This window comes from Brucella thiophenivorans (assembly GCF_002252445.1).
GTDB lineage: Bacteria > Pseudomonadota > Alphaproteobacteria > Rhizobiales > Rhizobiaceae > Brucella > Brucella thiophenivorans.
Genome location: NZ_NNRJ01000019.1, coordinates 227,573 through 284,271 on the forward strand (window position 1 = coordinate 227,573; position 56,699 = coordinate 284,271).

Genomic DNA, 56,699 nt, shown 5'->3' on the forward strand with positions numbered 1-56,699 from the left:
TCTCTTCGTACGTTGTGTAGTAAACAATGATAATCTTGCGTGCCTATTGGGTTTTGACCATGTGCAATCAATACTTGGAGGCTACGAGAATCCGTTCTTGGTCGATTCTATAAAAGTATTATCATTCAATGATAAAGCGGGAAAAGGTCACTTTGATTATGAAGTTCCACAACGGGTCTTTCAACGCGGAATGAAGGTACGTATTAAGGACGGAATTTTTGAGAATATGTCCGGTGAAGTTGTGACAGGCGGACATACTGGAAAGGGTGATGCAGTGGTTGATATTAATTTCTTCGGTAGATCAACGCACGCAATTATGCCTCTTGCAATTCTCGAACCTTTGTGAGTCTTATTGGTTAACGGATAGTCTGATGATCCTGTAGTTAGCCTCTGAGAACACCTAGACAGCGGGAACGTAAGTTCTGAGGTTGGTAAACCGGTCGGACCCCAGCCCTGACAGTCTCAATCAAGAGATATCGATTCAGGGTCAGAGCGTAAGCTATGTCTGAAATTCACCACCGATACTGAGCGCCCTTTGTGGCGCTCTTACCATATGTATATGAGGCTGACGTGAGCCAACGTATTGAGCGCGAGCGTGATGCAGCTGCGCCATGGCGCAAGTGGTATAAGACCGCTCAATGGCAGAAGCTGCGGGAGGATGTTCTCAATCGTGACCTGTTCACCTGCCAGCAATCCGGGGTTCTCCTGATTGGCAAGTATCCCGCTCCGAACAGCGCTGTTGTCGATCACATCAAAGAGCATCGCGGTAACGCTGATCTCTTCTGGGATATCAACAACCTTCAGGCTTTGAGCAAAGCTTATCACGACACCGAAAAGCAGAAGCAAGAGCAGGCAACCCTGCATCATCGTGGCGTTTGGGATTAGTGATTAAACCTTGTTGGCTGACTGACGCGATTGCCAATAACGGTTACGCAAACGAGGCGCGATCAACCACGAAATGCCGGGGCTGAGAACAATGCTTGTAACGACAGCGACTGGTAGCCAAAACTTAGCGTCTTCATTCAGAGCAGGGATCGAGAGCACCGCAATGGTTCCTATCCCGAAGATGACAGCATTGACCATCAGGCTGATGAGTGCGGCAATCTGAAAACGAACTGACATATCGAAGTCCTCCTCATAAATGAACGCTCATGCACGGTGCAGGTTCCTTGGATCAAGAATGCGGCGTGAAACATCGCCCGTGAAACATCAGGCAGGGGGGGCGGGTCGAAAGTCAAAAAGGGGTCTGCCTCCTAGACCCGCGTCCCCCACATGAAGAGATTTTTTTCTCATGACGATTGAATTTGACCTCTTCGGTCAGCCTGTTCGTGAAGGTTTTGGCAAGAAGGGACGGCCACCATATGCGCCATCTGAAAAAGATCGTAATAAAGTCAAGCTGTTACTGGCTTTAGGGTGGTCAATCTCTCGGATTGGTAACGCGCTTGATGTGTCGGGAAAGACAATTCAGCGGTATTTTAGTCTCGAGCTAAAATCGCGAGACGGCATGCGGGATAGACTGGATGCGCGGCGATTTGAGATTGCCATGGATCAAGCCAACGCCGGGAACGTCACAGCACTTCGAGAACTTGGCGCGATGATTGAGCGCAACGACCGCATGGTGATTGAGGCTGCAATGGGTTCTAAGGGTAATGATGATGATCGGCCCGCAGATCGACCAGGCAAAAAAGCAACCGACGAACAGCGAGCGATGGCCGCAGACGCTGATCTGATGGCGGAGCTCGAAGCCGAGGCTTCGCAGAATGTCATCCAGTAATACCCTGCCGCGCTTTGCCTGCCCAGATTGGTGGGATCGGATTCAGGCCGGACAGACCCCCATGGCAGATGTTCCGCTTAACCCTGAGAAAGCAGCGAAAGCGCTGGCATTCTTTAATCGCTTGCGACTGCCAGATGTTCCCGGCAACCCGGCTTTGGCAGATGCTTGCGGTGATTGGTTTCGCGATATTCTATGTGCATTTTTGGCGAGTGAGGATCCCGAAACGCGAAAGCGGCTCGTTTGGGAGCTGCTCTGCATGGTTCCTAAGAAGAACTCGAAGACAACATATGTTGCGGCCTTGGGCCTGACAGCGCTTTTCATGGAGGAAGCGCCTAACCGTCAAATGCTGATTGTTGCACCGAGTCAGAATATCTCGGAGCGCTGTTTTGATCAGGCACAGGGCATGATCCGAATTGATCCGCGTCTTGATGCGATATTCAAGGTGCAGGATCATCTCAAATGCATCACGCGTCGTAAGACCGGCACGAAACTGGATGTGAAAACCTTCGACACGTCGATTGTCACCGGCGAAATCCCAATCCTGACAATCATCGATGAGTTGCACGAGCTCGGCAAGAAAGCCAAGGCCGCAGCCGTCATGCAGCAAATCCGGGGCGGCGGTATAACCATGCAGGGCGGTCAAGTCCTGATGATTACCACTCAATCGGATGAACAACCGGCAGGGATCTGGAAAACCGAACTCGATAAGGCTCGCAAGGTTCGTGACGGTGTCGGCGGTCAATCGCCAATCCTCCTGCCGGTGCTTTATGAGTTTCCTGCCGATTTGCAGCGCAGTCAGGATTTCTGGCGAAGCCATAGGAACTGGCGCTATGTGCTACCGAATATTGGGCGTTCAATTGACCCACAGCGGCTTCTTGACGATTACGAGAATAACGGCAAGGTCAACAAAGAGGCTGAAAAGATATGGCTTAGCCAGCATCTCAACATCGAAATCGGCGTTGGTCTTACCGATGATGCGTGGCGAGGCGGCGACTACTGGGAAGATCGCGCAGATCCAACACTCACACTTGATGAGTTGATACGGCGCTCGGAAGTTGCCGTCATGGGAACGGATGGCGGCGGTCTGGATGATCTTTTCGGTGTCTGTGTCATTGGTCGTGAGAAGGTGACACGGCGCTGGCTGGTTTGGTGTCATGCCTATGCGCATCCGAGTGTTCTTGAAACACGTAAGGAAATAGCCGCTAATCTGAGAGACTTTGAAGCGGAAGGTAGTCTCACATTCTGCGATGTTTCCAAATACATCAATGAGATAGCGGATATTGCTTCTCGATTGCGCGATGCGGGCCTGTTTCCCGAAAAGGACGCAATAGGCTCTGATCCAAACAATATAGCGGCGTTCATCGATGCGTTGGCCGAACGCAATATCGTCGATGAAATGTTTCGTCGCATTCGTCAGGGTACGGCGCTTTCCCCGGCAATATGGGGGCTGGAGCACAAGCTCAGCAACGATACGCTCAGCCATGACGGTAGCACGCTGATGAACTGGGTTATCGGCAACGTCAAAATCGAGATTCGCGATAATGGCAACCTCGCCACGAAACAGGCGGCAGGCCGAGCGAAGATCGATCCATTCATTGCGATGCTTTGCGCCACAATCCTGATGAGCTGGAACCCGGAAGCGACCGGCACTGGCATGAATGATTACTTCAATAGCTTGGCAGGTGCAGGGTGAACGTATTACAGAAAATGTTCGACGGCGTGTCCAGGCTCTTGCCAATCAAGCGTAACACCTCGCTTGAAGATCTTCGACATAGTGGCCTTTCCGCTTCAGGTGAGATCGTCACTGATACAAGTGCGCTTTCACTTTCTTCGGTCTGGGCTTGCGTCAATCTAATATCCGGCACGATCTCATCGCTGCCAATCATGGTTTACCGTACGAATGCTGACGGAAACCGCGACGTTGCGAAGGATCATTCACTTTATCGCCTGTTGCACGACAGCCCAAACTATGACCAATCGGCATTAGATTTCTGGGATTTCATCTCTGCATCAATTGAGCTTCGCGGAAATGGATTTGCTCAGATCGTAAGACTGAATGGCAAGATTGTTTCCCTCAACCCCGTCAATCCAGCCCACATGCAGGTTCGTAGGCTGCCTTCCGGTGAGTTGCAATACAGTTGGAGTTCAGAGGGAAAGAGCTATGTCTCCAGTGATCGCGATATGCTTCATATTCGTGGTTTCGGCGGCAATCCTCTCGGCGGTATGTCCACGTTGCGTTTCGCGCGCAATTCGTTCGGATTGGCAATATCTGCTGAACGATCTGCAGCAGATATGTTCCGAAATGGTCTTCGACCTACGGGCGTATTGAAGTTCAAGCCATGGCTCACGCCAGAGCAACGCAAGATCGCAGAGAATGAACTTGCCGCCAAAATGGGCGCGGGCAATTCTGGAAAGCCGCTTGTTCTTGAGGGTGATACCAGTTGGGAACAGCTGACGATATCGCCAGAAGATGCCCAGATGCTGGAAAGCCGCACTTTCTCTGTGGAAGATATTTGCCGGTTCTTTGGCGTTCCGCCACACATGGTCGGACATACAACAAAGGCAACCAGTTTCGGCACAGGCATTGAAAGCCAGACATTAGGCTTCCAGAAGTTCACATTGCGTCGTCGCTTTAAACGTATTGAGCAGGCTCTGGAAAAGCAGCTTCTCACGGCGGCTGATCGGGCGGCAGGTATCGCTATTGAGTTCAATCAGGAGGGCTTGCTTCGCGGAGATAGCAAGGGCCGCTCTGCATTCTATCAGGTCATGACTGCCATCGGCGCGATGACGATTAATGAAGTTCGCAGGCTTGAAAATCTTCCCCCAGTTGAAGGCGGCGACGTTCCCCGCATCCAGATGCAGAACGTGCCAATCACCGAAACCGAAAACGATTTGATCGGCCACAACGGTGGTCCGCCACTTGAGGATTGATCGTTATGAAAACTAAAGATTTCGCCCTTCAGGTGAAAGGGCTGTCTGATGATGGCAGCTTCGAAGGCTATGCCAGCACGTTTGGTGGATCTCCGGACAGTTATGGCGATATCGTGGCGCCGGGTGCTTTTGCTGAAACTCTGGTCGAACATCACCGATCAGGCACCATGCCGATGATGTATTTTGGGCATGATTCCCGGTCTTTGCCGATTGGTGATTGGTTGGAAATGGCTGAGGACGGTAAAGGTCTTTTGGCCAAAGGCCAGATCGATATCGAAGACGAGTTTGGCTTCCGCATTCACAACGCCATGAAAAAGAAGCGGGTGAGGGGATTATCCATCGGATACTCCATTCCTGCGGGCGGTTCTGAGCCAGACGAAAAGCGCCCCGGCGTTACGATCCTGAAAAAGATCAAGCTGGTTGAAGTGTCTGTGGTGAACAACCCTGCAAATAAGCGCTCTCTGATAGAGACTGTAAAGTCTGACCGCATGGAGGAATTTGCCCGACGCTTGCGCGACGGCGATCCCATGCCAATCAAAGAATTTGAGGGCATCCTACGCGAGGTAGGGGTTCCCAATAGCCTAGCCACACAGATTGCCTCTGTTGGTTACGCGAAAGCCGTTCTGGGCGAGCCAGAGGGCGAAAAGGCAGATCCAAGGGCCGACTTTATGCGGGCAATGATGCGCGCCTGACGGCCAAGTTTATTCCTCACGGAGATATTCCATGAAAACGGTTACCTTTAACCGGGTGTTTGTACTCGGTATTTTCGCATGCCTTGCGCTCGCCTCCGTCGCTGTATTGTTCGGCGTCGATCACGGCGTAGCAGGCAGTTTTATGATGGCAACCGCTGGCGCTGGCGCGTCTGCCGGTGTCGAAGAACTCGCCGCAGACCTGAAAAAGAGCTTTGCCAAAGAGCACGACAAGGTCAAAGAACTGGCAGAACAGGCTCTTACCGAAGCCAAGAAAAACGGCGATATGAGTCAGGGGCTGAAGGAAAAGGCCGATGAAGCCCTTTCCGGCATGAATGAAATCAAGGCTCGCCTTGATGACATTGAGCAGAAATCGGCACGAAACGGTTCTGGCGAACAGCAGCATCGCACGCTGGGTCAGCAGTTTGTTGATCTGGAAGAACTGGAAGCGATGAAGTCCGCTCCTCGCAGCGGAGCATCGGCTAGCCTTATGATCAAGGCTGACATCACGTCTGGTACCGCCGATTCAGCCGGTAATGTTGGTGCAGCAATCGCGCCGAACCGCCTGCCGGGTGTTCTTGCTCTGCCGCAGCGCAAGCTCACTGTTCGTGATCTGCTGTCGCCCGGACAGACGGATAGCCCGAACATCCTGTACGTTCAGGAAACGGGATTCACCAACAATGCCGCACCTGTCGGTGAAGGTGGTCTTAAGCCTCAGTCTGATCTGAAGCTGACGGATAAGAACATTTCCACGAAGGTTATCGCTCACTGGTTCCGTGCATCTAAGCAGATCCTGAGCGATTTCTCGCAGGTACGTTCGCTGATCGATGAGCGGCTGATCTACGGCTTGAAGCTAGTCGAAGAAAACCAGATCCTCAATGGTGACGGCACCGGCGAAAATCTGGAAGGCATCGTTCCACAGGCAACCGCTTACGCTGTCCCTGCCGGTTTGACCTCTCCAGTACCGGTGACGGGCATCGATGTTCTGCGTATCGCCATGTTGCAGGCGGCTCTGGCAGAGTATCCCGCAACTGGCCACGTTCTTCATCCTATCGACTGGGCTTCTATCGAACTGCTCAAGGATACTGAAGGTCGCTACGTTATCGGAAATCCGCAAGGGTCGCTTAATCCGACGCTGTGGAACCTTCCGGTTGTCGAAACGCAGGCAATCTCGGTCGGCAAGTTCCTGACTGGCGCATTCAAGCTCGGTGCGCAGATCTTTGACCAATGGACCAGCCGTATCGAAGTTGGATTCCAGAATGATGACTTCGTTCGCAACAAGGTGACGATCCTTGGTGAAGAGCGCCTGGCTCTCGCTGTCTACCGTCCTGAAGGCTTTATTTACGGCAACGTGACACCGGCATCTGGCGGCGGCGGCTGATCTTGATCGGCTCAGATCGACGGGCGGCGCAATCCGCCCGTTTCCTGAACCGAAGGAGAAAGACCATGAAATTCGAAGTTCTTCGCGAGCATATCGGCGACAAGTTTTACAAGGAAGGTGAAACCCGTGATGCGGATGAACTCACCGTCAAGCAGCTTGTCCGTAATGGCGTGCTTCGCCCTATCTCGGACGAAAAATCCTCCAGTACCGCCTCAATTGACCAGTTGCAGGCTGGGACGAATGGCGGCGACAACTCTGCACCATCGGGCTCGGCGAGCGCAAATTCAGATGGCAACGATTGTACGGCTAGCGATCAAACCGATGACGCTCAAAAGGCGGGCGCGGTGCAGACAGAAGCGCTTGCGGCAACATCGGCGGAAGATATTACTGTGACGAAAGCTTCTGGCGAGCCAGCTGTGACATCAAATGAACAAAAGTCAGAAGGTGATGCCGCTCAGAATAAGGCAGAGCCAGCTGCACCCAAGAACAAGAGCAAGTGATATGCAGCTCGCGCCAGTTCGCGTCGGCGTCACGGGCGAGCAGCCTGTGTCGCGGGATGAAGCCAAGCGGCACGTAGGTGCCGTTGGTTTCACTTCTGATGATCTGGATATTGATGGCTTTATCAAAAGCGCAACAGGGTATCTGGAAAAGCTGTTGGGGACGGCGCTTGTTAAGCAGAAATGGCGACAGGATCTTTCTTGTTTCCCGTCACGCTTTTATCTGACGCCGTTTCCAGTCATTTCGTTGTCGTCGGTGAAATATCTATCAGACAACAGTCTCGAAACACTCGATATGCAGGATTACGAACTTTATACGGACATCACTGGTCCGTTCGTTCAATTCTTCACGCAAAGCTTTCCGCAGACTGCGGATCGACCTGACGCTGTCCAGATCACTTATGAAAGCGGTTTCGAGACTGATCAATTACCAGCCGAATTGAAGGCAGCAATCCTGATTCATGTCGGATATCTCTATGGACATCGCGGTCAGCCCGATATGCCGACGATTGAGGATATCCCTGCGTATAAGATGTTGGTTTGGCCGCATCGCAGACTGGGGGTGTAGCTATGGCAAAAACCTCAGGCAGTCTGTTTCATGAGGTCGCATTTGATCGGCGCGAAGCGACGGGTGGGGATGGCGCTGGAAACATCGATGGCGATTGGGTTGAGCAATTTCGTTGCCGCGCTGAATTCATTCAGCTTCGTGGTGGTGAGGCGGTACTTGCGGGTCGATTGCAGGGGCGCCATACGCAAGTCATCCGAATTCGTGTCTCGGAGCATACTGTTTTGATCACGGCGGATTGGCAGGTGCGTGATATCCGGCGCGCAACTGTCTTCAATATTCGCGACATTGAGTTCGAAGAAAACCGCCAGTTCTTATCGCTCACATGCGAAAGCGGCGTAGCTACGGGGTGATGTCATGGTTGAAGGATTAGATCGCCTTAAGCGAAAGCTGACAAAAACTATTCCGCAGGCTGTGTTCGACGTGACGATTAAGGCCATGGAACAGGGCGCTAGTGATGTCGTCGCCATGATGCGCCGTCTTGCACCAAAAGACAGTGGTGCGCTTGCACAGTCCATCAACTGGACGTGGGGAGATGCGCCTAAGGGCGCAATGGTGCTCGGTAAGTCATCCCCAACGCGTGACGGATTGGTCATCACAATCTACGCAGGTGATCAAACCACGATGGTTGGTGAACGCGAGCAGTTTCAGCTTGCCAGACTGCAAGAGTTTGGAACCCAGCACATGCAAGCTCATCCCTACTTTTTTCCATCTTGGAGAACTTTGCGGAAGAGGGTTCGCAGCCGGGTTACGAGACAAATGCGAAAAGCTGTGAGGGATGCTGCAAAGTGAACGTTTCCGAAGAGCTTCAAAGACACCTTTATGCTGAACTTCGAGCAGTCCTAGAGGTCTCGACGCTAGCTGAGGGGCGGGTTTACGACCGGGTGCCTAGCACAGACGGGCAGGTTACTGCGCAGTTTCCGTATGTGTCTTTCGGGCCGGTCAATATGGTTGATGATTCCGCTGATTGTGTTGATGGCGAAACCCACACGATTCAACTTGATGTGTGGTCTCGTGCAGTCGGACAAGTTGAGTGCAAAAACATTGTTGATGGCATCCGTAAAGCTTTGAACCGCTCTCAGCCTGAATTGGCAGAAAGCGCTGTGGTTGCCGTGAATATACCGATCTGCCAGATCGTCCGCGATCCGGACGGATTGACGACACATGGCATCATTCAAGTTGAAATTATGGTCGAGGTGGCGTGATGTCTTGGGCAATATTTAAAGTGGAATGCAACTGGTCGCGTCCGTGCAGTCGTTATTCGTTCAACGCCAAGGCATCGGCAGAACCGCAAGAACGTCCGCAAGACTTCATTGATTACTGCGTATCGAAAGGCTGGGCCGAAGCGGTCGCAAGCCCGACACGCGATGAGAAACGCGCCCTCAAGGGCCGTAAACGGGCTTAGCCCAATCACCTGAAACCGGGCCTCAAGCCCTATCAAGGCTGGCGTATTGCTGGCCCGTTTTCTCATGGAGAATTATCATGGCCGTTAAGCCAATCACCGCCGAGTTTCAGCATCTGGTTGTTGAAATTGAAACAGATGTCGAGGGCACTTTCTCAAAGATCTGCGGCATCACACAGCGCGGTATCAACCGTCAGCACAATATGCAGACAACGGAAGTTCCTGCCGATTGTGAGGATGAAAGCCTGCCAGCAGTTGTCGAACGTGCTGTTCAGTCGTCGGAAGTCACAATTTCAGGTACTGGCGTCTGGGCCAGTCAGAGCCACCAAATGATGCTTGATTGGTGGTATTCCGGTGGCAAGAAGACAATTCGCGTTCAGCATGTGAATGCGAAAATTGGTGATACCGAATATGAAACCGGATTAGCAATCCTCGTGAATCTCAACAATGCCGTTGAAAAAGGCCAGAAGGTATCGGCGGAAATCGAAATTCAATTCGACGGCCTGCCAACGCGTACCGCTAAGGCTGCGTAATGGCGAAGGCTATCACTTGGGCTGGCGGGGAGCATGATTTTGAACTCCGCCTTGAACACCTTCGCGCCCTGCAAGACAAATGCGATGCGGGGCCGCAATGGATACTGATGCGGCTCACGTCTAAGCAATGGTTCATTGATGATGTGATCCAGCCAATCCGCCTCGGCCTTGAGGGTGGCGGCATGGAAAAGGAAGCTGCCCGTAAGCTCGTCCAGAAATTCGTTGAAGATCTACCGCTCACATTGTCGGTGCTGACAGCGCAGGCCGTGTTGATGGTTGCTCTCTTTGGCGATGAGGATGATCAGCCGGGGGAGGGACAAGCGGGGGCGAAGAAGACCCGAACCCGCTCCCGCGTGGCAAATGGAAGTTCAACCGCTTCTACCAATGGGCCGGTATAATCAATCGCGACATCGGCAAGATGACGGTTTGGGAATTTCGCTGTGCCGTTGAAGGCTTCAAATCCGCCAATGCGCCCGAAGAAAAAGCCGCTCCGGGTATGAGCGACGATCAACTTGCAGAACTTGGAATTGAGGGCTTCTGATGGCAACTGACGTTGAACGCCTTGTCGTGGCTATGGAGGCCCGGACTGCGGCTTTTGAAAAGGCGCTCAACCGCTCTTACAGTCAGGCGGCAAAGCAATCTAATCAGATTGAACGTCGCTTTCGCGATATGAATAAGAATATCGAAAGCGTGTTCTCTCGCGGCGGCATTGGTTCTGCGATCAAGAAAGACCTTGATGCTTCTGTTGCGGCTGTATCGACGGCTGAAGCCAAGCTTAGCCAGTCTACAACATCCATGAAAGGGATGATGACTGGACTGGCTGGCATATTTGCAGCCCGCGAACTGGTCATAATGGCCGATAGTTGGTCTGACGTTTCCGCCCGTGTCGGTATCGCCGTGGGTGAAATGTCAGAAGCTCCTGCGGTTATGGAGCGTCTATATAATCTTGCGCAGGACACCTATTCAGGTTTTCAGCAGACAGCAGAAAGCTTCATTGCCAATAGCACGGCCCTCAAAGAGCTAGGCTACAACACCAATCAGCAGCTTGATTACACGGAAGCACTTAACAACGCCCTTGTTGTATCGGGTGCAAAGGGTGATCGTGCAACCAGTGTCACGAACGCGCTGTCAAAGGCGATGGCGGCTGGCAAACTGTCAGGTGATGGCCTCAATACCATCATCGAAACAGGCGGACGTGTAGCTGAGGTTCTGGCGGCTGAACTTGGCGTGGGTGTGAACGCACTGCGCGATGTTGGCGCACAGGGCAAGATTACATCTCAGGTCATCTACAGTGCACTGACAAAACGCATGGAGCAGCTTGCTGATCAGGCAGGCTCAATGCCAGCCACCATCGGTGATGCTTTACAGCAGATCCAGAACGCGGCGTTAAAGTCTGTTGGTGCGCTCGATCAGACTGGAAAGGTTTCAGAAAAGCTTTCTGGCCTGCTGGGCGGTGTTGCCAAGAATATGGATACCGTTGCCGTCGCAGGTGTCGCAATGGCAGCAGCCTTCGGTGCGCGCCAGATTGGGAACGCATCGACAGATCTTACCAAGTATGCAAAATCCTCTACCGATGCAGCCAAGGCTTCACGCATTTCAGCGCTTGAAACGGCGCAGTCGGCACGTGACGTTGCATTGCAGGAACATGCAGTTGCTACAGCGCGGTTGCGAAGCGCGGAAGCCGCAATGGCTGGCATTCGTACAAATGGGCTTGTTACCGCATCTTATCGAAACGTCAGTCGTGAACTGTTGGCAGCTCGCATGACCATGAGCGCCGCGAATGCACAGTTGTCTGTTGCTGATAGTTCTCTTGCAAAGAATGTTGCATCAATTACACCAGCAGCTACCGCTGCAAATGCAGCCATTCGAGGCCTTTCAGGGGCAATGACTGCGCTCGGTGGGCCGGTTGGTGTCGGGTTGCTGGCCCTGACTGGCATTATGTATGCGATTTCTACGCGCTCTCAGGAAGCTGAAGAGCGTGCAAATCGTTATGCTGAAGCCATCCGCAAGGCGGCTGAAGTTACCGATTATGCCGGACTTGGTATCGAAAAGACTGCTGAAAAGCTGTTCACTCTTTCCAGCGGTCTTACGGAAGCCCAGAAAGCAATTCGTGTTGATGAGGCAACCGCAAACGCAGAAAATTCGGTTGCAGCGCTGGAAGAGGCTTTCAACTCTGCCGGTCGCGGGATCGCAGGTCTAAGCACCTATCTTTCATCCGTTTATGGTGAAATGGGTGATCTGGTTGAGCGTTTCAAAGACGGTGAAATTTCTGTCGAGGATTTCAACTCTGAATTAGACCGTTTGTCTGGCATCGACCCGAATATAACTGCTGTTGTCGCGCGTATGCAGCAAATTGCATCAGAAGCTGCCGCTGCACGTGGTGAGGTCAACGCCCTTGGGCTGGCACTTTCCAGTCTCGGCGGCAAAGGTGGTCGCGTTGGAAAAGAAACCGATGCGGAACGCGAAGCGCGTGAAGCTGGCGTTCGCCAATCTCAGGTCAACTTCAATGAGCGCTTTGGTGATTTTGAGGAAACAAAGAAAAGCTTAGAAGCACAGGCGAAGGCCATTGAAGATGCCGCGAAAAAAGCGGCTGGTGGCAGTAAGGGCCGCAAAGGTGGCGGCGGACGTTCGAAGAAAGATCGACCAGATGATTTGCAGCGTGAAATCGAGCAGATCAAAGAGCGCACAGCAGCTATTCAGGCTGAAACCGAAGCGCAGGCGGGCATAAATCCGCTCATTGATGATTACGATTATGCAATCACCAAAGCTCGCGCTACGCAAGAGTTGCTCAATGCTGCCAAGAAAGCCGGGATTGAAATCACGCCCGCCTTGAAAGAGCAAATTGAAGGTCTGGCAGAAGGTTATGCCAACGCCACGGTTAAAGCCAATAAGCTCGCGGAAAGTCAGGATCAGGCGCGAGAGGCAGCGGACTTCTTCAAAGGCTCTATGATGGATGCTTTTCAGTCGATGATACCGGCGATTGAAACCGGCAATTCGGCTCTTGATAAGTTTCTTAATACGCTCATTGAGGCGGTCTTGCAGGCCACGTTGCTTGGAAAGGGTCCACTCGCTGGCATCTTTGGCGGCGGTGGATCTGGGTTATTTGGCGGTATCGGCAAGCTCTTGGGCTTCGACAAAGGTGGCTACACTGGTTCTGGTGGGAAATACGAACCGGCTGGCGTTGTCCATAAGGGCGAATATGTCTTTGACCAAGATGCGGTTCGCGCAGCTGGTGGGCCTGCCGCTTTGGATGCAATGCGACGTGGTCTGAAAGGCTATGCCAACGGTGGTTATGTCGGCCCACTGCCGACTTCAAACGCACCCACAGCAACCAGCATTAAGGGTATGCGGGGGCAGGGTTCGAATGAGACTATTCGCATCATGCTTCAAGACGACAGTGGAAGAATGGCATCAATTGCCGATCAGCGGATCCAGACGGCAGCGGGGCCAATTGTCGAAATTTCTGTTCGCAAAAGCACAGCAACGGTGAAGGGCGCCCTTCCATCAATGATCGCTGACGCACAAACAAGGCAAATGTAATGGCAACGATACTCTGGCCGCGTTCTGTCCTGAAGCCTAAGCACGATCCGTTCAATATTGCGCCACGCACATTGGCCGGGCCTGCGAGCGTATCAGGTGTTTCGCAGGTCTCAGCGTCAGATGCTGGTATCTGGAAGGCCACGTTCGCAGACATCATCATAAAGCGTGGGACGGCTTCAATCTTAGCGTTCCGCGCTATTTCCACCATGCTAGAGGGCAGGTTGCACCCCATTCTTGTTCCACGATGCTGTGCCTATCAGCCGTTCGATCCAGACTGGAAAGACTTGCTTAATAGGGTTCCTCATTCGGATACCAGTCCGTTTAGTGATGGTGGCTTGTATCGTTCACGCGCAATCGACATTCGCTTGACAAGCAATATCCCGTTACGTGGAACAACGGCAAACATTGCCATTGTTGCAGCGGGTCAATTGCAGCCTGGGCAAGATTTCTCAGTCGGTGAGCGCATGTATCGTATTCGTACGGTTCAGATGACTGGGGAGAATACGGCAACAATCACGTTCCGTCCTCCAGCGCGTGAGGCTGTCGCGGCTGGAACGGATATGGAGTTTGACCGTCCTGTCTGCCGCATGCGCCTTGCAACTGACGGTGAGATGGATCTCGACTTAGACCTTGTTGCGCCGTGGTCATACCCGACAGTCAATTTCATTGAGGATGTGTGATGTCTTTTTTCACGTCGCAGCAATTGGCTGAGTTCTCAAAAGGTGAGGTTCGGCTTGATATGCTTGTCGAGTTCCGCTTTGCGTCTGAAACAATGCGGGTATGGAACGGCAACACCAAACTGCCAGCTGGCGGCAATTTCTATGAGCCGATGTATGGATACGGCTCAATTGATGGCATCGGCATGGGGTCATCAACTGCCGCAGATAGCGTGTCGTTTCAGTTGAGCGGCTTGCCGGATGCAACGCTGAACTTTCTCGCCATGGCATTGGATGCGAACGATGAGGTTGATCAGCGGATTGTTGTGGTTTCGATCCAGTTGTTCGATACCGAATGGCAACCGCTCGGTACCCCCGCGCCAATCTGGTGGGGGTTTATGCAGCCGCCACGTATCAGCCGTTCGGAAATGCAGGGGATTGATGGCGCGATCCAGTCAATTTCTATGACTGCTGAGAATGCATTCTTCAATCGGTCCCGGCCTGCTTATGGTCGGTACACTGACCGCGATCAGCAAGCCAGATCGAACGGGGATAAGTTCTTTCAGTTTGTTGGGTCGCTGCTGTTCAAAAGCTTCAAATACCCCGACTACTAATGGGAGGTAAATCATGCCTAAAGATGAAACAGCTACTGATTTCGCCGAAGCTTTCCAGAGATGGTGCTTACGGAATAATGTTGATCCAAGTTCCAAGAGTTTCGTCAGTTCGCTTTCGGTCACAATCGCGAATTATCATCGTGAGCGTTCATCCGGCTGCGGTGATAGCCTTATAAAGAGCAGTGAGTGCTACAGGGACTAGAGATTTTATTCCGTCTTTCGCCGTGTCTTGGCCCGTTTCTTTCATCCATTCATACAGTGTCTCGCCAATTGACTTGGTGTCTTGGAGCGGATTTGGCTTCTGCAAAACTTCCCATGCAGTATCAGTCAGCTGTAGGTAAAACTGCTTGTCTTGATGGATATATCCAGACCTAACAAGATAAGAGACGGTGCTATCGAATAGATCGCTCTCCTGATCGTCCAAAACTTCATTGCCAAAGAACGTACCAGCATCGCGGTCTATTTCTATTGGATGCTCCGAATAGAGTTGTCCAAGAATACGCCCGACCATCGTTTTAAATTCTACAATATTCTGCGGTTCTTTCATCTGTGCGCCTCCCATCTTGCTCGTCGATTTTTAAACCGCTTTGAAAGTTTGTCTATGCACATTGCAGAGTTTGTAGCAGCCGAGGCGCTTAAGCCTTTCCGGTGGGGTGAGACTGACTGCTCTTCAACGGTAGATAGATGGATTAGCCTAAAGACGGGGCAATCACCCTTGGCGCAGGCCGGGTTGGTTTACCGGAATGAGTACGACGCAACAGCCCTTCTGATTGAACGTGGCAGTTTCCCTGTTGTTGTCAATCGCGCGATGAGGCTGATCGGCTTTGAAAAGACAGAAACACCACAAACCGGCGATGTCGGTCTCATCCTTCACAATCGAAAAATGTGCCTCGCCATTCACGCTGAAACATTCTGGTTCTCGCGGGACGAGAACGGACTGATCGGCGCGTCACTTGATGCAATCTGGAAAGCTTGGAGAATTCAATGCCAGTAGCTCTGTCCGGCTTGATTGCAACAATCGTTGGCACTGGCGCAGTTGGCGCTGCTCTCCAAACGGGCCTTGCTGCTCTAACGATGTTTGCATCAACCACATTAGGCGGGTTGGCACTGTCTCTCGGTCTGTCATACTTGGCATCTTCGATCTTCCGTCCATCCCAACCAAAACCGGAAGATGTGCAGCAACAGGTTCGTCAGCCGACCGCACCGCGCATCAGACATTACGGTCGCGTAAAAATGTCAGGAACTTGGGCCTTTGCAGAAACCAAAAGCGGCAATTTTTACAAGGTTCTGGCATTGGGGCAGGGGCCATTTGAAGCCATTGAGGAAGTTTACGTTGATGATCTGGCGCTGGATCTGCAATCAGATGGAACGCCACGACCGCCAAGCAAGTTTCGTCAAGGCACAACGGGGTCATCGCTTTTGCGCATACAGACGCGTTTGGGCGTCACTGTTGAAACGTCCTACAATGAATTGGTCTCAGCCTTTCCTGAATGGACGGCGCAACATCGAGGCGATGGCGTAGCTTCATTGTTGGCCTGCCAATATGCGGTAGGTCAGGAAAGCTATCTCAGTCTGTTTCCCAACGGTATAAACACAAACTACCGAGTGGTGGCTCGCACAGCGATTATTAAAAATCCCGTCACTGGCGGGATGGAATGGAATGACCGAGCGGCAGCGGTCATTCGCGATTACATGACGCATCGTGATGGCATGCGGCTGCCGGAAAGTCTATTCGCAACGCCGCTTGCACATGCTGGATGGCTACAAGCTTATGCGCGTTCCGATGAATCGATTGCGATAGCTGGTGGCGGCGCGGAGCCTCGATACAGGCTTTGGGGGTCATACCAGCTCAATGAGCGTCCAGCGGACGTTTTGGGTCGAATGCTGGCATGTTGTGATGGTCGTTTGGTACCGACACCAGATGGCGGTTTGACCCTCGATATCGGGGCATGGGAAGAGCCTACCGTTATTTTGACAGCTGACGCAATTACAGGATTTTCCGAAGTTGGGCGTGGTCGCGATGTGATGACATCAGCCAACACGATCCGCGCCACATTTCTTGATCCAAGTCAGGATTATCAATCGACAGATGCTGATCCATGGGCTGATGAGAACGATGTTTCTGAGCGCGGAGAGGAAGCCAAGGACGTACAGTTCAACATGGCTCCATCGCACAGTCAGGCGCGGCGCTTGATGAAGTTGGAATGGTTCCGCGCAAACCCTGTTTGGGTAGGTACTTTCAATACCAACCTCATGGGTCTGGCGGCTTTTGCCAAGCGTTTCATCCGTATTCAGTACCCGTTATTCGGTATCAACAGCGCGTTTGAGGTCTTGGACTTTAAATTTATCATCGGAGAAGGTGGTATTCTGCAAGGCGCAACAATCCAAGTCCAGTCCATGCCGCAATCTGCTTATCAGTGGGATATGTCGCAGGAAGGTACCGCGCCAGTATCAGATAGCAGCAATGTGGATGATGATCTGCCGGTGCCAGCTGCACCTGCCGTTATTATCCAATCCGGGCCTGTTGCAGAATTGAGCTTTCCGCCGTCTGGCAATCTACTTCTCAGTTATATGGTCCGCTGGAAAAAGACAGCAGATACGGAATGGACAGCAGTCGGTCCGCTGGAAAATAAAGCTGAGCGATACACAACGCCAACGCTTGCAGCAGCAACCGAGTACGAATTCCAGTTGGCGATGCGAACCGAAAAGGGACGGGTAGGTTTTTACTCGCCAAGCACAGTCAGAACGACGCCCTGACCAAACAAACAATCTAGTTAATCTCCCTGCTCTGGCGGGGCTATTTGCCATGGAGCAATCGCATGACCGTTCGTACAATTGACGACATCTTCCGTGATTTCGTAATCGACGGAGTTCCGGCATCAGGTCCGTTCCATCCGTATAAGCCGGACATTCGCGATACGCTCAAGGCTTTGCTGGAGGGAATTAGCGCTTTCCCGGATAACCGCGTCATTCGGCTGAATAACGGCAATGAGGGGTCCCCAAACAATATCGTCGTTTCGGCGTCTGTTGCCATACCTGCGGCTGCGTATCAGGTGCTTTATATCATGAATGTCACTCAGGAAAATACAGGCCCGGTTACGGTATCAGGCGCAATCAATCGCGCACTGGTGACAAACACAAATAGACCCATTGAGGCGGGTTATTTGCAGTCGGGCATGGCGCTACTCTGCATTGATACCGGCACGGAACTGCGACTACTTTCATATGGTGATGCTGAGGCCATTCAAGAGGCTGCGGAAGAGGCTGCGGGACGAGCGGAAGCTGCAGCGAGCTCTCTAAATCTACCTATTATTCAGCCGGGCGATGCCGGTAAGTCACTCGTCGTAAATCCTGACGAAGACGGATATGAGCTGGGTTCTCCTAGTTCGGGTGCTGGTGAATATGAAAGTCGTGCAAAGGTCGAGGAAACCGACATCCCCGAAACGGATAATTTCGTGCGCACGGCAGGATATTACTCTCCCGGCGACGGCGGTGGCGCGCTTTATATTCGCGTTTCTTCGGAGCCGTCTCACGCTGGCAAGGTGCAATCGGATGATGGAGCGTGGTGGGAATTGGTTAGATCCGGGCGTGTGAGCATCCTGTGTTTTGGCGCAAAGGGTGACGGCGTTACTGTGAACACAGCGATACAGGACGCTCTGAATTATATTAAAGCGACAAACGGTGGCACACTTTACATTCCGAGGGGGGTATATCGCACAGCCCCACTATCCTACACCGTGTCGAACGGTGGCTTGTTTTCGGGTGGGCGGCTTAAGATAGAGGGTGAAGGCTCTGCAAACTCAATCATTCTCGGTTTGGACGGGGCGGGTAACAATGCGGCTACACTTGAAGTAAAAAGCTCTTTCCCCGATCCAATTAACTCACTCTGGTTTGGCTCTGAAATACGAGGCGTTTCTTTCCGTAGAAATGACAATACAGGTATTGGACTAAGCATCCAAAATTTTGTTAACGTGATCCTCTTTGATGTTACGTGTTCAGGGAACTTTGACGGCTGTAAGATGACTGGCGTTCTTTCGTCGTCATTGTACGAGTGTGGATTTGTCAACAACAAGACAGGTATTGCTTTGTTGGCCGGGGCGCTCTCTACTCCAAATCAAGTATCGTTCTTTTCGTGTAAAGTGGCCTCCAATGGCAATATTGGTATGTACGCAGAGCGTCCGGGCGGTATTCGCTTCTATGGCGGCTCGGTTGAAGGTAACGGGGTGGATAACCCAACCAATAGTGGTACCGGTGTAACGATTGACCATTCTGGCTCCAGTGTTGGAACTACTATGGCGTGTGTCTTTGATGGTGTTTACTTCGAGATTAACAACGGTGATGCTGATGTATTGATCCAGCAAGCAAACACAACAGATAATATATTCGCTCGCTTTAGTGGATGTTCTTTCCAGTGCACAGGGGCAGCAGGCAGCTATGTCGTGAACCGTGTCTTAATTCAGCACACTAGCGCTAGGGCTGTTACCGTTCAGTTTGATGGCTGCACATTCTCTGAACTCGGCGGTTTTGTTCCGAATGCGTCACAAAGGTACATCCGTGTTACTGGGTCAGGCACAGGTAGGCGAAAAGTTACGACTAATGACTGTTACTTCAATACTGCTGCTGCTGCACCTGAGTCCGGCATAGGATCTAGCGTAGAAATGCGTGGCCTTGTTAACCCTATGATGCAGATGGGTACGGTTGGGGATAGCTATGGCTCATCTGGTACTTTTACCTTTGATCGACCTTTTGCCTCTGCGCCTCAAGTATTCCCTGTAGCCACGGTGAATGATGGGGCAGGAGCATGCGTTGTTGAAATTTACAACACTACTACAACAGGGTTTTCTTTCCGTAAAAAGAAGGTTTCAGGGTCTACGCAGGTATTAGATAACTTCTGGTTCTCCTTCTTAGCGGTGGGTATAGGTAGTTAGGCAATATTGTTAAAAACAACATCGGCTCGGCAGAATATGTCAATAAGTCAATCTAAGGCGCATAAGTTGGAGGGCAGCTTTTCACCTCATTTAGCATTGCTTGTTTGATAAATTAACGTTTCAGGTGCATCAATACGTCCACTTGAGAAACAGGGCGAAGGCAAATACGTGCTGATAATTGTTATTCTAGCACAGCTGCAGGGACGCCCGATACTCGTGTGGGTAATCGTCTGGTGGCCCAGATCGGAGCTTGTTCTTACCTATCGCGACATTCAGGGGCGCGCTTGCTGCGCCTGAGTATTCGTGCAAGTGAAATATTCATATAGATGCTTATGTAGTTTATGGGCATGTTTGGGGGGGTACAAAACTATGAACGCAGCGGTTAATGGGACTGAAGTAGTATTAAGTGTCAATGGGCGCTACGGCAAGATTAGTTTTCCAGTTCATGATGATCCAATTGGTAGGTCGATGCAAGAATTTGGAGAATGGGGACAATTGGAACTTGAGAAAGTTCTCTCTCTAATAAATCCGGGCGATTGGGTTCTTGATATTGGAGCAAATGTTGGTTCCTACACGCTGGCTTTTTCTGATAAAGTTGGACCATCAGGGCGCGTATTGGCGTTTGAAGCACAACCTTATCTCTGCAACCTATTAGAAAAGACTATACGGAGTAATGGCATTAATAACACGATTGTTTCTGGAAGTGCGGTGTCAGATGTAGAGGATGTACTATATTTTGATACTATTGATTATTCAGAACACGTTAATGCCGGTGCTGTGAAACTTTCTTCCCTTAATATAGAAGGCAAGCAGGTGGTTCAGGCTTTAACAATTGATAAGTTGGATTTGGAAAGATGCGATCTCATTAAATGTGACGTTGAAGGTATGTCCTGCAATGTTCTAGTTGGCGCAAAATTTACTATTAACAAATTCAAGCCAATAGTAGTGTCAGAAGTGAATGATGTTAAAGAGGGCGTTGATCTATACAATGCACTAAAATCATTTAATTATGATGTGTGGTTGGTGCAATCAGATGCGTTTAATCCAGGCAATTTTTATGGCAATAAAAATAATATATTCGGACACGCTGCAGAACTCTCAATTATTTCAGCCCATCCTTCCAATCAATTATGCGTCGACCCCGATACATTTGGAAGTAAAATACTTTCTCATGATCAGCTGGCCAGTTTGATTCTTGCGTGTCCCAGATACGGTGATGCGACACCCCATGATCGCAATCCTATCGAGCTTAATAGAAAGAATGAAAGTCTATTGTCTAAGTTGGAAGTTTTGGAAGACAACTGTAATCGCCTCTCATACCGCAACAAATTATTGGAGACCAGAATTGCTGATTCTAGCCATTTAAGATCACAAATCGAAGATCTTAAAACCACACTATGCGAAGTTAGGCATGAATATGAAGCTGTGCATGCGCAGTTATCTCGTGTGTATTCGTCCCGTTCGTGGTGGCTTACTAAGCCATTTCGTTTTTGTGCTCGGACACTTCGTAAAATGATCGGGGGTGTTTAGCATGCAACATTTGCAGCCTGTTATTCCCACAAATCAGGAGTGGGAAGCGTTATTGTTGAATGCTTCAAAGTCCGATGATCATCCTGCCCTCCTTGATGTAATCATCCCCGTTTATAAAGGGCTAGAAGAAACAATGCGCTGTTTGTACAGCGTATGTTCTGTTAAGCAGCATGTATCGTTCAATATTATAGTAATCAATGACCAGTCGCCTGATGATGAATTGGTCGAACAACTCAAGTGCTTGTCTCAGTCTGGTTTGATCGAATTACACCATAACGAAGAGAACTTAGGATTTGTTGGTACCGTAAATTATGGTATGAATCTCTATCCTGAAAGAGATGTCCTTCTGTTAAACTCCGACACTGAAGTATACGGAGACTGGCTTGATAGAATACATGCGCATGCCTATTCAAGCCGAGATATAGGCACTGTTACCCCACTGTCGAATAATGCGGAGATTTGCAGCTATCCTCACTTCATTCAAGATAACAATTATGAACTTGAGATATGCGGATTTGAATTAGATCAACTGGCAGCCAAGGCCAATCCCGGTTTCGGAGTTGATGCTCCAACGGGTGTAGGTTTTTGCATGTACATAAAGCGAGAATGCCTTTCAAGGGTTGGATATTTTGACAAAGAGGCGTTCGGGCGTGGATATGGTGAGGAGAATGATTTCTGCCAGAGGGCAATAAAACTAGGATATCGAAATTCAATTTTGGCCGACACTTATGTTCGCCACTATGGCACTACGTCCTTTGGACCCGAGAAGGCTGAGCGCATCCAGGGGGCAATAGATACATTGTCGGCAAAGCACCCAAAATATCAGTCAGATGTCTCTGAGTTTATTAAACACGACCCACTTTTTCAAGCTCGGCGTACATTAGATGTTGAACGCCTACGCAGTTCTGGACGTCCCGTTCTAATATTTATCACCCATAACTGGGGTGGGGGTACTGAAAGGCACGTTCAAGACATGAAAGGTGTCATCGAGGCGTCCGGTGAAGGGTTAGTCTTGATCATGCGACCTAAACAAGATTCTAACGACATACTATTTGTTGATGATGAGAGGTACCCAAATCTTGGTGATTTTAGTCTAAAAGATGACGTTAAGTGCTTTGTGACATTCCTCTCCGATTTATCGGTAAAACTGATTCATGTACATCAATTGGTAGGAGCCGATGTAGAACTTTCCGATTTTATTCGTCAGTCCTGCTCGGTATCGAATATTCCTTATGATTTCACAGTCCACGACTATTACACTTACTGTCCTCGTATTCATTTATGGGATCATTATAAGCAGTATTGTGGTGAACCTGACCAGAGCAGTTGCGAGGTGTGCTGCAAAGAGGGTGGTTATTTAGAAAGTTTAGGAGCAGCATCGGTTTGGCGCTGGCGTCAACGAAATCATGAGTTCCTCTTAGGTGCGCGTAAGATTTTCGTCCCGAACGATGATGTATTGCGACGCCTAAAGCGCCAGTTTTCGGGTACCGAACCAATTGTAAAAGCTCATATTGAGCCACACTTGAGGGATTGTGCAGCAAACCTGACATTTACCGGACGTCGGTTGGGAGGCAAATATAAGATAGGTCTTATTGGAGCGCTGGGCACTCATAAGGGATCTATGTTGTTGCTCGAAGTTGCGCAATTGGCGAAAAAGAAGTCACTTGATTTGGAATTTATTGTGGTCGGGTACACCGATCGCGACGATGAACTCGAAAGAGTGGGAAATGTGAAAATCACTGGAAGCTATGATGATTCAGAATTAGATGGAATTTTGGCCAAAGAAAATCCAGATATTTTCTGGATGGCAAGTATATGGCCAGAGACATTTAGTTATACTCTGTCAGAAGTGTTGACGCATGGGCGTTGGCCAGTAGCATTTGATTTTGGTGCCATCGCGCAACGGATCAAAACACTTGGTTTCGGTTCCGTTCTTGATATAGATCTCATGCTCGATCCAGAAGCATTGCTTGTGACACTATACAACCATTGCGTATCTGAGAGGCGAGGTAGTTTGCGATATAAGAGCGCCAAATATGGTTCCTTTATTTCAGATTACTATGAGCTCTGCTAGTCTCGGCTTTTTGGTGTTTTCCCTCCCAAGTGTTATTCATTTAGATTTCTATCCAGCGGGTTATGGGTTGCCGTTTTTGGGGTGCTGGCGGCAGGATGCAGTTTTGAGCCATTCCTGCTTTGCAGCGTCACATTACGTCGTGAATTGATTTTCTTAGCGAACACGGCATCTGACAGCCAGACGAGGCCAGAATATAGTCGAGTCGCTGAACCAAGTTGAAAACGCTTTCTCTGCGATAAGGTACAGGAGTTCCATTTAATGTTCCTTACTCGTGGTTGCAAAATGGTTATAGGGCCCCCGGATCAATAAAATTCACGTATTCAAATGGCATCGTCCGTTTGGAGGGTGCTATGGCTCCGGGGACACTCACAGATGGAACTACCTTCTTGCAACTTCCCATCGGCTTGCGCCCGACAAGTGCAATCCGTTGAACTCTAGTCGCCCCCGGTTCGACATCTCAGCCCTACGCACTGATTGCGGCAGATGGCACGGTGAAAATTTATCGGGGAGCGGGGACGACCACTCTTGACTTAGGTTTCATGGAGTATTGAACTTGAGCCACGATGGATAAAGAAGCGGAAAACCCTATTGACGTGGAAGCACAGAAAAGCCGTCACAGCTATGCAAACTGCGACGGTTAGTGGACCTAGTAGGTATGAACTAGAGATATGGGTATGCGTAAGGTAACCCCACGCCTCGCCAACTAAGAAAATAACAGGGACGTGACAAAGGAAAACGGTGAAAGAATATTTTGATAAAGGGGATACAAATCGGAATAATCGATTGCCAGCAAAAAAAACAGCAGTCACCAAAATTGTTAACGGTCCAAAAATATTGACCAGCTTTTGATACTGCAAATAATCTGCGGGTTTTGCACATAGGCAATAAAATGTAGCTGTAACAGCGATTGCTAAATAGACGCAAGCCAAAGTGCGCACTGTCGTTCCATCCACGGACCATGAGGTAGGCCATCCATGGCGCGCAAAATATAGTCCGACAACGAACCACGCCAAGATATCAACCCTCATGAAAAGCGGCGGGTTAATTAAAGCTACTGTCATTGCAATTAAAGTAAGGCATAAAAGCGCTCCGACAATCTTGTTGGACGTTAACAATACGATGCCGTATATAAATAAGAAACAAAGCATGAGATCATGCAAAAAATATAGCGGACCATTTGCTGGGAGCGCATTATATCCGGTTAAAGCCCTAAAGTAGGTGAATAGGCTGCCATTAACGAGCGGTAAATCTGTTCGTAGTGGTAGGTTTTGCTGTTGTTTCCAGATAATCAGCGCGATCATGACGCCGTTCCAGACAAGCATTGGCAGGAGGATGGTTTTAATTTTTTGAAAAAGAAGACGGATGTATCCGCGCTTTTGATACGATGACCATGCGAAATATCCCGATATAATTGACAGGGTTGGAACTGCAGACGAAGCAAGAACAAACGTTATAAAAGTCAACATGAAAGAAGTAGGGCTTAGTTCGAAGTCTCTCTTATATGCATTGTAGTACGTCCAAGGTACATGCGTAGTGACAACCATTAGTATCAACAGTGGCCTCAAAGGTGTTGTGACATTGCCGACACTCTTTGCGTTGATTAAATTCATGAAATTATCCCCAGTTTATGGTCGTCTTCCGCAAGTTTGCGAAACTCCGTGGGGTTATCATAATTATAAATAAAACGAACGGTCTTTTAGTCGCAGGCTGGGAACAAAGGCCTGACTGACAGCACCGCGCTTGAGGCGGTTTTATGCCGTGCGCCATATCCAAAAGCAGATAGCCAGAGCTATTGCTGCCCCTACAGTCAGTAGCGCAATTTCTTGCTCAATGACGACGATAAAAAACATGTTCCCCTCCGTCAGATCGGTTGAGAGGGTAACAGCCAGTAAGCAAAATAAAAACCCCAGACGCTTGGGGCGATCTGGGGCTGCACCCTGCAAGCGTTCCCCCGCCTGTAAAGCGCATCTAGTATTTATCTGACAGTAAAAGAATAGCATTCCCTACTTTGGGATAATGCCAATGCACAAAAGAAAGCCCCGGTGCTTGCGGGCGCTACCGGGGATGGGCGTTCTTGAAACTGGGGCTTCAACCGCTCCTAATAATCATCTCACAAAAATAGGAAAACACTATGGACAGAACCGTACCAGCTGGCGCGGCGCTTTTGCTTGATTTCGTTCGTCTCATTGAAACAGGCAAAACCGACCGCTCGTCTTACGATGCGATCTATGGCCACAACGAAGATAAGATATCGAAGAAAGTTACCTTGATGTCGATTGATGAACTTATCGGAATTCAGACGACCTTTACTAAACGTTTTAAATCGTCGGCTGCGGGTGGTTATCAGTTTATGCGCAATACGCTGCTCGATCTGAAGGCAGAATTACGTTTGCGCGGTGGGCAGATAATGGATCCAGATTTACAAGATCGCCTTGGTTATCATCTGGCTATTCGCCGGGGCTATAACGATTTCATTTCCGGCAATATCAGCCGTACTGAGTTTGGTCGGCGGCTCGCGCAGGAATGGGCTTCATTTCCTGTTCTCGCTCCGACAAAGGGCGCGCACCGAGCATTGCAGCGTGGTGAAACTTTCTATGCTGGCGACAAGCTCAATAAAGTTTTGGTGACACCGCATCGCATGGAAGCCATTCTTGATCAAGTGAAGGCGGCAGGCGCTTCAATGGCACCAAATGATTCTGCGCTTGTTGTAGAGAAAGTGCCAATCGTTGCGGATCCGGGTGAGCTTGGCGCTTCTCCTGCAAAATCGAAAACTGTCATCACAAATGCTTTGACTGCCATAGGCATGGCTGTGACCGGTATAGGGGCTTTCCTCGGCGGATTGGATTGGCGCGTGCAGCTATTACTCTGTGCGATGGTTAGTTGTTTTGCGGTCTATGCGATCAAGCGCCGCTTCGATCTCTTTAAGGCTGTTAAAGATCTTTCCAATGAGTTTGCCTGATGGCGATCATCTGGAACTTCATTCCTGCCTGGCTGAAGTATCTTCTTGCTGGAATCATCGCCGCCTGCATCATTGCGGGTGGCGGATACCTGATCGGTAAGCGTGAAGGTCGGCAGGAAGTCAAAACCGAGCAACTGCAATCTGACATTAACGCTGAACGCGAAAGGACGAAGGACGATGCGAAGCTACGTTCTCTGTCGAATTATGATTTTTGTGTCTTGTCTCTTCGTCGTCGCGGCATGCAATCCGAAGACTGTGAGCAACTGCGCGGGGTGGCGGCCGAATAATCTCAGTGCGTCCGGATTAGTTGCGCTTACTGCGGTGGATCGGGCAGGGGCCGAACGCGTCGAGGGTAATGATGAAAATGGAAAACAGCGGGGGTGCTGGAAGTGAGTTCTATTATGCCAGAGACAGATTCCGATCTTCGTGCTCGTGTTGTTGGGCTTGAACAAGCAGCACAAACAAACAATCAGCGACTGGCTACGCTTGAGACTTGGCAACGCCAGCGTGAAATTGATAGCGCTCGAAATGATGAAAAATGGGTCGCAATGGAAGCTCGTATTGATACGCGCTTTTCCGGGCTAGAAGGATCCGTGCAAAGCATTATGTCTTCGCTGTCTCGTATTAATTGGATGATTATCGGCGGATTGGTTGCGGCTTTTGTTGCATTTGTGGTTGGCGGGGGGTTGAAGTCTCTCTGACCTGTAAATGTCTAATCTGCGATTAATCGAAAACTGCCCGTTTACAACCCCGCTGCGGCGGGGTTTTTGTTATGCGCAGTGAGGCAGGCGGATTAAAATACATAATCAAATCATAAGGGCTATTTCTGTCCCACTTTTCTGCAAGCGTTTGAATTGGCTCATTTTCCGTAGAACCTCCGGGACTCCAACCCCTGTGCATCACTCGTCTGGTTCTGTGCCGGTGTAACCGCGATACATGCCAGCCGAAACAACTTTAATGGCTGTTGCTGTTTCTTCAGCTGACCAGCCAGCTGCGACCGCATCATCGATGAGATCTCGTATGCCGGGAACGCCGGTGTCAGCTATTGCAGCTGCAGCATCGGCTTCCGATGTGCCTGATAATGTCGCTTGCTCGATCAAGTCCGCGATGCCTTGCGCTACCGCCTCCTGACAATCCAGTTCGCGATCTGGGTAAATGCCTGCTTGTTCCGGTTTCATCATGGTGCTCTCTCTTTTTAAGAGAGCAGGTAGCGCACTTATTACCTTCGTCCAGCCAAGGCTTCTTCACCTTCCTGCTTATGTTCGTAGCAAAACCAGAGTTGGCCATATTTTGTTTTGTAGCCGTACGTGCCCCACGCTTTGCATCCGTCAGCATCGCACCAATGTTCCCACTTACCTCCGGGCTTTGAAACACGGCCATTGTCCGTTCCATATCCGCTCATGCTAAACCACCGACAAAGCCGCTCATTTCTTTAAGGCGCACCATGGATAGGCGCATATTGCCTTTACAGCCGCGTCCTTTGCAGCGTGCCATGCTCTCGATCTGATCGAGATAGAGCTGTGAGCGATCAACCGTCTCGCAGAGCAATAGCTTATCGGTATAGGCCATCCGGTTACATTTCCGGCAAATCAGCTCAAGCTTTTGATCGTCTGCCAGATCTCCGACTTTGATATGAGTTTTCCAGTTTCCCATCACCAGAAGTCCTCGGCTGATGGAATGCGGGTATAGCTGATCTTTCCGCCAACGTGTCCGCCTGCCGGTGGCTTCCATTCTCCCATGCTGACGATTGTGCTGGAATATTTGCTGTTAAGCTTATCGACAGCACCGTTGGCGCGTTCCCACTTCTGGCGCAGTTTGTCGTCATTATTGAGGAGATCAATCTGGCGCTCATCAGCCGGCGAAAGATCATATAGGGTGACGCCAACCCGGAAGATTGTCGTGCCTTTCGGAAACTCTCGGCGGACACGATTCCATAGCGCATTAAGACCAGCCAAGATGGCTTGATCGTCATTCACGACGGATAGTCCTTGTTTGCCCAGCCATGAGCCTTCATGGATCGACAGCCAGAGCCATAAGCCACCAGCATAGAAGTTTTCACGGCGCAGGCGACGCGCGGCCTTAGTGAGTAGCAGGCGTGAGATCTCGTAAGCGCCATCGATTTTGCGGGATTCTGGCGGCAGCACGCGCCCATGGCCAAACATACCGCGCTGTTGCTCTGGCGCTTGGATGTCATATCCATGCAGGGCATACCACAGCCGCTCACCATTCACGTTGTTCCAGATCTTGCGCATATGCTTCGGCTGTAAAGCGTAAAGCTGCTCTGTGGTGTAGACGCGGTTTTTATAGAGGCGTTGCGCCAAGCTCGATCCAATGCCGGGAATGTCTTCTAGCTGAATTTTCAGCAAAGGTGCTGGCATCGATGCAGGATGCCAGATCGCAAGGCCATTGCCATAGCTGCCGTGACGCTTGCTTTCGTCTTTCCCAGCCTTGCAGGCAATCTTCGCCAGCTGGCGGTTCGCAGCGAAACCGATAGAGCTGGTGATGTATGGCCCGATATTGTCAGCTATAGCGGCCTTGATGCGGGCGGAAAGTAATTCAGGATCTCGCTTGCCACTATCGTCCAGCACGCACGTCAGCTCATCGATGCTCTTGGCTGTATCAATCGCGATGACGGTTTCAATCTCGCAGAGCAGCGCGTTATGCGCTCGTCGGTATAGATCTGGGTTCTGTGGCACGAGAATGAGATCCGGACAAACCCGAAGCGCGTCCTTGATTGGCATCACATTCTTCACGCCCATCGCTTTCGCCTCTTTTGAGCAGGCGATTACGGCGGTTCGATTGGTGCCTTCAAAAGGAACAACACCGATTGGCCGACCCCGCAGACGCTTGTCGCACTGTTGCTCGACCGACGCAAAGAAACCGTCAAAGTCGAGGTACAGCCGTTCAATAGTCTCAGGCAGTCGCATAGAAACCTCAGAAAAAAGGTCGAGCGAAACCTGCCGCAAGTGCATAGGCACTCAGGAACATATTCCGCTCAATGTGGATATGTTCCTAAAATGTTCTCATTTTGAAGAATAGTCAATCCACGTTTTAGCGCTTGTGGAAATGAGGTGGATAACAGGTGGATAAGCGACGATTAATTGCATGGGAAAGCTGCATTGCAATTGCGTTGCCAAGTTCCAACTTTCGCCATTATAGGGATCCGTTCAGCTCGCAGAAAGTTGGAACATTCATTGAAAACGTTGGTAATCTTACCGCCTTCTAAGCCGGTGCTGCGAATAATTCTTGCATGAAAATTGATGCCTACACATTAAAATCAGGTCGGGTTAGACTAAATAACGCATAAAAAGCGTCACATATCGGGTTACCAGATGTGATACAAAGCTTTGATTAATTCTTGCTATCTAGTTGAAATATATAGCTTGGTTTTTGGTGCGGTTGCACGCCGACCGCAACGAGCATATTTGCAGCTATAATACGATTGCTTTGCACCGAAAAATATTAAGCCATAAATTTTCTTTTTAAGTTGCGTCGAGCCTTTTTAGCTTTACGCTCCAGAGATCGCGAAGCAATCAATACTTCACTTAACCGCCCGGCTTCAACCTCGCGATCAGGATCACCAAAGCTACCACCGGTCGCGGCTGAGGCTAATTTGAGAAACTCATCATTGCACTCTGATACCTCAGGACCTTTGAATAGATCTGAGATTATTTGCGTTACTTCATGTTGCTGCGCAACCATATGGGCTCGAAGAACGATGTCTTCACTTCCCAAATCTTTAGCAGAGTTTAACCAAAACTTTTCGGTATACTCTCCCAAAAGTTGGATGCTCTTTATCATATCCTGCAGATCAGCGTCTCGCTGCGCTTCAACGCTCTGGCTTGAACGCGACCAAGACTCAATCCACTTAGCAGTGAAGTTTGCTATCAAGGCTCCGGTGCCAGCTAAAAAAATCGTGCCAAATGCCCCGCCGATGTCCATTTAGGTCATCCCAAATTTTTGCTAGGGGATGAATCGACATATCTCCAAATAAGACTTTCGTAGGCAAGAAATGGACCGCTAGCTTTAATGCTTATAAGTTTATGCACCAATTCTTTACCAAACCCACTGCGCACTAAACCGCCAAAAGCCTCTTCCAAGAACGATGAAGAATAGCCGACCGTGCCGTCAAGTATGATCGTCAAAGGCTCGTTATTCTGAAGGGCTGGAACAAGATATCTGTTTCGAAATTCTTCCCCGCTGCCATTACCGTGCTTCCGATATCGGCCTCCCGGATATTTGGTAAAATCGTTAGCGATGCTGATCGTTTTCATTGGGTAGTTCCTCTGACGAATCTTTAAATGCGTCTGCATTCATGCTCCATTCAATGAGCGTTCCGCCTATGTGGTAATCATGATCTCGCGTCTCTATCGTATCATCTGCATGGTAAACTATTTCACCTTTACCACTCAATATTCTTAGGTAACCATTCGGAGCTCCAGTTACCACATCACTCATCCTCTTCAAACCCAACCCGCGGTGGCTAAGGCCGGTTCTTGTCCTTCCAACCTCAAGAGCTGCACGTAGCATGTGTGAATCGTTCGGAATGAGATCACTTGTCCATGAAGCTATTTTCGCTCGCACATTTTCATATAGGCTCGCTTGAGGCAAAGTGAATGGTATCCCTGCACCTTGATCGAATACAAAGAACCTCAAGGAAGTCGTATTTAAGTCTAGGCTACTAGCGGCCCACCATCTGTGGTCTGCAAATGGATGCCTAGGGGTGAAATTGTCTGGGTATGCATGATTAATAGCATTTTCTGCGGCTTCCATAAGTCCTGCGAACATTTCAGGATTGGCTGTGAAGCCCTCTAACACACCTCGGAATTGTTCTTGGATTTGGTTGATTTTATAACCATCCGTTTTAACCCCTGACGTCAGAGGAGTGAGTGTAAAATTATGAGGAGCAAATTCGAGCGTCACAGGCTTCAGGCCGAGGAGCTCAAACACTCCCAAATCAGACAATAAGCTTCTAACAGTTGGATCCCATTGTTGGGAGTCGCGTACTCGTAATCTCGTTTTTTTGACGAGTGACCATCTGTGAAACTCGGCTGCAAGTACGATGGCGACAGGCACAGACAGGCTTTTTATTGACTTCAAATCAATGAAAACATTAGTTGTTTTAGGATCAGACGCTAGCGTTCCATCTCGAAAAGCGTCGAGAAATTGGACGGTCTCAGCAAAATTATCCTTAAAACTGAGTATACTTGGCGCAGAAATCAACACTTCTTGTCGCGGAATTCTTGAGTGAGTTTTGTTCTTCCGATTCAATGCTCTTCGCCAGCGCTTAATCGCCCTTGCGATGAGTCTTATCTTCAGCTTCTCGTTTATCTTTTTCACAGTCGCCCCTCGCTCTGCTCCGCAAATTTGTTGAATAACCTCAATAAAAAGAAAATCAAATTTAAATCACTGAGCGTCGCTATTTGCGGCATAATTAGAAGTTTCAGCGGCAAGGGGGGGCGAGCCATTTCCATCCAGTATATTTATCGCCCGTCTGACGAATATGTGTATAACGCTTCAAGGAACTCCATGAGCGATGTCCAGAAACCATCGCGACGTGCGGAATATTCCAACCCATCTCAAAAAGGCGTGAAATACCTTCATGTCTAAGATCGTGGAAATGCAAGTCTTCTATACCAAGAAACTGACAGGTTCTTGTAAACCGAGCGCTTACGGTGTTCGGGTGGTAAGGGAAAATAGATTCCTTCTTGCGTGGCATTGATTCTATAATTGCAATGGCCTCGTCAGTCAGATCACACCAAACGTCATTACCCATTTTCTCACCAGGGTTTTTCATATCGCGAACAAGAACTCGCTTGTGATCCTTCTCATAATCAACCCATCTAATGCGGCAAATTTCGTCCTGGCGACGGGTCGAAAAGATGGCGAACAATGTGACTTTGCACATTGGCATGTGCTGCTTCACTCGCGTCTCGCGATCTGTGAAGTAGTCTAAAATTTTATCTAGTTCGCCGAGTGTTGGACGGCGGTTCCGCTGTTTGGACTTCGTTATCAGTCCCAATCTCTTCATAACAAGCTGTGCATCAATCATCGCTTGCTGGTCTAACGGCAATCCCCATGCAGGACGAGCAAGCGCAAAAACGGATGCAAGGTGAGAGATCCAGTTTCCTACGGTTTGCGGCTCACGACCATCATTAAGAAACTCTGCAAACTTAATGATGTCTTGGCTAGTGATGGATGAACATTCTTTGTCGGCAATAGGAAAGCTCTTAATAGCATTCAAAACTTGTCCCTTAGTGCGGCCAATTTCTCTAAGGCTGGTCTCAATGTATTTATCAATCGCGTCGGAAAGTTTGCTCGACGGGCGTTTCGGGCGGCCAAGTTGGGCGGTGTCTTTCTTCAATTCCGTTTCGCGCTTTTTAATCCAGGCTGTTGCTGCTGCCCTCCTGTCGAATGTACGCGATTCGCGATGGACAACTTTTCCATCACTTTTCAGTAGGATTTGTGCTAGGTACGCGATTGATCCGTTCGATCGCGGGCGTTCGATTATGGTTCCCATCGGTACAACATCCTCCAAAAGTACAACAGCCGTGTTGTACTCTACGTCAAAACAGACGTAAAGAGGCCTAAATGAGATGAAATAAGCAGGCAAGAAATGGCGCTAAGTTACGGAAAAGAAAAGAACTCATTGATTTCTAATGAGCCGAAATTTGCCGTAGCGCCTATGCTGGATTGGTCCGATAGACATTGTCGGTATTTTCACCGGCTGTTTTCAAAGCGCACACTTCTCTACACGGAAATGGTTGTGGCCGATGCAGCCATCCATGGCCCGCGTGACCGGCTGATGGGTTTTGATGCGGCAGAGCACCCAATTGCTTTGCAGCTTGGCGGCTCTGACCCGGTTAAATTGCAGGAAGCAGCGCGGATTGGCGCGGGCTTTGGCTATGATGAAATCAATCTCAATGTCGGTTGCCCTTCTGATCGTGTGCAGTCGGGAACTTTCGGCGCGTGTCTCATGCAGACACCGGATGTGGTTGCCCGCTGCGTCGCCGCAATGAAAGAAGTTGTTTCAGTGCCTGTAACTGTCAAATGCCGAATTGGTGTTGATGATCAGGATCCGGAAGTAGCTCTTGATGCTGTTGCAGATCAGGTGCTTAACGCAGGAGCGGATGCGCTTTGGGTGCATGCCCGCAAAGCATGGCTAAAGGGCCTTTCGCCCAAGGAAAACCGCGATATTCCGCCGCTGGATTATGGTCGTGTCTATCGTCTTAAGCAGCGTCTGCCGGGGATATTTATCGGCATCAATGGTGGCATTGCTACGCTTGAAGAGGCCGTTTCGCATCTTGATCATGTTGATGGCGTCATGCTGGGGCGCGCTGCTTATCACAATCCGGCAATTCTCGTAGATGTTGATCAGCGTATTTATGGTAGTGAAGAAAAGCCGAAAGACATTTCAGAAGTTATTGAATCAATGTGTGAATATGTTGACAGGCATATTGCCGATGGCGGCAGGCTTTCGCATATCAGCCGACATATGATTGGCTTGTTCACGGGGCAGCCTGGCGCACGTCGCTGGCGTCAGATGCTCTCGACCGATGCATCAAAGCCCGATGCTAATAGTAATTTGTTGCGTCAAGCCTACGCGTCGGTCATGGAAGCCAGCGCTGAGGCAGCCTGATTAGTCCATCATGATCAATTGATCGCCGCGAACGCTGAAACCACCCAGCGTTTGCAGGAAATTCATGCCAAGCAGACTACCAGTCATCAGACCTTCTTGCGTGACCATTGCGCGGATATTCTGACGTTCGATGTCGCCAATCTGCAAGCTTGCAATGGTGATGCTTGTTGCCGTCGCCCTGCCATTGGCTGTGCTGATCGGCACGTTATAGGCAAGCGATGATGTGTCGATGCCAGCGCGCTCGGCATCTTCTTTTGAAAGCACAACCGAAGATGCACCCGTATCGACGAGGAAATGCACACGTGCGCCGTTTACGCGACCATTGACGTCAAAATGGCCATTGGCAGATTTTGCGAGCGTCACAGTCAGCGAGCCATCGGCGGCACGACCGGAAATCGGGCTACCGGGAATAAGCCCAGCGGTGACGCGACTTCCAACATCCTGAAGCTCATAACGATATTGATAGGCCGCAACGAGAGCTAGGATAATCACCGCCCAAACGGCCATGTTGCGCGCGAAATCGCTGAGTTTTATGCCGGAACCCAATATGCCCGCCGCAAGCACGACGCCCCAAATGCCCATATAGGCGGCTTGACCAAAAGCATCATTGGTCATTCCAAGCGTTGTGCCGCTGTCATCGTTTGCCATAAGCAGCAGAATGACCACCGCAATGGCGGCAATTACGATCCAGAACAAACGCCCCATCAGTTTTCTCTCTTTTCCAGTCTCTCATGTCGCTGAGCTAAAAGCATCATGACTGCACGCCGTTCATCATTGCCCATAGTGGACCAACCGGCAATTTCATCGAGCGTCCGGGCGCAGCCGAGACAAAATCCGCTCTCACTGTCTATCACGCATACGAGGATGCATGGCGATTCGATGTCTACAGCATTCATAGGCTCAATGTGGTTTCATCAAAGCGACATGACAAGGCCGAGTAGCACGGCTAGCGCACATATCTGTTGTGCCGCACCCAGCGTATCGCCAGTTTGTCCGCCAATTTTCGCGATACAAAGCTTTGCAAATCCATAAAGCAGAACGCTGCTGATGATGAGAGCTTTGATAAGGCCGACAAACCCGCCCGAAGGAATGATTGTGACGAGAAGTATACCAAGACCAATTGTGCAGGCGCAGACGAGCGTTTCCCAACTCGGTCGTCCGACATTATCTGCAAGACCGCCGGGACGGGCGGAGGGCAGGCCATGCCACAGCGCGAGCATGGCAGCGCGACTGGCAGCTTCTGCGCCAATCAAGGCAAGGGCAGCATAACACGCGCCTGCACGATCAATAATTGCTGCCAGCAGTGAAACTTTGATACCCGTCCAGATGATGAGTGCAAGCGCTGCGAAAGTACCGATGCGGGAGTCTTTCATGATGGTGAGGCGGCGTTCGGGGGTAGAAGCACCAAAGAAGCCGTCCGTAGTATCGCCAAGACCATCTTCATGCAAAGCCCCAGTCATGGCTGCGAGCATTCCGACGGCGATAAGGCCGGAAACAACAGACGGCAGCTTCAGATAATCAGATATGAGCAGTGCAATGCCAGCCAGAAGCCCAAGAACAGCACCTGCAAGCGGAAAAGCGCGCACGCTCGTTTTGAGCGAATCGCCTGCACCATCAAACCAGTTGTTTGGCAGCGGCAATCGGCTCAGAAATCCGAGAGAACGAATTGTGTCGCTTAGGAAGCTGTTTTTGTGCAACGGCTTGCTCCCGAAAGGAATATTTGCGGCCAATATGGCTTGGCGCAAAGAGGTGATTTGAAAATTTGCGTAAGTGCTTATAGGACGAGCACAGTTATTTTGCATCCTCCATTGATTGATTGGACCAGACGATATGAGCGCCAGTGGCCTTCCTTTTGACGATTTCCGTGAACTTATCCGAAATCTTCCGGGACCTGATCTTGATGCGGAAGCGGCTGTGCGGGCGCGGGAAGCGACATTGACCAAGCCTGCAGGTTCGCTCGGACAGCTTGAAGAGATCGTAGCATGGCTTGCAGCATGGACTGGCAAGTCAATCCCGCAAATCAATCGCCCGCTGGTCGCCGTTTTTGCAGGCAATCACGGCGTCACGGCCAAGAACATTACGCCATTCCCATCAAGCGTCACCGCGCAAATGGTTGAAAATTTTGCCGCTGGTGGTGCTGCGATCAACCAGATCTGCATAGCACATGATCTGGGGCTTAAGGTTTTCGATCTGGCGCTTGAACATCCAACTGCTGACATCACCGAAGAAGCAGCCATGGACGAGCGTACCTGTGCGGCCACGATGGCCTTCGGCATGGAAGGCATTGCGGGCGGCACTGATCTTTTGTGTATAGGCGAAATGGGAATCGGCAATACAACCATTGCCGCAGCCATTGCGCTTGCGCTGTTTGGTGGCGCGGCTGAGGATTGGGTTGGCCCCGGCACAGGCTCAACAGGTGAATTGATGCAGCGCAAGCTTGCGGCGGTTCGTGCAGCAATTGCGCTGCATCAGGCGCACCTCAAAGACCCGCTGGAGGTTCTGCGTCGTCTTGGTGGACGTGAAATTGCAGCGATGGCAGGTGCCATCCTTGCCGCACGCATGGAAAAAATACCGGTTATCGTCGATGGTTTTGTGGCCAGTGCTGCTGCTGCTGTGCTTTATGCGGCGAACCCCGTCGCGTTGGATCATTGCCTTTTCGGCCATGTATCGGCAGAGCCGGGCCACCGCCTGTTGCTCGAAAAAATGGGCAAGAAACCCCTTCTGGATATTGGTATGCGGCTGGGCGAGGGCACAGGTGCGGCGCTCGCTGCGGGTATCGTCAAAGCCGCAGCCCTTTGCCATAGCGGAATGGCAACATTCGAACAGGCAGGTGTCACAAGCGCCACGAAATGAATAAAAAAGGCCCGGAGTTTTCAGGGCCTTTTTTGTGACAACGAGTGATTAGTTGTTTTCCTTGTCGAGCACCATGTAATCAAGCGGTAACTCAGTCGTGTATTTGATCTGTTCCATCGCAAAGGAAGAGGAGACATCACGAATTTCGATTTTGCTGATTAGGCGTTTATAGAAAGCATCATAGGCACCAATATCCGGCACGGCCACACGCAACAGGTAATCGACATCACCGCTCATGCGGTAGAATTCAATGACCTCTGGAAATTCCTGAACAACTTCCGAAAAGCGCTTGAGCCATTCATTGCTGTGCGAGCTGGTGCGAACCGATACAAACACCGTCACCCGTGTATTCACCCGTATTGGATCGAGGATGGCGACGCGACGTTTGATAACGCCGTCTTCCTCGAGTTTCTGGATACGGCGCCAGCAAGGGGTGGTGGATAGGCCAACCTTCTTTGCGACATCGGCGACCGCCAGTGTTGCGTCTTCCTGCAATAATCGCAGTATTTTTCTGTCTAGCCTGTCCATGCGTTTTTTATCCCGGTATTAGAAATCGTTTCCCGAACTGTCCGGATGAATGAAACTTATTACCTTATCGACTGCATCGGTCCGAAATTACAGGAAAAATATTCTGTTGAGAATGGTTGTTATAAAAATTATTTTCCGGGATTGATTAGTCTGCGTATTTTTTGATGAAGGACGGGCACAACTTCTGCGTCAAACCATGGATTTCGCTTGAGCCAGCCGCTGTTGCGCCAGGAAGGATGGGGCAGCGGTAGCACAATGCGTCCAGCAGCGTTTGGTGTCTCTATGAAGCTGCGCCAGTTCTGAACCGTTTCCGTTAGGCTGGTCTTGCGCCATTCCGGCAGATGATAGGCAAGCGAATATTGTCCGACAACGAGGATGAATTCAAGTTGCGGCATAGAAGCAAAAACACGATCATGCCATGTCAGTCGGCATTCTCGGCGCGGCGGGAGATCGCCGCCATGCTTGTCATAGCCGGGAAAGCAAAAGCCCATCGGTACGATTGCAAAAAGCGAGGGGTCATAGAATTCCTCGCGCGTCGTGCCGAGCCACTGCCGCAGGCGATCACCGGAAGGGTCGTTAAAGGGCAGGGACGTATTATGCACACGAATGCCGGGGGCCTGCCCGCAGATCGCAATGCGCGCAGTATCCGAAATGATGCAGACCGGATTTGGCTCATGTGGCAAAGACGGCAGAAACTGAGGCGTGTCACGGCAAATCCGACATGCCCGGATCGCGTGCCTCAGCTCGTCCAGATTTTCCATTTTTTCAATTCTGCTCCAGATCAGAATGAATTCAGAAGGATAAAGACTTTCGACCTGATATAATCGCGCAACTGGCTGATTACATCGGCTAACGGCACTTCATGCCCTGTTTCGGCCTCTTCAGACGATTTTTGATGCTCCTTGCGCCATTGCTGGGGCACCTGAAAGCTTCCCGCCCATATGCCGCGCTTGTCGCGCCGGGCGGTTGCTTCTTCGCTGCGATAATCTCCGTAGGATACAGCCCAGCCTTGTTCCACCATCCATCGGTTGAGATCACTCTCGCCGAGTGCGCATCGACCAAGATCGCGGCCATATTTATCGATGCCTTCTTTCTCGCAACGAATCGCGGCGCCTTTGATTCTGGCTTGCAGCGCATTACGGGCATCTCTGCCACAAAGGTAATCACGACCAGCGCGTTGACAACTTTGCCCCATCTCCGGCGCGTCTATGCCTAACAGTCGGATATGAACCTTGTTTAGAATGACTGTGTCACCATCAATTACATAGACGGTGCCTGATAATGATTCTTTTGGCTGGCGATTAACTGGCAGCGATACAATGATTGCTAGAAGCGTGAAAAAGATGAGTAAAGTTAAGAGGATACTGCGGAAGGCTCCACCTCTTCTTCGCGTTCTTGGATGATAAGATCGCCTGTAATAGCGTCGCCTGTTGGTCATTTCCGATGCCCCCGATCAGGAGCAGCATTATATATTAATCAGAAGCTCTGCGGAATTGATCAGCTTTCAGACGATCGGGAACCCGCAATTTTTTGGGATAATAACAGACGGTTTTGTGTTGATTCAGCAACAGTCTTTATCATTGCTTTCAGCTAGAAAGATGCGAGTGCATTTTGCCTATTTCCCGCCACAAAGGGGCGTCACCGCTAGGGAAAGGCGAAAGCTGATAACGACTTCGGAAAACTTTGGTTCCCTCAGGACAGGAAAAAATGAAGAAAGACGCATTGTTTTACAACGATCCGTTTTCAGGCAGCAAAAACACTGCCCCGTCTTCCTTTTGTCCTTTTGGTAAAGTTCGAGCTTTTTTCGGTCAAAATCGGGTCGCAGTGTTGACGAAAAGACAATGCACTCTGTCACTTATGTCATCAACTTCCAACAATTATGAAAGACCCGCGTTGTGATGCGTATCCGCAGTTTTTCATATCCTCTGATTGCTGCAGCGCTTGGCCTAGCCATCGTGTGCAGCAGCGCTCAGGCCTTTGATCTTAATGATGACTCTGAAAAATCACGTAGCCCGTTCGAGCTCTTCAAGTTTGGTTTCTCTGCTTATAAAAGCGGCCACAAAGATGAAGCTATCAAAGCGCTGCGTTATGCTGCTGAGCGCGGTCATCAGGGTGCGAAGTGGAAGCTGGCCCGTATGTATGCCGATGGCGACGGCGTGACAGAGAATGACTACGAAGCCTATCAGATTTTCGAAAAGATCGTCCGTGACGGTGCAGAGCCTGGTTCCGAGAATGAACCCTATGTCGCTGATGCGCTGGTTGCGCTTGCAGGCTATGTGAAGCGTGGCATTCCCGGCTCTCCTGTAAACTCTGATCCAAAGTTTGCGCGCAATCTCTATGTGCAAGCCGCATCGAATTTTGGCGATCCGGCAGCCCAGTATGAACTTGGCAAGATGCTTCTTGATGGCGAAGGCGGTGAACGCAACTCAATGCAGGCCGCACGCTGGTTCCAGCTTGCCGCCAAGAAGGGCAACGCCAGCGCTCAGGCAATGCTTGGCAATATGCTGTTTCAGGCCGGAAAGACTGTTCGTGGCCTTGCCATGCTCACCGCAGCTTTTGAACGTTGCCCGACAGAAGATTGCATCTGGATTCGCGACATGCAGGAACAGGCCTTCTCTATCGCGGGTGAAGCAGATCGCCGCAATGCAATCGCGCTTTCGAGTAATTACGCTACAAACAGCGATTAAAGCGCATCCCGAAAAGTGTGAAACGGTTTTTGGATAAGATGCGCGTTAAATAAAGCGCATCCCGAAAAGTGTGAAACGGTTTTTGGATAAGATGCGCGTTAAATAAAGCGCATCCCGAAAAGTGTGAAGTGGTTTTCAGATAAGACGCGCGTTAAAATATATGATTAGACCGCCAATGTTACCGTAACCGGAACGTGATCTGACGGTTTTTCCCACGCTCTGACGTGTTTTTCGATGTCTGTTGCAACGAAATGGTTGGCCGCTTCTGGTGATAGCATCAGATGATCGATGCGAATGCCATTGTTCTTAGGCCATGCTCCGGCCTGATAATCCCAGAAAGTATAAACGCCGACATCGTCGGTTGCCGCACGCACGGCTTCGGTAAAGCCCATGTTTTCAAGTCTGCGCAGCGCCTGACGCGATTGCGGTTGAAACAACGCATCGCCCAGCCATTGCTGTGGGTTTTTTGCGTCGTAGGGTTCAGGGATGACATTGTAATCGCCTGCAAGAACCAGAGGCTCTTCCAGTTCAAGCCTTTGCTTCGCCCATGTTTCCAAGCGCTGCATCCATGAAAGCTTATATGGAAATTTTTCGGTATCGATTGGATTGCCGTTTGGCAAATACAACGACACGACACGAAGAACACCCTTATCAGTTGAGAACACAGCTTCAATGAAGCGGGCCTGTTCATCGCTGTCATCACCGGGAAGACCGCGATTGACTTCGTCAGGCGATTTCTTGGAAAGAATCGCGACGCCGTTGAAGCCTTTCTGGCCATGAGTCTCGACATGATAGCCAAGCGTTTCGATCTCGAGCCGCGGAAACAGATCGTCCACCGACTTAATTTCCTGAAGGCAGGCGATGTCGGGCGATGATTCCTTCAGCCAATGCTGGAGGTTTTCGATACGCGCCTTGACGCCATTAATGTTCCATGTCGCGATTTTCATGTTCAAATGATTAGGCGTAAGACGCCGCAAGGGCAAGCGTTGCCCGCTCTCCATCACAGAATTTCCGCTTATTCAGATAATTATCGAATAGCCATTTGTATTGTGGCTTTTGCGTTCCTATCTCCCGATTAGAGTAGCCAAATTAGGAGATTTGAATGTTTGACGCCAAAAAGCTTCTTGATCAGTTTCTGGGATCGCAAATTCCGGGCATGTCCGGGAGCGTTCGCGACAAGGCAGGGCAGGCGACTGGTCTCGCCAAGAAAAATCCTTTGGCTACTGGCGCAATTGCTGCCGCCATCCTTGGCACAAAGACCGGACGTAAGCTGGCTGGCAATGTCGCAGCCGCAGGCGGTATCGCTGCAATCGCTGGTCTCGGCTATCTCGCTTATAAGAATTACAAATCCGGTCAGTCCCCGCAGGCTGCCGAGCAGCCGGTAACAAAAGAACCGGAATTGCTTCCACCGCCACCTGTCGATTCTCCGTTTCACCCGCAATCACCCGCCATGAGCAATAGTTTTGCGCTCACACTCGTTCAGGCTATGATCGCTGCTGCAAAAGCTGACGGTCATATCGATGCGAGCGAACGCGCGCATATCATGGAAAAGGTGCAGATTTCCGGGCTTGATGAAGAAGCAGAAGCTTTTTTCGAGAAGGAACTGGCTGATCCTATCGATATTGATGCGCTGGTTGCAGCTGCTCAGACAGAAGAGCAGAAAGTTGAGCTATATACTGCTTCGCGCCTGACCATCGATCCTGATAGCCGCGCAGAGCGTGGTTATCTCGATATGCTGGCCGGACGCCTTGGTTTGCCGGATGCGCTGGTCGATCATATTGATGCGACGGTTTCGTCCGTCAAAGCCTGACAGAATAAATAGATAGAGCGGTTTCAGTTAAACTGAAACCGCTCTCATCAGCTGTTTTCGTTTTAGATCATAGGTTTGATCAGATAGCGAAGCTTGTGCCGCAACCACATGATGCCGTGGCATTGGGATTGCGAATCTGGAACGATTGTCCCATGAGGTCATCGACAAAATCGATTTCTGAACCGTCTATATAAGGAACCGAAATCGAGTCGATTAATACCTTTGCGCCCAGCCTTTCGATAATGATGTCATCATCCGACTGTTCATCGACAAGTTCATATTTATAAGAGAAGCCAGAACAGCCGCCGCCTTCGACAGAAACGCGAAGTGCAGTTTTGCCGGGTTCGGAATTGATAATCTTTGCAATCCGCTTGGCTGCGGATTCAGAAACGGTAATATCTGTCATCTGCCTTGTTCCGCTTGCAATTGCGTTTGTCGAGTTGGAATTTTCAATAGCCACACCCCAACGCATACTTGCTTTCATGTTTAGCTGATAGCTATGAACGCGAGGTGTGGAAGTCAATGACTACCTTGATTGAGCGTAATCATATTACAGTGAGGAATGCATCGCAATGTCCCCGGAAGGAATTGGGTCACTTGAAGGAATAGGCTTCGGTTATCGCGAACGTGCGCCCTATGCCTGTAACCCGTCTTTGAGCCGTGGGCGACTGGTTCCGGAGCCAGAAAGCGCCACACGAACGCCGTTCCAGCGTGACCGCGACAGAATCATTCACTCCACCGCATTTCGCCGCCTCAAGCACAAAACGCAGGTTTTTATCGCCCATGAGGGCGATCATTATCGAACGCGTTTGACCCATACGATAGAAGTGGCACAGATTGCACGCGCTTTGGCGCGAGCCTTGCGGCTTGATGAAGACCTCGCGGAAGCTGTGGCGCTTGTGCATGATTTTGGCCACACACCGTTTGGCCATACCGGTGAAGACGCGCTTAACGAGCGTATGAAAACCTATGGCGGCTTCGATCACAACGCGCAGTCCTTGCGGATTGTGACCAAGCTTGAGCATCGCTATGCTGATTTCGACGGGTTGAACCTATCATGGGAAACACTCGAAGGATTGGTGAAGCATAATGGTCCGCTGATTGGTCCTTTTGCGACCCATTCGGATGAACCCGTGCCACAGCCGATTCTCGATTTTAATGAACGCTACGATCTTGAATTGTCGCGTTTCGCAAGCCTTGAAGCGCAATGTGCGGCGATTGCCGATGACATTGCCTATAACGCACACGACATCGACGATGGACTTCGTTCTGGCCTGCTGACGCTTGATGGTCTTGATGAAGTACCATTGACCAAGCGACTTCTTGATATTGTCAGAACCCGCTATCCCGCACTTGATCCGGTGCGCACGGGCCACGAGCTTGTGCGCAGGCAAATTACCATCATGGTTGAGGATGTCATTGCTGAATCGCAACGCCGTATCGCAAGTGCCAATCCGAAGAAACTTGAAGATGTGCACGCTCAGCCGCGTGCGCTTGTCGGCTTCTCAGAGACCATGCGTGATGAAGAAAAAGTGCTGAAACGTTTTTTATTCAAGAACCTTTATTTTCATGAAAGCGTCATTGTTCGCAGACATGCGGCAGATAAGATCGTGCAGGACTTGTTTGATATTAGCTTCGATGATCCATCACTCATGCCTGCCGAGTGGCAATCAGGCTGCGAAATGCTGGATATGGTCGCGCGCGCGCGCCGTGTTGCCGACTATCTCGCCGGCATGACTGACAATTATGCCGTGCGCGAACACCGACGATTGTTTGACCATACACCCGATTTAGCTTAATCGGGTCCCTACGAAGCGGGTTTTGGCGCTCAAATGCGTCGGAATCTCCGCTATTTTTATGACGAGCCAACGCCGGAAACGACAATAATTGCCGGACGGAAGCCTGACAGGACGAACCATGAATATCTTTGCAGATTTCGACGCACGTATCAAAAAAACGTTGCAAGATATTGATCTGAAAGCGAAAGATGGCGGCGAACTCGATTTGTCGCGTATCAGCGTGGAACCTCCGCGAGACGCGACGCATGGTGATATTGCAACCAATGCTGCCATGGTGCTTTCCAAGGCCGTGGGTCAAAATCCGCGTGAGCTGGCAACGGCTATTGCCGATGCACTCAAAGGCGATTCAGACGTTGCAAGTGTCGATGTTGCAGGTCCCGGCTTTATCAATCTGCGTTTGAAAGATGTCTATTGGCAGCGCGAATTGGCCACGATGCTGAACGAAGGCAGAGACTTCGGTCGCTCGAAGCTTGGCGCAGGCACCAAAGTCAACGTGGAATATGTTTCCGCAAATCCGACTGGTCCGATGCATGTCGGCCATTGCCGCGGTGCAGTCGTCGGTGACGTGTTGGCAAATCTGCTCAAATTTGCAGGCTTCGACGTCGTAAAAGAATATTATATCAACGATGCTGGCGCACAGATCGATGTGCTGGCCCGTTCAGTGATTCTGCGCTACCGGGAGGCACTCGGCGAAACCATCGGTGATATTCCTGCCGGTCTTTATCCCGGCGATTATCTTGTTCCGGTAGGTGAGGCGCTTGCCAAGGAATTCGGTAATAAGCTTCTTGAAATACCGGAAGAAGAAGCGCTGGCGCTCGTGAAAGAGCGCACAATCGACGCTATGATGGCGATGATCCGTGCCGATCTCGAGGCGCTCAATGTCCATCATGATGTATTCTATTCAGAGCGTAAGCTTCATGCCGATCATGCGCGTATAATTCGCGCCGCAATCAATGACCTGACCTTGAAGGGGCACGTCTATAAGGGCAAGCTGCCGCCGCCAAAGGGACAGTTGCCGGAAGAATGGGAAGATCGTGAACAGACGCTGTTCCGCTCGACCGAAGTTGGCGACGATATTGATCGTCCGCTGATGAAGTCCGACGGCACATTCACGTATTTTGCGGCTGATGTTGCTTACTTTAAAGACAAATATGATCGTGGCTTCAATGAGATGATCTATGTGTTGGGCGCCGACCATGGCGGCTACGTCAAGCGTCTTGAAGCTGTTGCGCGTGCTGTCTCCGATGGCAAGGCCAAGCTTACCGTGCTGCTTTGCCAGTTGGTCAAACTGTTCCGCGATGGCGAGCCGGTGCGCATGTCAAAACGTTCAGGTGAATTCATCACGCTTCGCGATGTGGTGGAAGAAGTCGGGCGCGATCCTGTTCGTTTCATGATGCTTTATCGGAAGAACGACGCGCCGCTCGATTTCGATTTTGCGAAAGTGACAGAGCAGTCCAAGGACAATCCGGTTTTTTACGTGCAATATGCTTCTGCGCGTTGCTATTCGGTTTTCCGGCAGGCGGTTGACCAGCTTGGACTGACGGATCTGGATCGTGTTTCGTTGGGTGCGCATCTTCACAAACTGACCGATGAGAGCGAAATTGCGCTTATCCGTAAGCTTGCTGAATATCCGCGTTTGATCGAATCGGCTGCTACCCATCAGGAGCCGCATCGCCTGGCTTTTTACCTTTATGATCTCGCCAGTTCGCTTCATTCGCAATGGAATAAGGGTACAGAAAACCCAGACTTACGTTTTATTAAGGTTAACGATCCAGAATTGACTTTAGCAAGGCTAGGGTTGGTACAGGTGGTTTCCGATGTGCTGACGTCCGGTTTGACAATAATCGGTGCAGATGCTCCGACGGAAATGCGCTAAGACAGTTTCGTTACCCGCAAGATCAATCAAGGTTTTATGCGGGTGCGGATAAGTCAAAAAGATGGAAGATCAGCGAATGTATAAGTCGTCGATCTTCCTTCAGGTGCAAGAAACTTCCGTCAACTTTTGCCCACATTGCCTCGCTACAATGTAATGTATCGAGACGTCTTGCGGCGTCCAGGGTTTGAGTTAGGAACACACCATGACGGACAGCAGTGCTAATCCCCGTAATTACGGCGAGCGTCCGCTGCACGAAGACGATCCGCTGATGGAACTTTCGCGGATCATGGATTTCGGCGCGTCTGCTGATAACAACGTTGCGCCAGGCGATCATCATCGTGAACCGAATTTTGATTCTCGCGATGATGCGCTTTCCTTTGATCTTGAACGCGAGTTACTGGGCGATTTTGGTGAAGATTTGCAGCCGGAAACGCGCGCAGCGCCTTTTGCGCATTCGCCATCCTACGATGGGCATTCCTATCAGGCCGCAGAGACAGAGCTCACAGAAGACGATCTCGCATTTACGCTGGACGAAGAGCTTGATCTTAATCTCGATGCAAACGAGCCGCTTGCAGCCGTCGAATCTTATGAGTTTGTTGAACCCGAGCGTTTAGATTCCAGCACGGCTTATGTTTCTGAACCTGTTGCGCAGGACTATGCGGATTATCGCCCTGCTGCCTATCAGCCGTCAGACAACCTTTATAGCGATGCATATGCAGGCGAACCGGAGCCTGAGATTAATACAGCTTTGGGCGATGACTGGGAAATCCAACCCGCTGAGCCGTTTGAACATAGCGCTGCGAACGCCCCTGTTCACCAGTCCTTGTCGCTGGAAGACGAGCTTGAAAACCTGCTTTTCAGTGATGAGCCACGGCAAACCTATCAAGATCAGCCGGAGCAAGCCGCATCTTTCGCGCCTCAATATGAGGAAAATGTCGCTGAAGTGCCGTTTCATGCAGCGCCAGCGCAATATAACGAAGCAGAGCCTGTTTTCGATAATTTCCAGCTTGAAGATCCGCAAGCTTATGAGCCCGTGGAACGGACAACAAGTTTCGCGCCTGAAACTTATGATGTGCCTCAAACGGCATCTTCAGAAGCTCCGATCTATCCGCACTACACGCTGAGCAATTTTGCGCCTGGTGGTGCAACAGCGGGTGTGCTTTCGGCCGAACCTGCTCAGGTCAACCATGCTAGCTATGAAGATGAGCAAACCGAGCTGAATGATGACTTCTCGTTTGGGGATGATTTCTCTCTGGAGAGTGAAACGGCTTTTGCACCTGTGGCTGCGGAAGCAACGGGGGACGAACTATCCGGCCTCGACGAAATCTCGTTCAATGAAGATGACTTCGGATTTGAGGCTTCCGGTGATGTTTCGTCATCACCGGCAGTAGACGATGCGAACATCTTCACTGAAGAAGACTTCTTCATCGAAGACGATCTGGACTTGTCACCGGAAACCGCTGAAGAGCCCGTCTATGCGCATGCAACGTATAACGAACAGGAACAAACGACGGCTCCATCCTTTACAAATTATGCCGATCCGCGTTCGGCTTTTGCCGCTCCTGCTCCTGAAATCGAAACATTGAGCGTAGCTGACAGCAAGGTCGAGCAAACCCATTCGCTTGATCTGCCTGATGTGAATTACGGCGAAGAAGACCCCGCCGCTTCGTTGACTGATCTGGAAGCCGAGTTTGCGGAAGTTTTCAGCACCATCAATGTCGATGACACAGCTGCGAAAACGGAAGTTCAAAGCGAGGCAGATCGAGCTTTTGAAGATATTTTCCGCGAAAGCGCGTCGTCCTATCTCCCGAATGCGGGTGTAGCAGCGGGTGCAGCACTCGGTGCCGGAGCTGCAGCAGCAGCTTACGGGCGTTATTCGTCTCCAACTCAACCGTCTGCTCCACAAGCCTCGGTTACGGAAACAAGTGCCAGCCAAGATGATTTCTATAATCATTGGGCCGCACAGGGCGCACAGACAATCGAAAACGCAGACTTGGGCACACGTGCTTCCATGCAGCCGGAAGACGATCTGGGCAAGGCTTCGGAAGCCTATCTCAATCGTCCAGTGCGTGGTCGTCGCGGTCTAATTCTGGCAAGTGTTGCTGGTCTCGTAGTGCTTATCGGCGGCATCGGTTACCACTTCCTTGGTGGCAGCGGATCAGGCGAGCCAGTGGTGATTCGCGCCGATAACCAGCCGATCAAGGTCCAGCCTGAAAATCCGGGCGGCGCTACCGTTCCTAATCAGGACAAAGCCGTCTATGATCGCGTTGCAGGTACATTGCCGAACAACCCTGAACAGAAGGCTCTGATTTCGTCCGGTGAGGAGCCTGTGGACCTCGGTGCACAGGATAATGACGTCGGCACCAATGACTTCCAAGAGCCCGGTCAGACGGCGGAGACACCTGCGGCTTCCGGTCAAAACGCGCCTTTGATCCAAACGCGTGAAGTTCAAACAATGATCGTTCGCCCAGATGGCTCCATTGTTCAATCACAAGAACCAGCGAGTGCGCCACAACAGGCGGCGGCGGCAGATGATTCGTCCTTAATCGCACCACCTGCTGAAACCGATGAAATTGCAGCCATTGCCGCAGGAAATGAACCACAGCAATCAACTGTCAATACACCAGCAGCACAGCCTGAACCGGTCGCCCAAACGCCGGCAACGCCTGCAGTACGTGCGCCAGTGGTTCCGTCACGTCCGGCTGAACAGCCGACAAACATTGTTGGAAATGTACCACAGCGTACGCAGACTCAGACAACCGCACCAGCAGCACAGGTCGCTTCGGCCGCAGGTGGTGGATATTTTATCCAGATCGCTTCGCAGCCTTCTGCTGAGCTTGCACAGCAGTCCTATGCCAATATGGCACAGCGCTATGGCAGCGTAATCGGTGGTCGTGCAGTGGACATCAAGCGTGCCGACATTCCAAACAAAGGCACGTATTATCGTGTCCGCGTTCAGGCAGGCTCTAAAGAGGATGCAAATGCACTTTGTGGTCGCTTCAAGGGCGCTGGCGGTAGCTGCTTTGTGACGCAATAAGTGTTGCTAAAGATGATATTTGAAGAGGGCGGCATTGGCCGCCCTTTTTCATATGCTACCATGCGGTGGATTTTTAGTTTAAATCGCTAAAGACCCAAGCGCAAACAGATCAAGGAATGTTGCATGAAAGAGTGCAAGGCGTGGATTGCCGGTGTAGCTGGAACAAAACTGACGCCCGACGAGATAGCCTTTTTCAAAGATGAAAAGCCTTGGGGCTTCATTCTCTTTGCACGCAATGTCGAAAGTCTTGAGCAGGTCGCTGATTTGACAGCGCAATTGCGCGATGTGACAGACCGTCCGCAAACGCCCATATTCATTGATCAGGAAGGGGGGCGCGTTCAGCGTCTTCGTCCGCCACTTGTGCCGAATTATCCTGCGGCTGCTGAAATTGGTGCGATTTATGATCGGGATGCCGAGGCTGGTCTTCGCGCCGCATGGCTTCATGCGCGTCTTCATGCCTTCGATCTTTTAAAAGTCGGCGTCAATGCCGACTGTCTGCCGGTTCTCGACGTGCCGATTGAAGGCGCACATGATGTTATCGGAACGCGCGCCTATTCCAAAAACCCTTATAATGTGGCGGCGATGGGCCGGGCTGCCGCCGAAGGGTTGCTTGCAGGCGGTGTGCTACCAGTGATCAAGCATATGCCCGGTCATGGCCGTGCGTTTAGCGATACGCACAAGGAACTGGCGCGTGTGGATGTTCCGCTTTGTGATCTCATCGCGCATGATTTTGTGCCATTCAAGTCGTTGAATGATCTGCCAATGGCCATGACGGCGCATGTGATCTTCGATTGCATCGACCCGAAGCGCCCATCAACCCTTTCACCAACTGTAATCAACACCATTATTCGCGATGTCATTCAGTTTGATGGACTGGTCATCAGCGACGATATTTCGATGAAAGCTCTCTCGGGCGATCTTGGAGATATAGCCGAAGGCATCACCAATGCAGGCTGCGACATTGTTCTTTATTGCGCAGGCGTGATGGAAGAGCTGGTGAAGGTTGCAGCACGCGTACCGGTGCTCGAAGGGAAACCACGCAAGCGCGCAGACCTTGCAGAAGTCTATGCTGGCGATCCTGATCTCTCAGACGAGCAAGAATTGCGCGACGAGTTTGGACAGATGTTCAACCTGGTAGCTTAATCACCAAGATTTGGTAGATTAGAGTGCATCCCGAAAAGTGTGAAACGGTTTTCGGAAAAAGATGCGCGTTAAAACAAATATTTAGAGCGCTGATCCGATCCAATCAGATTGAAACGTGCTCTAACGCACTGAAATTATCAGTCAGGACAAACGGGTGGCTCAATCGGAAACCGACACAAGTGGCAAAGACGGCATCAATGTGCCGATGGATGCCTTGTGGCAGGATGAAGCCAAACGTCCCGATAAAGAGCCGTCACTGCTGGTTGATGTGCAGGGGTTTGAAGGACCGCTTGATTTGTTGCTGCATCTGGCGCGCAATCAGCGGGTTGATCTTTCGCGCATTTCGGTTCTGGCACTGGCCGAGCAATATCTGGGCTTTGTTGAACAGGCGCAGGCACTCCAACTTGAGCTTGCTGCCGATTATCTCGTCATGGCTGCCTGGCTTGCATATCTCAAATCAAAATTGCTGATTCCCAAGCAGAAGGACGACGATGGAGCGACGGGCGAGGACTTAATTGCTTCGCTGCAATTTCGACTCAAGCGCCTTGAGGCGATGCGGGATGCTGCGGCAAAGCTTGTAAATCGTAACCGGTTGGGCAGGGACGTGTTTGCACGTGGCATGCCTGAATTGGTTGTCGTTGATCGCTCCAGCCAGTTTTCAGCTTCGCTTTATGAGTTGCTGACCGCCTATGCTTCACAACGCCAGCGGCAGGCGGTGTCGCATGTGCAGATCGAAAAGCGCACCGTCTGGTCTTTGAAAGAAGCGCGAGCGGCACTTGTACGCCTGATGGGAGGAAGTGCTGACTGGGTCGCGCTTGACCGCTTTCTCATCAATTATGCGCTGACGCCGCAAGAGCGGGCTTCTGCTTTGGCAAGTTCTTTTGCTGCGAGTCTGGAATTGGTGCGTGAAGGCAAGCTGGAAGTGCGACAAAGCGCACCATTTGAACCAATCTACATGCGGGCATCGGTTGAAATCAGTGAATTTGATGAGGACGACAATGTCTGACATACAGCCGCAAATCCATGATTCTGAAAATCACAACAATCATCCGACCACCACTGATTTGGTCGATGCTGCGCGAATGGTGGAAGCAATCATTTTTGCTTCATCAGAGCCGGTTTCCGAACGTGCTCTTTTGGAGCGCTTGCCGACTGATACGGATATTCCGGCAATCATGGATCATTTGCAAAAAATCTATGATGGACGGGGGGTGCATCTGGTTCAGGTGGGGGCGGCCTGGGCTTTCCGCACGGCACCCGATCTTGGATTTTTGATGAGTCGCGAGACTGTTCAGCAGCGCAAGCTTTCGCGTGCGGCAATGGAAGTGCTCGCAATCATTGCCTATCATCAGCCTGTGACACGCGCAGAACTTGAAGATATTCGCGGCGTTGAAACCTCCAAAGGCACGCTGGATGTTTTGATGGAAACAGGCTGGATAAAATTGCGTGGTCGCCGCCGCACGCCGGGGCGTCCTGTGACCTATGGAACAACGGATACGTTTCTCGATCAGTTCGGCTTGCCGGAGATCCGCGATCTGCCGGGTCTGGAGGAATTGCGTGGGGCGGGGCTTTTATCGGCGCGTATACCATCGAGTTTTTCGGTACCTGTGCCCAATTTAGACCCCGATGAATTGACCGAGGATGAGGAGCCTCTAGAAGATATTGATCTTGAAGGGCTGGGCTTGCTCGCGCCACGCGGAGATTAATAAGCATATCTCTAAAAGATTTTCGGATGGAGGGCTGCGCACAATAAAAAATGAAAGCGTTTGGTTTGGTTCGGGCAATGGGCGAAAGGCTTTCGAAAATTGAGATACAACAAAGAAATTCGTAGTATCTTGGTTCACAGTCATACTTCTGTTTGAAAGATTTGTTGAAAGCGCTTAAATCGTTATCAGCAATAAAGGAATAAGCCGTGGTTCCACGGCAATGAGAGGAATGAAATGGGTAGCTTTTCTATCTGGCACTGGCTGATCGTTCTCGCAGTTGTGCTGCTTCTGTTTGGCCGTGGCAAAATCCCTGAACTGATGGGCGACGTTGCCAAAGGCATTAAGAACTTCAAGCAGGGCATGAATGACGAAGATGCCAAGGACGATGCCAAGGCTGATTCACGTACAATTGATGCCAAGGCGGATGAAACCGTCAACGACGTCAAGAAGACGACAAAGTCCTGATTTCATGTGGAATCGGCTGCGTGCAGTTGTGTACGCAGCATTTTCTGGCATGTTAGTAGGATCCCGAAAATTACAGACCAGTTTTCGTGGTGGATCATACTCAGTATCGACAGGTTGATTGCATCGGCACTTTAATTGAGAGTGCGTTGTGAATTGGATTGCGGTTTTCCGCCGAAAGACGGGACGCGCGCATCATTGGAGCTCATCCCGAAAAGTCTGAAACGGTTTTCGGAAAAGATGTGCGTTGAAATATATGATTAGAGCGCCGATCTGATCCCAATCAGATCTCAACGCGCTCTAAGCGCGGAGTATCAAATATGTTGGATATCGGTTGGTCTGAACTGCTGATAATCGCGATTGTCATGATCGTGGTGGTTGGCCCCAAAGATTTGCCGAAGATGCTCAGGGCTTTCGGGAAGGCGACTTCGCGTATGCGCAGTACAGCCAATGAGTTTCGTAATCAGTTTAACGAAGCTTTGAAAGAAGCTGAACTCGAAGACGTCAAGAACATCGTCGATGAGGCACGCAAGCTTGATCCGCGCTCGAAGCTTACACAGGTCTTCGATCCCATTCGCAGTGCCGGTGAGGATATTCGTGCAGGCCTTCAGTCTACGACGTCTATGTCGCCGTCTGAGCCTGCAAATATTGCCGAAGTGACTATGCCGGTTGAGGCAAATGGCGCGACTGTTCCGGTTGAAGCGCCCGCTGAAAAGCCTGTCGTCAAGCCAAAGGCGATGAAGCCAAAGGTGGCGCGCAAGAAGGCACCAGCTGCTTCGGTAGAGGACATTTCAGGCTTATCTGCGCCCGAAAAAGCCAAGACGGCACCGGCTAAAACAACAAAGCCTAAAGCTACCGCTGTTGCAAAAGCTGCTGCGCCCAAACAAGCAGCTCCAGCAAAGCCATCAGCACCGAAGGCTGCGGCCTCTGCTGCAAAAAAGACCACGAAAAAGACGACTGAAAAGACAGGAAGCAAAGCGTGAAACGGGATGAGGCAGAAATTGAACAGAGCGCCGCGCCTCTGCTCGAACACCTGATTGAACTGCGCCGCCGCCTAATCTGGGCGATTTTGGCGTTTTTCATCGCCTTTGTGGTCTGTTTTGCCTTCGCAAAGCACCTCTTCAATTTGCTCGTCTTGCCTTACCAGTGGGCAATTGACTGGGCAGGAATGGATCGCTCAAAGGCAGAGCTTATCTATACGGCACCGCAGGAATTCTTTTTCACGCAGGTCAAGGTTGCCATGTTTGGCGGCATTGTGCTGGCTTTTCCGATCATCGCCGCACAGATTTACAAGTTTGTAGCTCCGGGTCTTTACAAGCATGAGCGCATGGCATTTCTGCCTTTTCTCATTGCTTCACCGGTACTGTTTCTGATTGGCGGCGCACTCGTTTATTTCTTCTTTACGCCAATGGTGATGTGGTTCTTCCTCGCCATGCAGCAGAGCGGCGGGAATGGCGAAGTTCAGATTTCGCTTCTGCCGAAGGTTTCTGAATATCTGAGTCTCATCATGACGCTCATTTTTGCCTTTGGTCTCGTTTTTCAGTTGCCGGTTATCACGAGCCTGATGGCGCGTGTCGGGCTTGTCACGTCCCAAGGCTTGAAAGATAAGCGCAAATACGCGATCGTTATCGCTTTCGTTGTGGCGGCAGTTCTCACGCCACCCGATCCTGCCAGCCAGATCGGTCTTGCCATCCCTGCGATCCTTCTCTACGAGATTTCCATCATATTGGCTCGGATGATCGAAAAGCAGCGAGAAGGGGCGAAGGATGACGTTGACGCCGAAGACAGCGCTTCCACTTCCTGATCCGGACATATGTTAAACAGAGGCTGCATGATCGCAGCCTCTCTTGTTGTTAATTTCATGAAACGGCTTTTCCCATGCTCGACATCAAATGGATTCGCGAAAACCCTGAAGCTTTTGACAATGCGCTTGCTAAGCGCGGTGCAGGGCCGCTCTCGTCCGAACTGATCGCACTGGATGAAAAGCGTCGTGAGCATGTCAGCAAGGTTCAGGCTGCACAGGAACGCCGCAATGCGGCTTCCAAGGAAATCGGCAAAGCCATGGCCGAAAAAGATGCAGCGACCGCCGATAAGCTCAAGGCCGAAGTTGGTGAATTAAAGACCTTTCTTACCGATGCCGAGGAAGAAGAGCGCCGCCTCATCCGTGAACTCAATGACGCGCTTTCACGTTTACCGAACGTTCCGGCAGACGATGTGCCGCTCGGCGAAGATGAGGCCGGAAATGTTGAAATCCGCCGTGTTGGAAGTCAGCGCAATTTCTCGTTTGAGCCCAAAGAGCATTATGAGCTTGGCGAGGCGCTTGGCTATATGGATTTTGAGCGAGCAGCAAAGATTGCCGGTGCGCGTTTCACTGTTTTGAAAGGCCCACTTGCGCGTCTTGAACGCGCGCTGGGTCAGTTTATGCTCAACCTGCACACAGAAGAACATGGCTATACCGAAACCATGCCGCCTTTGATGGTGCGTGATGAAGCCGTGTACGGCACAGCCCAGCTGCCCAAGTTTTCGGAAGACCTGTTTCGCACCACAGACGGGCGCTGGCTCATTCCAACAGCGGAAGTGCCGCTGACCAATCTGGTTGCCGATGAAATCGTTGACGTTAAGACCCTGCCGCAGCGCTATACGGCGCTCACGCCTTGTTTCCGTTCAGAAGCGGGTTCTGCCGGTCGCGATACCCGCGGTATGCTGCGTCAGCACCAGTTCCTGAAAGTGGAGATGGTGACAATTTCGGATGCCGATAGCTCGATTGCTGAGCATGAGCGCATGACGGCCTGTGCGGAAGAGGTGCTTAAGCGTCTCGGTCTGCCATTCCGCACGGTTGTTCTGTGCACCGGCGATATGGGCTTTGGCGCACAGAAGACCTACGACATTGAAGTCTGGATGCCCGGCCAAAATGCTTACCGCGAAATTTCAAGCTGCTCGATTTGCGGTGATTTTCAGGGTCGCCGTATGAATGCGCGTTATCGCCCGGAAGGCGAAAAGGGTACGCGCTATGTTTATACACTGAATGGCTCCGGCGTTGCTGTCGGACGTGCGCTCATAGCCGTGATGGAGAATTACCAACAAGAAGATGGCAGCATTCATATTCCTGAAGCACTACAGCCATACATGGGCGGGCTGACGCGCATTGAGAAAGCTGCCTAACCCAATACATTTAAAGATCTCGATCAAGGAGTGACGACGTGCGAATTCTGCTGACGAACGATGACGGTATCCATGCTGAAGGCCTCGCAGTTCTGGAGCGAATCGCACGCCAAATCTCCGATGATGTTTGGGTGGTTGCTCCTGAAACAGACCAGAGCGGTCTTGCACATTCTTTGACTCTGTCCGAACCACTCCGCTTGCGTCAGATTGATGAGCGTCATTTTGCACTGCGCGGTACGCCGACAGATTGCGTCATCATGGGTGTGCGCCATGTGCTGCCGGAAGTGCCAGACCTCATACTTTCGGGCGTCAATTCCGGTGCGAATATGGCCGATGATGTGACCTATTCGGGCACTGTTGCAGGTGCAATCGAAGGCACGCTTCTTGGTGTTAAATCAATCGCACTGTCGCAGGAATATGATTACGATGACGGGCTTCGTGTTCTGCCGTGGGAAACAGCAGAAACGCACGCGCCAACACTGATCAAGAAATTGATCGAAGCTGGTTGGCCGGAAGGCGTTCTGATCAATTTGAATTTCCCAAATTGTGCACCCGATGCAGTCCAAGGCACACGCGTCACCGCACAGGGAAAACTGAGCCATGATGCACGTCTTGATGAGCGTCGCGATGGTCGCGGTTTCCCATATTTCTGGCTACAGTTTGGCCGTATGAAAGCGGAAGTTGCAGCGGACAGCGATGTCGCCGCAATTAAAGATGACTATATTTCCGTAACACCGCTTCAGCTTGATCTGACTGCACACAAAGTTCGCGCTGAACTGAGCAAGGCACTTGGGGTTGAAGCATGAATCAGGCTGTGTCTGAACGCCCGCAGCTTTCGGACAGGGAAGGATTTGCATCCTTCGTCATGCGCATGCGAGCGCGGGGCATCAATGATGCCCGGCTCTTTGCAGCAATTGAATTGACGCCGCGCCAGAGTTTTATGGGTTCTGCGTGGGGGCATATGGCGTTTAGCCAGCGCACTGTGCCGCTTGATTGCGGTGAATATATTGAAGGCATTGACGATCAGGCACGAGTTATCGCTTCATTGAATTTGGAGCCGGGCCATCGTGTTCTGGAAATAGGCACAGGTTCCGGGTTTTCAGCCGCAGTTATGTCGATGCTGTCGGGCCGTGTTACAACGGTCGAGCGCTATCGCAAATTATGTGACCGTGCCTTGCAGCAATTTGTGACGCTCAAGCGCGAAAATATCATGGTCAAACATGCTGATGGTCGCCATGGCATGCCGGGTGGTCCCTTCGATCGCATCGTGATTTGGCTGGCTTGTGAAGATATTCCGCGTCATTTCATAGAGCTTCTGGCAACGCATGGCGTGCTGGTTGCACCCATAGGGCCGGGCGATGGTCAGCAAATCGTGACGCGCATTGCCAAGGTCGGTAGCCGTTTTGAGCAGGAGAACATCATGCCTGTACGCTACCAGCCCTTTATCGAAGGCATGTCCGCGGTTTTGTGACCTTATGGTATCCAATTGGTGAATAATTTTTCGAAGAATTAGCTCTTCTTAACGGTCGAGTAACATTAACGGGTTTTAATGAGTCCAAGTGAGTTTCAGAGTATGGGCGAGTTGAACATGCGTTTTCCAATATTGCAGCATACGTCCGAACGTCTCCTGCGGAATGCAGCGATCGTTCTGATTGCCGGTTTTGGTGCAGGGTGCAGCGCCGATACGATGCGCTTCACCGATGGGCTTTTTACCGGGTCCACATCCAACCAGCAGCGAGTTGTGCAACAGTCGGCCAGCAATAATTATCCGCCGGTTGCAGCTATTCAGCCTGCTTCAAGTGGGTCGGTTCAGCGCAACAGTTTGCCTCCGGTGGGTTCTGCACCTGTTGCTGCCACGCAGGCACAGAATCAGGTCAATCAGGCACAAAACGTTGCGGCCAATCGGGTGAATGGTGCTGTGAAT

At 50.8% G+C, this 56,699-nt stretch carries 61 protein-coding genes and 1 pseudogene (2 of these 62 running past the window's edge); 44 read left to right on the top strand and 18 right to left on the bottom strand.

The window, feature by feature from the left end; genetic code table 11:
• A protein-coding gene (gene nusG / locus CEV31_RS10600) for a transcription termination/antitermination protein NusG (RefSeq protein WP_094507018.1) crosses the window boundary here: on the top strand, positions 1-346 show its 3' portion. Its footprint begins 308 nt before the window's first position; 346 of the gene's 654 nt are visible here — the last part of the coding sequence; its start codon lies beyond the left edge, outside the window; its stop codon occupies positions 344-346.
• Positions 347-570: 224 nt separating this feature from the next.
• A complete protein-coding gene (locus tag CEV31_RS10605) occupies positions 571-885 on the top strand; it encodes an HNH endonuclease (RefSeq protein WP_235818073.1) in 315 nt (104 codons plus the stop codon).
• Positions 886-888: 3 nt separating this feature from the next.
• On the opposite strand, the gene CEV31_RS10610 is transcribed toward CEV31_RS10605, so the two are convergent.
• Positions 889-1,122: a hypothetical protein gene (locus tag CEV31_RS10610; protein WP_094507019.1), complete on the bottom strand. Its 234-nt coding sequence runs from the start codon at positions 1,120-1,122 to the stop codon at positions 889-891.
• Between the two features lie 169 nt (positions 1,123-1,291).
• On the opposite strand from CEV31_RS10610, the gene CEV31_RS10615 reads away from it, so the two are divergent.
• The 17 genes from CEV31_RS10615 (at position 1,292) to CEV31_RS10690 (ending at position 14,582) form a co-directional block, all read left to right on the top strand.
• Entirely contained in the window at positions 1,292-1,774 is a 483-nt protein-coding gene (locus CEV31_RS10615; protein WP_094507020.1) for a hypothetical protein, read from the top strand.
• A complete protein-coding gene (locus tag CEV31_RS10620) occupies positions 1,761-3,467 on the top strand; it encodes a terminase TerL endonuclease subunit (protein ID WP_094507021.1) in 1,707 nt (568 codons plus the stop codon). Before CEV31_RS10615 ends, CEV31_RS10620 begins: the two co-directional genes overlap by 14 nt.
• Positions 3,464-4,705, top strand: a complete 1,242-nt coding sequence (locus CEV31_RS10625; RefSeq protein WP_235818074.1) for a phage portal protein — start codon at positions 3,464-3,466, stop codon at positions 4,703-4,705. The genes CEV31_RS10620 and CEV31_RS10625 overlap by 4 nt, the downstream gene beginning before the upstream one ends.
• A gap of 5 nt (positions 4,706-4,710) precedes the next feature.
• Positions 4,711-5,397, top strand: coding sequence for an HK97 family phage prohead protease (locus tag CEV31_RS10630; protein WP_094507324.1), 687 nt, complete (start codon positions 4,711-4,713; stop codon positions 5,395-5,397).
• A gap of 145 nt (positions 5,398-5,542) precedes the next feature.
• Positions 5,543-6,775, top strand: coding sequence for a phage major capsid protein (locus tag CEV31_RS10635; protein ID WP_094507325.1), 1,233 nt, complete (start codon positions 5,543-5,545; stop codon positions 6,773-6,775).
• Between the two features lie 65 nt (positions 6,776-6,840).
• Complete coding sequence (locus tag CEV31_RS10640) at positions 6,841-7,275, top strand: hypothetical protein (protein WP_094507023.1); 435 nt, start codon at positions 6,841-6,843, stop codon at positions 7,273-7,275.
• Between the two features lies 1 nt (position 7,276).
• Positions 7,277-7,840 carry a head-tail connector protein gene (locus CEV31_RS10645; protein ID WP_094507024.1) on the top strand — a complete coding sequence of 188 codons (564 nt, stop codon included), beginning with the start codon at positions 7,277-7,279 and terminating at the stop codon, positions 7,838-7,840.
• 2 nt (positions 7,841-7,842) lie between these two features.
• A complete protein-coding gene (locus CEV31_RS10650) occupies positions 7,843-8,190 on the top strand; it encodes a phage head closure protein (RefSeq protein WP_094507025.1) in 348 nt (115 codons plus the stop codon).
• Positions 8,191-8,194: 4 nt separating this feature from the next.
• Positions 8,195-8,629 (top strand): HK97-gp10 family putative phage morphogenesis protein, encoded by a 435-nt coding sequence (locus CEV31_RS10655; protein ID WP_094507026.1) that lies wholly within the window; start codon positions 8,195-8,197, stop codon positions 8,627-8,629.
• Positions 8,626-9,042: a DUF3168 domain-containing protein gene (locus tag CEV31_RS10660; RefSeq protein WP_094507027.1), complete on the top strand. Its 417-nt coding sequence runs from the start codon at positions 8,626-8,628 to the stop codon at positions 9,040-9,042. Before CEV31_RS10655 ends, CEV31_RS10660 begins: the two co-directional genes overlap by 4 nt.
• Entirely contained in the window at positions 9,042-9,242 is a 201-nt protein-coding gene (locus tag CEV31_RS10665) for a hypothetical protein (protein WP_094507028.1), read from the top strand. Before CEV31_RS10660 ends, CEV31_RS10665 begins: the two co-directional genes overlap by 1 nt.
• 77 nt (positions 9,243-9,319) lie before the next feature.
• Positions 9,320-9,772, top strand: coding sequence for a phage tail tube protein (locus CEV31_RS10670; RefSeq protein ID WP_094507029.1), 453 nt, complete (start codon positions 9,320-9,322; stop codon positions 9,770-9,772).
• Positions 9,772-10,170 (top strand): gene transfer agent family protein, encoded by a 399-nt coding sequence (locus tag CEV31_RS10675; protein ID WP_094507030.1) that lies wholly within the window; start codon positions 9,772-9,774, stop codon positions 10,168-10,170. The genes CEV31_RS10670 and CEV31_RS10675 overlap by 1 nt, the downstream gene beginning before the upstream one ends.
• 20 nt (positions 10,171-10,190) lie before the next feature.
• The gene (locus CEV31_RS21410; protein ID WP_268876333.1) at positions 10,191-10,313 is read left to right on the top strand and encodes a hypothetical protein; all 123 of its coding nucleotides are present in this window, start codon (positions 10,191-10,193) and stop codon (positions 10,311-10,313) included.
• The gene (locus CEV31_RS10680) at positions 10,313-13,312 is read left to right on the top strand and encodes a tape measure protein (RefSeq protein WP_094507031.1); all 3,000 of its coding nucleotides are present in this window, start codon (positions 10,313-10,315) and stop codon (positions 13,310-13,312) included. Before CEV31_RS21410 ends, CEV31_RS10680 begins: the two co-directional genes overlap by 1 nt.
• Positions 13,312-13,992, top strand: coding sequence for a hypothetical protein (locus CEV31_RS10685; RefSeq protein ID WP_094507032.1), 681 nt, complete (start codon positions 13,312-13,314; stop codon positions 13,990-13,992). Before CEV31_RS10680 ends, CEV31_RS10685 begins: the two co-directional genes overlap by 1 nt.
• Entirely contained in the window at positions 13,992-14,582 is a 591-nt protein-coding gene (locus CEV31_RS10690) for a hypothetical protein (protein ID WP_094507033.1), read from the top strand. The genes CEV31_RS10685 and CEV31_RS10690 overlap by 1 nt, the downstream gene beginning before the upstream one ends.
• A 148-nt stretch (positions 14,583-14,730) precedes the next feature.
• Here the strand turns inward: CEV31_RS10690 and CEV31_RS10695 are convergent, their stop codons facing one another.
• Entirely contained in the window at positions 14,731-15,129 is a 399-nt protein-coding gene (locus CEV31_RS10695) for a hypothetical protein (protein ID WP_143850915.1), read from the bottom strand.
• On the opposite strand from CEV31_RS10695, the gene CEV31_RS10700 reads away from it, so the two are divergent.
• From CEV31_RS10700 to CEV31_RS10720, 5 genes and pseudogenes are all read left to right on the top strand, one after another.
• A complete protein-coding gene (locus CEV31_RS10700) occupies positions 15,130-15,576 on the top strand; it encodes a DUF6950 family protein (RefSeq protein WP_374846886.1) in 447 nt (148 codons plus the stop codon).
• Complete coding sequence (locus tag CEV31_RS21490) at positions 15,567-17,339, top strand: fibronectin type III domain-containing protein (protein ID WP_094507036.1); 1,773 nt, start codon at positions 15,567-15,569, stop codon at positions 17,337-17,339. Before CEV31_RS10700 ends, CEV31_RS21490 begins: the two co-directional genes overlap by 10 nt.
• A 62-nt stretch (positions 17,340-17,401) precedes the next feature.
• A pseudogene (locus tag CEV31_RS10710) lies at positions 17,402-18,040 on the top strand (hypothetical protein); the annotation flags it as partial.
• 1,839 nt (positions 18,041-19,879) lie between these two features.
• Positions 19,880-21,040 carry an FkbM family methyltransferase gene (locus CEV31_RS10715; protein WP_094507037.1) on the top strand — a complete coding sequence of 387 codons (1,161 nt, stop codon included), beginning with the start codon at positions 19,880-19,882 and terminating at the stop codon, positions 21,038-21,040.
• 1 nt (position 21,041) lies between these two features.
• Positions 21,042-23,114, top strand: coding sequence for a glycosyltransferase (locus CEV31_RS10720; RefSeq protein WP_094507038.1), 2,073 nt, complete (start codon positions 21,042-21,044; stop codon positions 23,112-23,114).
• 530 nt (positions 23,115-23,644) lie between these two features.
• Here the strand turns inward: CEV31_RS10720 and CEV31_RS10725 are convergent.
• A complete protein-coding gene (locus CEV31_RS10725) occupies positions 23,645-24,724 on the bottom strand; it encodes an acyltransferase family protein (protein ID WP_094507039.1) in 1,080 nt (359 codons plus the stop codon).
• A gap of 521 nt (positions 24,725-25,245) precedes the next feature.
• On the opposite strand from CEV31_RS10725, the gene CEV31_RS10735 reads away from it, so the two are divergent.
• The 3 genes from CEV31_RS10735 (at position 25,246) to CEV31_RS10745 (ending at position 26,774) form a co-directional block, all read left to right on the top strand.
• Positions 25,246-26,073, top strand: a complete 828-nt coding sequence (locus CEV31_RS10735) for a lysozyme family protein (protein ID WP_094507041.1) — start codon at positions 25,246-25,248, stop codon at positions 26,071-26,073.
• Positions 26,073-26,360 carry a hypothetical protein gene (locus CEV31_RS10740; protein ID WP_094507042.1) on the top strand — a complete coding sequence of 96 codons (288 nt, stop codon included), beginning with the start codon at positions 26,073-26,075 and terminating at the stop codon, positions 26,358-26,360. Before CEV31_RS10735 ends, CEV31_RS10740 begins: the two co-directional genes overlap by 1 nt.
• Positions 26,361-26,453: 93 nt before the next feature.
• Positions 26,454-26,774 (top strand): hypothetical protein, encoded by a 321-nt coding sequence (locus CEV31_RS10745; protein ID WP_143850916.1) that lies wholly within the window; start codon positions 26,454-26,456, stop codon positions 26,772-26,774.
• Positions 26,775-26,972: 198 nt separating this feature from the next.
• On the opposite strand, the gene CEV31_RS10750 is transcribed toward CEV31_RS10745, so the two are convergent.
• The 7 genes from CEV31_RS10750 to CEV31_RS10785 all read right to left on the bottom strand — a co-directional run bounded on the left by CEV31_RS10750 (position 26,973) and on the right by CEV31_RS10785 (position 32,593).
• Complete coding sequence (locus CEV31_RS10750) at positions 26,973-27,254, bottom strand: hypothetical protein (protein WP_094507044.1); 282 nt, start codon at positions 27,252-27,254, stop codon at positions 26,973-26,975.
• Positions 27,255-27,471: 217 nt separating this feature from the next.
• Positions 27,472-27,726 carry a hypothetical protein gene (locus tag CEV31_RS10760; RefSeq protein WP_094507046.1) on the bottom strand — a complete coding sequence of 85 codons (255 nt, stop codon included), beginning with the start codon at positions 27,724-27,726 and terminating at the stop codon, positions 27,472-27,474.
• Positions 27,726-29,000 carry a Y-family DNA polymerase gene (locus tag CEV31_RS10765; protein ID WP_094507326.1) on the bottom strand — a complete coding sequence of 425 codons (1,275 nt, stop codon included), beginning with the start codon at positions 28,998-29,000 and terminating at the stop codon, positions 27,726-27,728. The genes CEV31_RS10760 and CEV31_RS10765 overlap by 1 nt, the downstream gene beginning before the upstream one ends.
• Before the next feature lie 535 nt (positions 29,001-29,535).
• Positions 29,536-30,015 carry a hypothetical protein gene (locus CEV31_RS10770; protein ID WP_094507047.1) on the bottom strand — a complete coding sequence of 160 codons (480 nt, stop codon included), beginning with the start codon at positions 30,013-30,015 and terminating at the stop codon, positions 29,536-29,538.
• Between the two features lie 5 nt (positions 30,016-30,020).
• Positions 30,021-30,347, bottom strand: coding sequence for an STAS-like domain-containing protein (locus CEV31_RS10775; RefSeq protein ID WP_094507048.1), 327 nt, complete (start codon positions 30,345-30,347; stop codon positions 30,021-30,023).
• A complete protein-coding gene (locus CEV31_RS10780; RefSeq protein WP_094507049.1) occupies positions 30,325-31,413 on the bottom strand; it encodes a hypothetical protein in 1,089 nt (362 codons plus the stop codon). The genes CEV31_RS10775 and CEV31_RS10780 overlap by 23 nt, the downstream gene beginning before the upstream one ends.
• A 103-nt stretch (positions 31,414-31,516) precedes the next feature.
• Positions 31,517-32,593: a site-specific integrase gene (locus CEV31_RS10785; protein WP_094507050.1), complete on the bottom strand. Its 1,077-nt coding sequence runs from the start codon at positions 32,591-32,593 to the stop codon at positions 31,517-31,519.
• Positions 32,594-32,689: 96 nt separating this feature from the next.
• On the opposite strand from CEV31_RS10785, the gene dusA reads away from it, so the two are divergent.
• Positions 32,690-33,712 carry a tRNA dihydrouridine(20/20a) synthase DusA gene (dusA, locus tag CEV31_RS10790; protein ID WP_094507051.1) on the top strand — a complete coding sequence of 341 codons (1,023 nt, stop codon included), beginning with the start codon at positions 32,690-32,692 and terminating at the stop codon, positions 33,710-33,712.
• Here dusA and CEV31_RS10795 read toward each other — a convergent pair whose 3' ends face one another.
• From CEV31_RS10795 to CEV31_RS10805, 3 genes are read right to left on the bottom strand one after another with little or no spacing between them, the layout of a single operon-like run.
• Entirely contained in the window at positions 33,713-34,417 is a 705-nt protein-coding gene (locus CEV31_RS10795; protein WP_094507052.1) for a TIGR02281 family clan AA aspartic protease, read from the bottom strand.
• Positions 34,417-34,608 carry a DUF1289 domain-containing protein gene (locus CEV31_RS10800; RefSeq protein WP_094507053.1) on the bottom strand — a complete coding sequence of 64 codons (192 nt, stop codon included), beginning with the start codon at positions 34,606-34,608 and terminating at the stop codon, positions 34,417-34,419. The genes CEV31_RS10795 and CEV31_RS10800 overlap by 1 nt, the downstream gene beginning before the upstream one ends.
• Before the next feature lie 18 nt (positions 34,609-34,626).
• Entirely contained in the window at positions 34,627-35,409 is a 783-nt protein-coding gene (locus CEV31_RS10805; protein WP_094507327.1) for an adenosylcobinamide-GDP ribazoletransferase, read from the bottom strand.
• 133 nt (positions 35,410-35,542) lie between these two features.
• Here CEV31_RS10805 and cobT point away from each other — a divergent pair, with 133 nt between their 5' ends.
• Positions 35,543-36,565: a nicotinate-nucleotide--dimethylbenzimidazole phosphoribosyltransferase gene (gene cobT / locus CEV31_RS10810; RefSeq protein ID WP_094507054.1), complete on the top strand. Its 1,023-nt coding sequence runs from the start codon at positions 35,543-35,545 to the stop codon at positions 36,563-36,565.
• A gap of 48 nt (positions 36,566-36,613) precedes the next feature.
• Here cobT and CEV31_RS10815 read toward each other — a convergent pair whose 3' ends face one another.
• The 3 genes from CEV31_RS10815 to CEV31_RS10825 all read right to left on the bottom strand — a co-directional run bounded on the left by CEV31_RS10815 (position 36,614) and on the right by CEV31_RS10825 (position 38,531).
• Positions 36,614-37,093: an Lrp/AsnC family transcriptional regulator gene (locus CEV31_RS10815; protein WP_094507055.1), complete on the bottom strand. Its 480-nt coding sequence runs from the start codon at positions 37,091-37,093 to the stop codon at positions 36,614-36,616.
• A 128-nt stretch (positions 37,094-37,221) separates the two neighbouring features.
• Positions 37,222-37,863 (bottom strand): uracil-DNA glycosylase family protein, encoded by a 642-nt coding sequence (locus CEV31_RS10820; RefSeq protein ID WP_094507056.1) that lies wholly within the window; start codon positions 37,861-37,863, stop codon positions 37,222-37,224.
• An 11-nt stretch (positions 37,864-37,874) separates the two neighbouring features.
• Positions 37,875-38,531 carry a thermonuclease family protein gene (locus tag CEV31_RS10825; protein WP_094507057.1) on the bottom strand — a complete coding sequence of 219 codons (657 nt, stop codon included), beginning with the start codon at positions 38,529-38,531 and terminating at the stop codon, positions 37,875-37,877.
• A 460-nt stretch (positions 38,532-38,991) separates the two neighbouring features.
• Here CEV31_RS10825 and CEV31_RS10830 point away from each other — a divergent pair, with 460 nt between their 5' ends.
• The gene (locus CEV31_RS10830; protein WP_094507058.1) at positions 38,992-39,780 is read left to right on the top strand and encodes a tetratricopeptide repeat protein; all 789 of its coding nucleotides are present in this window, start codon (positions 38,992-38,994) and stop codon (positions 39,778-39,780) included.
• A gap of 164 nt (positions 39,781-39,944) precedes the next feature.
• Here CEV31_RS10830 and xth read toward each other — a convergent pair whose 3' ends face one another.
• Complete coding sequence (gene xth / locus CEV31_RS10835) at positions 39,945-40,727, bottom strand: exodeoxyribonuclease III (protein WP_094507059.1); 783 nt, start codon at positions 40,725-40,727, stop codon at positions 39,945-39,947.
• 155 nt (positions 40,728-40,882) lie between these two features.
• Here xth and CEV31_RS10840 point away from each other — a divergent pair, with 155 nt between their 5' ends.
• Positions 40,883-41,590, top strand: a complete 708-nt coding sequence (locus tag CEV31_RS10840; RefSeq protein WP_094507060.1) for a tellurite resistance TerB family protein — start codon at positions 40,883-40,885, stop codon at positions 41,588-41,590.
• 79 nt (positions 41,591-41,669) lie between these two features.
• On the opposite strand, the gene erpA is transcribed toward CEV31_RS10840, so the two are convergent.
• Positions 41,670-41,996 carry an iron-sulfur cluster insertion protein ErpA gene (erpA, locus tag CEV31_RS10845; RefSeq protein WP_094507328.1) on the bottom strand — a complete coding sequence of 109 codons (327 nt, stop codon included), beginning with the start codon at positions 41,994-41,996 and terminating at the stop codon, positions 41,670-41,672.
• A gap of 166 nt (positions 41,997-42,162) precedes the next feature.
• On the opposite strand from erpA, the gene CEV31_RS10850 reads away from it, so the two are divergent.
• The 13 genes from CEV31_RS10850 to dipM form a co-directional block, all read left to right on the top strand.
• Complete coding sequence (locus tag CEV31_RS10850; protein WP_094507061.1) at positions 42,163-43,389, top strand: deoxyguanosinetriphosphate triphosphohydrolase; 1,227 nt, start codon at positions 42,163-42,165, stop codon at positions 43,387-43,389.
• Between the two features lie 118 nt (positions 43,390-43,507).
• On the top strand, positions 43,508-45,265 hold the full coding sequence (gene argS, locus CEV31_RS10855) for an arginine--tRNA ligase (RefSeq protein WP_094507062.1): 1,758 nt from the start codon (positions 43,508-43,510) through the stop codon (positions 45,263-45,265).
• A 202-nt stretch (positions 45,266-45,467) separates the two neighbouring features.
• Positions 45,468-48,302 (top strand): SPOR domain-containing protein, encoded by a 2,835-nt coding sequence (locus CEV31_RS10860; protein ID WP_094507063.1) that lies wholly within the window; start codon positions 45,468-45,470, stop codon positions 48,300-48,302.
• Between the two features lie 123 nt (positions 48,303-48,425).
• Complete coding sequence (gene nagZ, locus CEV31_RS10865) at positions 48,426-49,445, top strand: beta-N-acetylhexosaminidase (protein ID WP_094507064.1); 1,020 nt, start codon at positions 48,426-48,428, stop codon at positions 49,443-49,445.
• 205 nt (positions 49,446-49,650) lie between these two features.
• Entirely contained in the window at positions 49,651-50,451 is an 801-nt protein-coding gene (locus tag CEV31_RS10870; RefSeq protein WP_374846885.1) for a segregation and condensation protein A, read from the top strand.
• Entirely contained in the window at positions 50,444-51,151 is a 708-nt protein-coding gene (gene scpB / locus CEV31_RS10875) for an SMC-Scp complex subunit ScpB (protein ID WP_094507066.1), read from the top strand. Before CEV31_RS10870 ends, scpB begins: the two co-directional genes overlap by 8 nt.
• A gap of 234 nt (positions 51,152-51,385) precedes the next feature.
• Complete coding sequence (locus CEV31_RS10880; protein ID WP_094507067.1) at positions 51,386-51,616, top strand: twin-arginine translocase TatA/TatE family subunit; 231 nt, start codon at positions 51,386-51,388, stop codon at positions 51,614-51,616.
• Between the two features lie 317 nt (positions 51,617-51,933).
• On the top strand, positions 51,934-52,596 hold the full coding sequence (tatB, locus tag CEV31_RS10885) for a Sec-independent protein translocase protein TatB (protein WP_094507068.1): 663 nt from the start codon (positions 51,934-51,936) through the stop codon (positions 52,594-52,596).
• Positions 52,593-53,417 carry a twin-arginine translocase subunit TatC gene (gene tatC, locus CEV31_RS10890; protein ID WP_094507069.1) on the top strand — a complete coding sequence of 275 codons (825 nt, stop codon included), beginning with the start codon at positions 52,593-52,595 and terminating at the stop codon, positions 53,415-53,417. The genes tatB and tatC overlap by 4 nt, the downstream gene beginning before the upstream one ends.
• Before the next feature lie 74 nt (positions 53,418-53,491).
• The gene (serS, locus tag CEV31_RS10895) at positions 53,492-54,775 is read left to right on the top strand and encodes a serine--tRNA ligase (protein ID WP_094507070.1); all 1,284 of its coding nucleotides are present in this window, start codon (positions 53,492-53,494) and stop codon (positions 54,773-54,775) included.
• A 38-nt stretch (positions 54,776-54,813) separates the two neighbouring features.
• The gene (gene surE, locus CEV31_RS10900) at positions 54,814-55,581 is read left to right on the top strand and encodes a 5'/3'-nucleotidase SurE (protein ID WP_094507071.1); all 768 of its coding nucleotides are present in this window, start codon (positions 54,814-54,816) and stop codon (positions 55,579-55,581) included.
• On the top strand, positions 55,578-56,246 hold the full coding sequence (locus CEV31_RS10905) for a protein-L-isoaspartate(D-aspartate) O-methyltransferase (RefSeq protein ID WP_094507072.1): 669 nt from the start codon (positions 55,578-55,580) through the stop codon (positions 56,244-56,246). The genes surE and CEV31_RS10905 overlap by 4 nt, the downstream gene beginning before the upstream one ends.
• A gap of 102 nt (positions 56,247-56,348) precedes the next feature.
• Positions 56,349-56,699, top strand: the 5' end (the start) of a protein-coding gene (gene dipM, locus CEV31_RS10910; RefSeq protein ID WP_094507073.1) for a cell division endopeptidase DipM. Its footprint extends 882 nt past the window's final position; only the first 351 of its 1,233 coding nucleotides appear in the window; the start codon lies at positions 56,349-56,351; its stop codon lies off the right edge, out of view.

Excerpts from the sequence above, each read along its gene's own strand:
- CEV31_RS10610 (WP_094507019.1), bottom strand. The coding sequence starts at position 1,122 with ATGTCAGTTCGTTTTCAGATTGCCGCACTCATCAGCCTGATGGTCAAT.
- CEV31_RS10615 (WP_094507020.1), top strand. The coding sequence starts at position 1,292 with ATGACGATTGAATTTGACCTCTTCGGTCAGCCTGTTCGTGAAGGTTTT.
- CEV31_RS10620 (WP_094507021.1), top strand. The coding sequence starts at position 1,761 with ATGTCATCCAGTAATACCCTGCCGCGCTTTGCCTGCCCAGATTGGTGG.
- CEV31_RS10630 (WP_094507324.1), top strand. The coding sequence starts at position 4,711 with ATGAAAACTAAAGATTTCGCCCTTCAGGTGAAAGGGCTGTCTGATGAT.
- CEV31_RS10635 (WP_094507325.1), top strand. The coding sequence starts at position 5,543 with ATGGCAACCGCTGGCGCTGGCGCGTCTGCCGGTGTCGAAGAACTCGCC.
- CEV31_RS10640 (WP_094507023.1), top strand. The coding sequence starts at position 6,841 with ATGAAATTCGAAGTTCTTCGCGAGCATATCGGCGACAAGTTTTACAAG.
- CEV31_RS10645 (WP_094507024.1), top strand. The coding sequence starts at position 7,277 with ATGCAGCTCGCGCCAGTTCGCGTCGGCGTCACGGGCGAGCAGCCTGTG.
- CEV31_RS10650 (WP_094507025.1), top strand. The coding sequence starts at position 7,843 with ATGGCAAAAACCTCAGGCAGTCTGTTTCATGAGGTCGCATTTGATCGG.
- CEV31_RS10655 (WP_094507026.1), top strand. The coding sequence starts at position 8,195 with ATGGTTGAAGGATTAGATCGCCTTAAGCGAAAGCTGACAAAAACTATT.
- CEV31_RS10665 (WP_094507028.1), top strand. The coding sequence starts at position 9,042 with ATGTCTTGGGCAATATTTAAAGTGGAATGCAACTGGTCGCGTCCGTGC.
- CEV31_RS10670 (WP_094507029.1), top strand. The coding sequence starts at position 9,320 with ATGGCCGTTAAGCCAATCACCGCCGAGTTTCAGCATCTGGTTGTTGAA.
- CEV31_RS10675 (WP_094507030.1), top strand. The coding sequence starts at position 9,772 with ATGGCGAAGGCTATCACTTGGGCTGGCGGGGAGCATGATTTTGAACTC.
- CEV31_RS21410 (WP_268876333.1), top strand. The coding sequence starts at position 10,191 with ATGACGGTTTGGGAATTTCGCTGTGCCGTTGAAGGCTTCAAATCCGCC.
- CEV31_RS10680 (WP_094507031.1), top strand. The coding sequence starts at position 10,313 with ATGGCAACTGACGTTGAACGCCTTGTCGTGGCTATGGAGGCCCGGACT.
- CEV31_RS10685 (WP_094507032.1), top strand. The coding sequence starts at position 13,312 with ATGGCAACGATACTCTGGCCGCGTTCTGTCCTGAAGCCTAAGCACGAT.
- CEV31_RS10690 (WP_094507033.1), top strand. The coding sequence starts at position 13,992 with ATGTCTTTTTTCACGTCGCAGCAATTGGCTGAGTTCTCAAAAGGTGAG.
- CEV31_RS10695 (WP_143850915.1), bottom strand. The coding sequence starts at position 15,129 with ATGAAAGAACCGCAGAATATTGTAGAATTTAAAACGATGGTCGGGCGT.
- CEV31_RS21490 (WP_094507036.1), top strand. The coding sequence starts at position 15,567 with ATGCCAGTAGCTCTGTCCGGCTTGATTGCAACAATCGTTGGCACTGGC.
- CEV31_RS10715 (WP_094507037.1), top strand. The coding sequence starts at position 19,880 with ATGAACGCAGCGGTTAATGGGACTGAAGTAGTATTAAGTGTCAATGGG.
- CEV31_RS10720 (WP_094507038.1), top strand. The coding sequence starts at position 21,042 with ATGCAACATTTGCAGCCTGTTATTCCCACAAATCAGGAGTGGGAAGCG.
- CEV31_RS10725 (WP_094507039.1), bottom strand. The coding sequence starts at position 24,724 with ATGAATTTAATCAACGCAAAGAGTGTCGGCAATGTCACAACACCTTTG.
- CEV31_RS10735 (WP_094507041.1), top strand. The coding sequence starts at position 25,246 with ATGGACAGAACCGTACCAGCTGGCGCGGCGCTTTTGCTTGATTTCGTT.
- CEV31_RS10740 (WP_094507042.1), top strand. The coding sequence starts at position 26,073 with ATGGCGATCATCTGGAACTTCATTCCTGCCTGGCTGAAGTATCTTCTT.
- CEV31_RS10750 (WP_094507044.1), bottom strand. The coding sequence starts at position 27,254 with ATGATGAAACCGGAACAAGCAGGCATTTACCCAGATCGCGAACTGGAT.
- CEV31_RS10760 (WP_094507046.1), bottom strand. The coding sequence starts at position 27,726 with ATGGGAAACTGGAAAACTCATATCAAAGTCGGAGATCTGGCAGACGAT.
- CEV31_RS10765 (WP_094507326.1), bottom strand. The coding sequence starts at position 29,000 with ATGCGACTGCCTGAGACTATTGAACGGCTGTACCTCGACTTTGACGGT.
- CEV31_RS10770 (WP_094507047.1), bottom strand. The coding sequence starts at position 30,015 with ATGGACATCGGCGGGGCATTTGGCACGATTTTTTTAGCTGGCACCGGA.
- CEV31_RS10775 (WP_094507048.1), bottom strand. The coding sequence starts at position 30,347 with ATGAAAACGATCAGCATCGCTAACGATTTTACCAAATATCCGGGAGGC.
- CEV31_RS10785 (WP_094507050.1), bottom strand. The coding sequence starts at position 32,593 with ATGGGAACCATAATCGAACGCCCGCGATCGAACGGATCAATCGCGTAC.
- dusA (WP_094507051.1), top strand. The coding sequence starts at position 32,690 with ATGGCGCTAAGTTACGGAAAAGAAAAGAACTCATTGATTTCTAATGAG.
- CEV31_RS10795 (WP_094507052.1), bottom strand. The coding sequence starts at position 34,417 with ATGGGGCGTTTGTTCTGGATCGTAATTGCCGCCATTGCGGTGGTCATT.
- CEV31_RS10800 (WP_094507053.1), bottom strand. The coding sequence starts at position 34,608 with ATGAATGCTGTAGACATCGAATCGCCATGCATCCTCGTATGCGTGATA.
- cobT (WP_094507054.1), top strand. The coding sequence starts at position 35,543 with ATGAGCGCCAGTGGCCTTCCTTTTGACGATTTCCGTGAACTTATCCGA.
- CEV31_RS10815 (WP_094507055.1), bottom strand. The coding sequence starts at position 37,093 with ATGGACAGGCTAGACAGAAAAATACTGCGATTATTGCAGGAAGACGCA.
- CEV31_RS10825 (WP_094507057.1), bottom strand. The coding sequence starts at position 38,531 with ATGACCAACAGGCGACGCTATTACAGGCGATCTTATCATCCAAGAACG.
- CEV31_RS10830 (WP_094507058.1), top strand. The coding sequence starts at position 38,992 with ATGCGTATCCGCAGTTTTTCATATCCTCTGATTGCTGCAGCGCTTGGC.
- xth (WP_094507059.1), bottom strand. The coding sequence starts at position 40,727 with ATGAAAATCGCGACATGGAACATTAATGGCGTCAAGGCGCGTATCGAA.
- CEV31_RS10840 (WP_094507060.1), top strand. The coding sequence starts at position 40,883 with ATGTTTGACGCCAAAAAGCTTCTTGATCAGTTTCTGGGATCGCAAATT.
- erpA (WP_094507328.1), bottom strand. The coding sequence starts at position 41,996 with ATGACAGATATTACCGTTTCTGAATCCGCAGCCAAGCGGATTGCAAAG.
- CEV31_RS10850 (WP_094507061.1), top strand. The coding sequence starts at position 42,163 with ATGTCCCCGGAAGGAATTGGGTCACTTGAAGGAATAGGCTTCGGTTAT.
- argS (WP_094507062.1), top strand. The coding sequence starts at position 43,508 with ATGAATATCTTTGCAGATTTCGACGCACGTATCAAAAAAACGTTGCAA.
- CEV31_RS10860 (WP_094507063.1), top strand. The coding sequence starts at position 45,468 with ATGACGGACAGCAGTGCTAATCCCCGTAATTACGGCGAGCGTCCGCTG.
- nagZ (WP_094507064.1), top strand. The coding sequence starts at position 48,426 with ATGAAAGAGTGCAAGGCGTGGATTGCCGGTGTAGCTGGAACAAAACTG.
- CEV31_RS10870 (WP_374846885.1), top strand. The coding sequence starts at position 49,651 with ATGGATGCCTTGTGGCAGGATGAAGCCAAACGTCCCGATAAAGAGCCG.
- scpB (WP_094507066.1), top strand. The coding sequence starts at position 50,444 with ATGTCTGACATACAGCCGCAAATCCATGATTCTGAAAATCACAACAAT.
- CEV31_RS10880 (WP_094507067.1), top strand. The coding sequence starts at position 51,386 with ATGGGTAGCTTTTCTATCTGGCACTGGCTGATCGTTCTCGCAGTTGTG.
- tatB (WP_094507068.1), top strand. The coding sequence starts at position 51,934 with ATGTTGGATATCGGTTGGTCTGAACTGCTGATAATCGCGATTGTCATG.
- serS (WP_094507070.1), top strand. The coding sequence starts at position 53,492 with ATGCTCGACATCAAATGGATTCGCGAAAACCCTGAAGCTTTTGACAAT.
- CEV31_RS10905 (WP_094507072.1), top strand. The coding sequence starts at position 55,578 with ATGAATCAGGCTGTGTCTGAACGCCCGCAGCTTTCGGACAGGGAAGGA.